Annotated in this window: 54 protein-coding genes and 2 pseudogenes (2 of these 56 cut by a window edge); 23 read left to right on the top strand and 33 right to left on the bottom strand. The window is 35.3% G+C overall.

Features of this window, described 5'->3' with window-relative positions; translation table 11 throughout:
• Positions 1 to 978, bottom strand: partial view of an IS4 family transposase gene (locus tag AAGD66_RS03430; protein ID WP_264339118.1) — the 5' portion only. Its footprint begins 348 nt before the window's first position; 978 of the gene's 1326 nt are visible here — the first part of the coding sequence; it begins with the start codon at positions 976 to 978; its stop codon lies beyond the left edge, outside the window.
• Positions 979 to 1070: 92 nt separating this feature from the next.
• On the opposite strand from AAGD66_RS03430, the pseudogene AAGD66_RS03435 reads away from it, so the two are divergent.
• Positions 1071 to 1797 (top strand): annotated as a pseudogene (locus AAGD66_RS03435) (IS5 family transposase).
• On the opposite strand, the gene AAGD66_RS03440 reads toward AAGD66_RS03435, so the two are convergent.
• The 4 genes and pseudogenes from AAGD66_RS03440 to rnhA form a co-directional block, all read right to left on the bottom strand.
• Positions 1779 to 2681 carry a hypothetical protein gene (locus AAGD66_RS03440; protein ID WP_341814552.1) on the bottom strand — a complete coding sequence of 301 codons (903 nt, stop codon included), beginning with the start codon at positions 2679 to 2681 and terminating at the stop codon, positions 1779 to 1781. The pseudogene AAGD66_RS03435 and the gene AAGD66_RS03440 sit on opposite strands and share 19 nt — an antisense overlap.
• 365 nt (positions 2682 to 3046) lie before the next feature.
• Positions 3047 to 3712, bottom strand: coding sequence for a RadC family protein (locus AAGD66_RS03445; RefSeq protein ID WP_174515767.1), 666 nt, complete (start codon positions 3710 to 3712; stop codon positions 3047 to 3049).
• A 185-nt stretch (positions 3713 to 3897) separates the two neighbouring features.
• Positions 3898 to 4908 carry a helix-turn-helix domain-containing protein gene (locus AAGD66_RS03450; RefSeq protein ID WP_264724143.1) on the bottom strand — a complete coding sequence of 337 codons (1011 nt, stop codon included), beginning with the start codon at positions 4906 to 4908 and terminating at the stop codon, positions 3898 to 3900.
• A gap of 170 nt (positions 4909 to 5078) precedes the next feature.
• Positions 5079 to 5513: pseudogene (gene rnhA, locus AAGD66_RS03455) on the bottom strand (ribonuclease HI); the annotation flags it as partial.
• Between the two features lie 429 nt (positions 5514 to 5942).
• Here rnhA and AAGD66_RS03460 point away from each other — a divergent pair.
• The 4 genes from AAGD66_RS03460 (at position 5943) to AAGD66_RS03475 (ending at position 12591) form a co-directional block, all read left to right on the top strand.
• Complete coding sequence (locus AAGD66_RS03460) at positions 5943 to 6851, top strand: Rpn family recombination-promoting nuclease/putative transposase (RefSeq protein ID WP_155968681.1); 909 nt, start codon at positions 5943 to 5945, stop codon at positions 6849 to 6851.
• Positions 6852 to 6871: 20 nt separating this feature from the next.
• The gene (locus tag AAGD66_RS03465) at positions 6872 to 7405 is read left to right on the top strand and encodes a pyrimidine dimer DNA glycosylase/endonuclease V (RefSeq protein WP_264724139.1); all 534 of its coding nucleotides are present in this window, start codon (positions 6872 to 6874) and stop codon (positions 7403 to 7405) included.
• Between the two features lie 289 nt (positions 7406 to 7694).
• Entirely contained in the window at positions 7695 to 9146 is a 1452-nt protein-coding gene (locus AAGD66_RS03470; protein WP_264374131.1) for a cytoplasmic incompatibility factor CifA, read from the top strand.
• A 13-nt stretch (positions 9147 to 9159) separates the two neighbouring features.
• The gene (locus AAGD66_RS03475; protein WP_320109370.1) at positions 9160 to 12591 is read left to right on the top strand and encodes a cytoplasmic incompatibility factor CifB; all 3432 of its coding nucleotides are present in this window, start codon (positions 9160 to 9162) and stop codon (positions 12589 to 12591) included.
• A gap of 486 nt (positions 12592 to 13077) precedes the next feature.
• On the opposite strand, the gene AAGD66_RS03480 is transcribed toward AAGD66_RS03475, so the two are convergent.
• Positions 13078 to 14580, bottom strand: a complete 1503-nt coding sequence (locus AAGD66_RS03480; protein WP_174516139.1) for an ankyrin repeat domain-containing protein — start codon at positions 14578 to 14580, stop codon at positions 13078 to 13080.
• 524 nt (positions 14581 to 15104) lie between these two features.
• Complete coding sequence (locus AAGD66_RS03485) at positions 15105 to 16166, bottom strand: ankyrin repeat domain-containing protein (protein WP_264724096.1); 1062 nt, start codon at positions 16164 to 16166, stop codon at positions 15105 to 15107.
• Between the two features lie 1022 nt (positions 16167 to 17188).
• Between AAGD66_RS03485 and AAGD66_RS03495 the strand changes: the two genes are divergently transcribed.
• Both AAGD66_RS03495 and AAGD66_RS03500 read left to right on the top strand, forming a co-directional pair.
• A complete protein-coding gene (locus AAGD66_RS03495) occupies positions 17189 to 18628 on the top strand; it encodes a hypothetical protein (RefSeq protein ID WP_341814397.1) in 1440 nt (479 codons plus the stop codon).
• Positions 18629 to 18783: 155 nt separating this feature from the next.
• On the top strand, positions 18784 to 20739 hold the full coding sequence (locus tag AAGD66_RS03500) for an ankyrin repeat domain-containing protein (RefSeq protein WP_341814398.1): 1956 nt from the start codon (positions 18784 to 18786) through the stop codon (positions 20737 to 20739).
• Between the two features lie 147 nt (positions 20740 to 20886).
• On the opposite strand, the gene AAGD66_RS03505 is transcribed toward AAGD66_RS03500, so the two are convergent.
• From AAGD66_RS03505 to AAGD66_RS03620, 24 genes are all read right to left on the bottom strand, one after another.
• The gene (locus AAGD66_RS03505; RefSeq protein WP_010405125.1) at positions 20887 to 21012 is read right to left on the bottom strand and encodes a hypothetical protein; all 126 of its coding nucleotides are present in this window, start codon (positions 21010 to 21012) and stop codon (positions 20887 to 20889) included.
• 131 nt (positions 21013 to 21143) lie between these two features.
• Positions 21144 to 22631 (bottom strand): recombinase family protein, encoded by a 1488-nt coding sequence (locus AAGD66_RS03510; protein ID WP_264376878.1) that lies wholly within the window; start codon positions 22629 to 22631, stop codon positions 21144 to 21146.
• On the bottom strand, positions 22625 to 23059 hold the full coding sequence (locus tag AAGD66_RS03515) for a DUF2924 domain-containing protein (RefSeq protein WP_264339131.1): 435 nt from the start codon (positions 23057 to 23059) through the stop codon (positions 22625 to 22627). Before AAGD66_RS03515 ends, AAGD66_RS03510 begins: the two co-directional genes overlap by 7 nt.
• Before the next feature lie 4 nt (positions 23060 to 23063).
• Positions 23064 to 23516, bottom strand: a complete 453-nt coding sequence (locus tag AAGD66_RS03520) for an ankyrin repeat domain-containing protein (protein ID WP_265034100.1) — start codon at positions 23514 to 23516, stop codon at positions 23064 to 23066.
• A 38-nt stretch (positions 23517 to 23554) separates the two neighbouring features.
• Positions 23555 to 24250, bottom strand: a complete 696-nt coding sequence (locus AAGD66_RS03525; protein WP_265034102.1) for an ankyrin repeat domain-containing protein — start codon at positions 24248 to 24250, stop codon at positions 23555 to 23557.
• Positions 24251 to 24417: 167 nt separating this feature from the next.
• Complete coding sequence (locus tag AAGD66_RS03530; protein WP_341814399.1) at positions 24418 to 25584, bottom strand: phage tail protein; 1167 nt, start codon at positions 25582 to 25584, stop codon at positions 24418 to 24420.
• 263 nt (positions 25585 to 25847) lie between these two features.
• A complete protein-coding gene (locus tag AAGD66_RS03535) occupies positions 25848 to 26648 on the bottom strand; it encodes a baseplate J/gp47 family protein (RefSeq protein WP_264706620.1) in 801 nt (266 codons plus the stop codon).
• Positions 26649 to 26650: 2 nt separating this feature from the next.
• The gene (locus tag AAGD66_RS03540; protein ID WP_264706622.1) at positions 26651 to 26986 is read right to left on the bottom strand and encodes a GPW/gp25 family protein; all 336 of its coding nucleotides are present in this window, start codon (positions 26984 to 26986) and stop codon (positions 26651 to 26653) included.
• 2 nt (positions 26987 to 26988) lie between these two features.
• Positions 26989 to 27243, bottom strand: coding sequence for a PAAR domain-containing protein (locus tag AAGD66_RS03545; RefSeq protein ID WP_047759655.1), 255 nt, complete (start codon positions 27241 to 27243; stop codon positions 26989 to 26991).
• On the bottom strand, positions 27240 to 27704 hold the full coding sequence (locus AAGD66_RS03550; protein WP_047759504.1) for a phage baseplate assembly protein V: 465 nt from the start codon (positions 27702 to 27704) through the stop codon (positions 27240 to 27242). Before AAGD66_RS03550 ends, AAGD66_RS03545 begins: the two co-directional genes overlap by 4 nt.
• Positions 27691 to 28164, bottom strand: coding sequence for a hypothetical protein (locus AAGD66_RS03555; protein WP_253308731.1), 474 nt, complete (start codon positions 28162 to 28164; stop codon positions 27691 to 27693). Before AAGD66_RS03555 ends, AAGD66_RS03550 begins: the two co-directional genes overlap by 14 nt.
• The gene (locus tag AAGD66_RS03560; RefSeq protein ID WP_341814400.1) at positions 28161 to 28661 is read right to left on the bottom strand and encodes a phage tail protein; all 501 of its coding nucleotides are present in this window, start codon (positions 28659 to 28661) and stop codon (positions 28161 to 28163) included. The genes AAGD66_RS03555 and AAGD66_RS03560 overlap by 4 nt, the downstream gene beginning before the upstream one ends.
• 1 nt (position 28662) lies before the next feature.
• Entirely contained in the window at positions 28663 to 28968 is a 306-nt protein-coding gene (locus AAGD66_RS03565) for a hypothetical protein (protein WP_341814401.1), read from the bottom strand.
• Positions 28969 to 29050: 82 nt separating this feature from the next.
• Positions 29051 to 30067, bottom strand: coding sequence for a major capsid protein (locus tag AAGD66_RS03570; protein WP_341814402.1), 1017 nt, complete (start codon positions 30065 to 30067; stop codon positions 29051 to 29053).
• 94 nt (positions 30068 to 30161) lie between these two features.
• Positions 30162 to 31475, bottom strand: coding sequence for a group II intron reverse transcriptase/maturase (ltrA, locus tag AAGD66_RS03575; protein ID WP_341814403.1), 1314 nt, complete (start codon positions 31473 to 31475; stop codon positions 30162 to 30164).
• 270 nt (positions 31476 to 31745) lie between these two features.
• Complete coding sequence (locus tag AAGD66_RS03580; protein ID WP_226080279.1) at positions 31746 to 31889, bottom strand: hypothetical protein; 144 nt, start codon at positions 31887 to 31889, stop codon at positions 31746 to 31748.
• 112 nt (positions 31890 to 32001) lie between these two features.
• Positions 32002 to 32370 carry a head decoration protein gene (locus AAGD66_RS03585; protein ID WP_341814404.1) on the bottom strand — a complete coding sequence of 123 codons (369 nt, stop codon included), beginning with the start codon at positions 32368 to 32370 and terminating at the stop codon, positions 32002 to 32004.
• Positions 32371 to 32416: 46 nt separating this feature from the next.
• Positions 32417 to 33496 (bottom strand): S49 family peptidase, encoded by a 1080-nt coding sequence (locus AAGD66_RS03590; RefSeq protein WP_341814405.1) that lies wholly within the window; start codon positions 33494 to 33496, stop codon positions 32417 to 32419.
• A 14-nt stretch (positions 33497 to 33510) separates the two neighbouring features.
• Positions 33511 to 34923, bottom strand: a complete 1413-nt coding sequence (locus AAGD66_RS03595; protein ID WP_341814406.1) for a phage portal protein — start codon at positions 34921 to 34923, stop codon at positions 33511 to 33513.
• The gene (locus tag AAGD66_RS03600; protein WP_264376381.1) at positions 34920 to 35624 is read right to left on the bottom strand and encodes a glycoside hydrolase family 25 protein; all 705 of its coding nucleotides are present in this window, start codon (positions 35622 to 35624) and stop codon (positions 34920 to 34922) included. The genes AAGD66_RS03595 and AAGD66_RS03600 overlap by 4 nt, the downstream gene beginning before the upstream one ends.
• The gene (locus AAGD66_RS03605) at positions 35621 to 35845 is read right to left on the bottom strand and encodes a gpW family head-tail joining protein (RefSeq protein WP_114517459.1); all 225 of its coding nucleotides are present in this window, start codon (positions 35843 to 35845) and stop codon (positions 35621 to 35623) included. Before AAGD66_RS03605 ends, AAGD66_RS03600 begins: the two co-directional genes overlap by 4 nt.
• A complete protein-coding gene (locus AAGD66_RS03610; protein WP_341814407.1) occupies positions 35846 to 37672 on the bottom strand; it encodes a phage terminase large subunit family protein in 1827 nt (608 codons plus the stop codon).
• Positions 37669 to 39150 carry an ankyrin repeat domain-containing protein gene (locus tag AAGD66_RS03615; protein WP_341814408.1) on the bottom strand — a complete coding sequence of 494 codons (1482 nt, stop codon included), beginning with the start codon at positions 39148 to 39150 and terminating at the stop codon, positions 37669 to 37671. Before AAGD66_RS03615 ends, AAGD66_RS03610 begins: the two co-directional genes overlap by 4 nt.
• On the bottom strand, positions 39150 to 39623 hold the full coding sequence (locus AAGD66_RS03620; protein WP_341814559.1) for a hypothetical protein: 474 nt from the start codon (positions 39621 to 39623) through the stop codon (positions 39150 to 39152). The genes AAGD66_RS03615 and AAGD66_RS03620 overlap by 1 nt, the downstream gene beginning before the upstream one ends.
• Positions 39624 to 39789: 166 nt before the next feature.
• Between AAGD66_RS03620 and AAGD66_RS03625 the strand changes: the two genes are divergently transcribed.
• Positions 39790 to 41115 (top strand): IS4 family transposase, encoded by a 1326-nt coding sequence (locus AAGD66_RS03625; protein WP_264339118.1) that lies wholly within the window; start codon positions 39790 to 39792, stop codon positions 41113 to 41115.
• A gap of 123 nt (positions 41116 to 41238) precedes the next feature.
• Here the strand turns inward: AAGD66_RS03625 and AAGD66_RS03630 are convergent, their stop codons facing one another.
• Positions 41239 to 42564: an IS4 family transposase gene (locus tag AAGD66_RS03630; protein WP_264339118.1), complete on the bottom strand. Its 1326-nt coding sequence runs from the start codon at positions 42562 to 42564 to the stop codon at positions 41239 to 41241.
• 87 nt (positions 42565 to 42651) lie between these two features.
• Here AAGD66_RS03630 and AAGD66_RS03635 point away from each other — a divergent pair, with 87 nt between their 5' ends.
• Both AAGD66_RS03635 and AAGD66_RS03640 read left to right on the top strand, forming a co-directional pair.
• Positions 42652 to 42876, top strand: a complete 225-nt coding sequence (locus AAGD66_RS03635; RefSeq protein ID WP_341814409.1) for a transposase — start codon at positions 42652 to 42654, stop codon at positions 42874 to 42876.
• Positions 42839 to 43297 carry an IS5 family transposase gene (locus AAGD66_RS03640; protein WP_341814410.1) on the top strand — a complete coding sequence of 153 codons (459 nt, stop codon included), beginning with the start codon at positions 42839 to 42841 and terminating at the stop codon, positions 43295 to 43297. Before AAGD66_RS03635 ends, AAGD66_RS03640 begins: the two co-directional genes overlap by 38 nt.
• Before the next feature lie 156 nt (positions 43298 to 43453).
• Here the strand turns inward: AAGD66_RS03640 and AAGD66_RS03645 are convergent, their stop codons facing one another.
• Positions 43454 to 43906, bottom strand: a complete 453-nt coding sequence (locus tag AAGD66_RS03645; RefSeq protein ID WP_226079873.1) for a crossover junction endodeoxyribonuclease RuvC — start codon at positions 43904 to 43906, stop codon at positions 43454 to 43456.
• 582 nt (positions 43907 to 44488) lie between these two features.
• Between AAGD66_RS03645 and AAGD66_RS03650 the strand changes: the two genes are divergently transcribed.
• The 13 genes from AAGD66_RS03650 to AAGD66_RS03710 form a co-directional block, all read left to right on the top strand.
• A complete protein-coding gene (locus AAGD66_RS03650; RefSeq protein ID WP_265024616.1) occupies positions 44489 to 44983 on the top strand; it encodes a sigma-70 family RNA polymerase sigma factor in 495 nt (164 codons plus the stop codon).
• A gap of 94 nt (positions 44984 to 45077) precedes the next feature.
• Entirely contained in the window at positions 45078 to 45899 is an 822-nt protein-coding gene (locus AAGD66_RS03655) for an ATP-binding protein (protein WP_265024615.1), read from the top strand.
• Positions 45900 to 45910: 11 nt separating this feature from the next.
• Positions 45911 to 46699, top strand: coding sequence for a helicase RepA family protein (locus tag AAGD66_RS03660; protein WP_265024614.1), 789 nt, complete (start codon positions 45911 to 45913; stop codon positions 46697 to 46699).
• Positions 46700 to 46736: 37 nt separating this feature from the next.
• Positions 46737 to 47237, top strand: a complete 501-nt coding sequence (locus AAGD66_RS03665; RefSeq protein ID WP_182364992.1) for a hypothetical protein — start codon at positions 46737 to 46739, stop codon at positions 47235 to 47237.
• Positions 47222 to 48472, top strand: coding sequence for an AAA family ATPase (locus AAGD66_RS03670; RefSeq protein ID WP_341814411.1), 1251 nt, complete (start codon positions 47222 to 47224; stop codon positions 48470 to 48472). The genes AAGD66_RS03665 and AAGD66_RS03670 overlap by 16 nt, the downstream gene beginning before the upstream one ends.
• A 17-nt stretch (positions 48473 to 48489) precedes the next feature.
• Positions 48490 to 50538 carry an AAA family ATPase gene (locus tag AAGD66_RS03675; RefSeq protein WP_341814412.1) on the top strand — a complete coding sequence of 683 codons (2049 nt, stop codon included), beginning with the start codon at positions 48490 to 48492 and terminating at the stop codon, positions 50536 to 50538.
• Between the two features lie 90 nt (positions 50539 to 50628).
• On the top strand, positions 50629 to 51312 hold the full coding sequence (locus tag AAGD66_RS03680) for a hypothetical protein (protein ID WP_208571553.1): 684 nt from the start codon (positions 50629 to 50631) through the stop codon (positions 51310 to 51312).
• A gap of 16 nt (positions 51313 to 51328) precedes the next feature.
• Positions 51329 to 53257, top strand: a complete 1929-nt coding sequence (locus AAGD66_RS03685) for a DUF4815 domain-containing protein (protein ID WP_341814413.1) — start codon at positions 51329 to 51331, stop codon at positions 53255 to 53257.
• 11 nt (positions 53258 to 53268) lie between these two features.
• Positions 53269 to 54456 (top strand): hypothetical protein, encoded by a 1188-nt coding sequence (locus AAGD66_RS03690; RefSeq protein ID WP_265024610.1) that lies wholly within the window; start codon positions 53269 to 53271, stop codon positions 54454 to 54456.
• A gap of 4 nt (positions 54457 to 54460) precedes the next feature.
• Entirely contained in the window at positions 54461 to 54655 is a 195-nt protein-coding gene (locus tag AAGD66_RS03695) for a hypothetical protein (protein WP_015589010.1), read from the top strand.
• A complete protein-coding gene (locus tag AAGD66_RS03700; RefSeq protein ID WP_341814414.1) occupies positions 54652 to 56073 on the top strand; it encodes a hypothetical protein in 1422 nt (473 codons plus the stop codon). The genes AAGD66_RS03695 and AAGD66_RS03700 overlap by 4 nt, the downstream gene beginning before the upstream one ends.
• A 10-nt stretch (positions 56074 to 56083) precedes the next feature.
• Entirely contained in the window at positions 56084 to 56644 is a 561-nt protein-coding gene (locus AAGD66_RS03705; protein ID WP_019236467.1) for a hypothetical protein, read from the top strand.
• Positions 56637 to 57671, top strand: partial view of a phage tail sheath subtilisin-like domain-containing protein gene (locus tag AAGD66_RS03710; RefSeq protein ID WP_341814415.1) — the 5' portion only. The gene runs 153 nt beyond the window's last position; only the first 1035 of its 1188 coding nucleotides appear in the window; it begins with the start codon at positions 56637 to 56639; its stop codon lies off the right edge, out of view. Before AAGD66_RS03705 ends, AAGD66_RS03710 begins: the two co-directional genes overlap by 8 nt.

Here is a 57671-nt window from a genome sequence, read left to right on the forward strand (position 1 = left end):
AATTTGCCACCTTACTCTGTAAATCGTTAATACTTGCTCAGCACTAATTTTATTTTCTGGAACATTAGTTATAAATATTGACCAGTTCAACAATTTTTGATTTCTTTTAGAGGATGTATATCCCTGCGATCTTGCTAATCTATTAGCTTTCCTTCTTCTGGCCATAGACTGTTCTTCAGTTAGTTTCTGACATATAATTCTTACTCTAATTTTTGCTTCTTTTCCTAACAATACCTCGTTTTCTAAAAATAACTTATCCTCTAAACATTCTAATAACTCCATTTTTTGATTTGTTTCTACATCATATATGTTGGTATCGGATTTATAACGACTTATGAAATAAGCTCCTATTTCATTGATTTGTTTAAAAGAACTTGGCACAAAATAACCGAGATCAGATATTAGCAAATCATTGCTTAATATATTACTTAAATGTTTCCTATATCCCTGGTCTGATCTTACCCCCTCCGTTAAATTAAGTTGGTCTATTATCTGATTCATGTAGTCGAAAACTAATTGTAACTTTATTCCAGACTTAGTATTGCTTTCATAGCCACTGTAGCTAGTACCATAACCTTTATACATCTCTTCCATACTGTTAGGTAGAGTAATATAGCTACTGTCCAATAATTTAACACTATTAAATTGCTGTAAGATTTTGCAATCAACTTGCAAGATATTTTTAAAGAGAATCACAGATTCATTATACATCCTTTTCATAAATTCCACTGCTTCTTCAGTAAATCTAAAATCCAAACCTTGTTTTGTTATATCTATCGAGTCCTCGTTTAGTAATTGACACATTGTTTCTACGCTACAATTATCAACTCCTATATTACCCAAGACCATGGCTTTTACGAATGATGAACCTTTTAGCTTTCTCTTTCTTTTTATAAACCTTGTTGTAATTGAGATTTTCTCTGCTTTTTCATTAAAAAATTCTTTGAGCTTTTTTGATAAGCAAGTTATTTTATTCATTGGTTCTCTCACTAAAAGTATATCTGGGAGAACTTATACCTTATTATTCTATCTCTTTCATACCTTTATTTCCTTAACTTGACGCGTATGGAATAAAAAACAGTCTGCCAGGTAAGGAAGGAGATAGAGGAAGAAGCGCAAAAGATAACAGGAGATTCGTAGCTGCAATAATGTGGATAGGTAGAACAGGAGCAACATGGAGAGCATTGCCGGCTGAGTATGGAAAATGGTCAAGTGTACATAAACGTTTTATAAGGTGGGCAAAATCTGGTGTTTGGCAGATGATTTTCAACACATTAGCTGTTAATGGAGACACAGAGTGGCTCATGATAGACTCAACAATAATCAGGGCACATCAACATGCTGCTGGTGCAAGAAAAAAATGTGGAAACTGGTAGACAAGAACAAGAGCTGGGACGGTGCAAAGGAGGATTTTCAAGCAAATTACACGCTGCTTGTGATGCTTTGGGCAACCCACTGAGATTCTTTGTTACTGCAGGGCAAAGATCGGATTACGTAAAAGCTTTAGACCTGATAGAAGGCAAGAACATGGAGGCACTTATTGCCGATAAAGGGTATGACGCAAATTATATGATTGAGGCTGCAGAAGCTGTAAATGCTGAGCCAGTAATCCCACCGCGTTCCAACAGAAAAACACCAAGAGAATATGACAAAGAATTGTATAAAGAGAGAAACTTAATCGAAAGGATGTTCAACAAAATCAAGCACTTCCGCAGAGTTGCTACACGCTACGACAAATTGGCCATAGCTTTTCTGTCTTTTGTTCACATTGCTGGCATTTATCTTTGGTTAAAATAAATGTCGACACTGCCTAGACCTAAATTTTTTGTACCTTCTAATACTCTTGCAACATTTACTTTGCTATTCTCAGAAAATTTCATAAAAAATGTTTTGTTATCTATTCCGACATCTTCTACGATCCCTTCATTTTCAATAGCACTTTCACCGACTTCTCTCAGTTCTTTAAGCCATTTATCTATCTGTGGACGAACCTCTTGATACAGCTTGTTATGAACTTCACTTATTCGCTTATCCTGCAATAGATCGTAACTGAACATTGCTCCACTTAGCATCAATTCACATATTATATCTTCCTTCTCATTTTCTTTGCATGGGATCGAAAGCATTTTCAATATTACTGCATCAGCAAAACTCGTCTGTCCTTCACTATATGCGTTTATCCTGATTCCAGCATGTAGTGCTTGATCTACAACTTTGTTCAGTTCACTTACACTTTTTACCTTTACCACTGCATTTTTAAACCATATCAATTCTGCATTTTCAATTGCACTCGGCTCTATCTTGTTTAAAGCTGGAATAAATGGATTTGAACTTTGACGATTTGAAGATTTTGTGTTATAAAATTCACGTCCTTCTCCAAAGTTGATTACGAGATCTCTAGGGGAAGGCACACTTTCAGGCTTCTGAGTCTTCTTATCGCCTGCAAAGAAAGGCCACCAGTTACTAGTACGATCCATGGCATCAAATATTTCCGGTAATCTGCTAAGATCGTTCTTATTACCTGTTTCGTTTGTAAAGTTAGACCTCTGGTTTTTCTTGCCAGTACGCCTTATACCTTCAATAGCACTAGATAGTCCATTTGGTAACTTTTTAGAATCAATGATTAATTCATAAGTATTTCCATCTATATCATCAAATGATACTGTTTTTTTAGTAGTCATATAAGCCTCCTATATTAAGCATATTATCTAAGTCTATAGCGCAATTTATTGCTTTACTATTAACTTAATATACAAATTATAGAAAGATCTTGTATAGTTTGCAAATATTTATAATAAAAGAACAGATCTATTCAGGCTTTTATTCCTTTATTGTAACTTAATATACAAGCTATACAAAGATCTTGTATATTTTGCAACTTTTGTGATGTCTTTTTCCAAATCTCAGCTATAGAAATATGCTTTCCTTAAAGCACGCATAGCTTTGCTACTTGATTTTTATATTTATTATTCATATTTCGTATTGTTTGCCACTAGCAGTGGTAGCCAAACTTCCCAAACCTGAAAAATTTGGCATTCCCATACCTTTATAACAGGTCGTTTTTCTTAAAGCTGAGATGGCCTTTGTCTGTTACCAGAATATGATCTAACAGCTCAATGTTCACCGATTGACACGCAGATGCCAATTCCATTGTCATATTTTTATCCTCTTCTGATGGCTCTAAACTTCCTCCAGGGTGGTTGTGAGCTAATATTATTGATGCTGCCTTCCTTCCGATTGCATTTTCTACCACTTCCCTTTCATATAGATGCACTTCATCTATTGTACCAAAATGCACGTCGTCGTCTATAAAACGGCGCTGTGTATCCAAATATATTATCTGGACAGCTTCTCTCGCTGAGAGGCCTATACTTACCCTTATATATTCTATGAGCTTTTCGTTACCCATTACCGGTCCTCTCTTTAACCCTTCTCTTAGTGCCCTCTTGTTAGCTTCCTTAACACATGTAATCACTACAACTGCAGGTTTAGTTACTCCTCTTATCATTTGCAGTTCATCTATTTCCCGACCTAGAATGCCTCCTATTCCTGTACAAGTATTCACTAGATTTTTAGTAATAGCTTGAGCTTGATGTACTGAACTTAGAAGCGTTTCCATTATTTCATCATCACGTAGAGCTTTACCTCCACTGTTCAATGCTCTAAATTCTATTTCTTTTCTACGATCTTTACTTTTATTCTTATTATTCATATAATATATCCTTCACTAATAATAAATTATTTTTAAATGTTTACTGCTATTTTTTTAGCAGTATTGGCATAAGGCCATAGCTTTCGGGCGAAGTCAAATCAATTTTTCAATTTTTTTTTGTTTATTTTTTTTATGGAAATATAAAAGATATTAATAATTGCTGATTTCTTTAAACAATGTCGTTTTTAGACTCGTATTTTAAGGTGATATAAATCTATTGCTTCAGCAGGTATACCTATTGTTTGGGAAATGGCGTCAACAGAAACACCTAATATAAGTAGGTTATTTGCAACTTTGATCCCCTCTGCTTTATCAATCTTTTCTTTGTAAATCTGCTTTCTTTGGGATAAAAATTCTACCCATACATCCAGTTCATCTTGTGATTCTTGATTGTTAATTTTTTGTAACTCTCTCGCCCAGCTTAATAGTTCTTTTTCTCCTTCACCATCTTCGTCTTCACAGCAGTCTTCTTCCGTTGATTTAAGCACCAGATCCTTAGCATCCACTGACAATTTTCTCGCTATTTCCCATAACCTTTCACCGAACATGGTGCTCCCTTGTTCATAGTAATGTACCTGTGGACCTCCTACACCAAGCTCTTTTGCTAATTCCTCTTGCGTACACCCTTGTATTATTCTCCACTTTTTCATCTCTTGTCTTTTGCTTCGACGCTTAGAACCTTTTTCCTCTTTATTATCATATTCATCAGCTGATAAACCTGTTGCTCGGTAGATTATATCAGTAGCAAATCCTGCCTTTAGCATATTCTTTGCCATTCTTATTCTCGCTGCTTTTACATCATTTTCCTCTTCAGCTCGAATAGATTTGGTTAATGCATAAATCGCTTTACGTGATTCTCGCCCCCTTGTTTTTGTGTATTTTCCTATGAAATCGTACATCCATTGGATCTTACTTTTATCAAAACAACTGTTTTCTTTGAGTACTTTTTGTCTAGGAAGTAGATCACTCAAACTAACTGATAATGCATCTGCTATAACTTGTAATTCTTCATCTGGAATGCCACATATCCCTTGTTCATATCTTCGCAGCGTATGATAGTTTATACCTGTTTTGTCTGCTAGATCTTTTAGGGTATATCCTCGCTTTAGCCTCCAGCTTCTTATCTTTTGCGCTATTTTATATCTTGTAGCGTTAGTATGCTTTATACGGCTACTATTAATGTTACTAGCGGTCACTCTTTTTCACATAAACAAACATATATACCTAATCATAAACACTCTGAATAAAGACCTTAATTTTTATTTGCTTTGGACGATGGCTTCATCCTACTTGCTGCAGCAGATTTAGAGTTTCTTCTTGATGGTTTCTCAATCTCATAACTTCTGTATTTCAGCTTTTTAGTTTCTTTTCTAGCCAGTCTATCCGCCTCCTCGTTATACGTATTACCATTGTGAGCTCTAACCCACTTCCAATTAACGTCATGCTGTAAGGCAACTTCATCTAGCTCTTTCCATAATTCCATGTTTTTTACTGGTTTTTTAGTTGCTGTTCTCCAATCATTTGCCTTCCACTTGCTGATCCATTCTGTTATACCCTGTTTAACATAGAGACTATCTGTATGTAAAATAACCTCACAAGAAATTTTTAACATCTTTAGCCCGTTAATTACAGCCTTTAATTCCATCTTGTTGTTCGTTGTGTTTTCTTCACCTCCAGAAATACGTTTCTTGATAAAGACACTTTTATTTTCATACATAACTACAGCAGCCCAGCCTCCTGGACCAGGGTTTCCAGAACACGCTCCATCCGTATATATTGTAACCTTCTTTTTTTCGCCCATGCTAACATGATATATTTTTAACTTACAATTTGCTACTGAAAATATTGACATTAAGTTTCAAGATCTTTATCATGTAAAGGTGTGGGAAACCTGTCCTCACGATGTTAGGTAAATCGTAATTGAGTTTTTACGCTCGTATTTTTATTATGCTCCCACACCAAAAAGCGTATCTTTGATGTCTCCTACAGCTCCAAATTCATGGTATCCATTTGCCGGTCTTTTAAGGCGCTTTACAGAAGGGTTGATTAAAAGATGTATAAAGGGACGTCTAAGGTGCATAGTAGCATTCTAGGGCCATCTATGAAGGTAGTTTTTTGCCAACTCTTGAAATTCAGCTAAATTTACCACTTTAATAGACCTCAGCATAAAAGAGTTGAATATTTCTTCAGAATTGTGTATAATTATTAATGCTTTTTAGGTACTCTTGCTATGGCTCTTTCTAAGTTCCTTGACGTACGAAATGATGTCGCGTTCAAAAAAATATTTGGTACTGAAAAAAATAAGGATATACTTATTCACTTCCTCAATGACATCATTGGCTTCACTGGTAAAAACCAAATAAAGGATATAGAGTTTCTAAGTACTATTCAAGACCCTGATATCGCCGCTAAAAAGCAAAGTATTGTTGATGTTCTCTGTAGAGATGAAAATGGGATGCAAGTGATCGTCGAGATGCAAGTTGCTAAAACTAAAGGATTTGAAAAACGTGCTCAATACTATGCTGCTAAAGCTTATTCAAGACAAGCTGATAAAGGTGATCAATACCAAGACCTTAAGGAAATTATCTTTATTGCTATAGCAGATTGTATCCTGTTTCCGGACAAGTCTGAGTATAAATCAAAGCATACTATTCGGGATGAAGATACTAATGAACACGATCTAAAAGATTTTTACTTCATATTTATTGAATTGCCAAAATTTCCAAAAACCAAAGAGGATCAGCTTTCAAATATAGTTGAAAAATGGGTTTATTTTTTTCGATATGCAGACGAAACTAGTGAAGAAGAGCTGGAAAAAATAATAGGTAGTGATGTAATAATTAAAAAGGCCTATGAAGAGCTAAATAGATTCAACTGGTCAGAAAAAGAATTTATTGCCTATGAACAGGAAATAAAACGTATTCTTGATGAACAGGCTGTCCTCGCTCAAAAACTTGATGATGCTAGAGAGGAAGGTAAAGAAGAAGGTAGAGAGGAAGGCATCCTTATCGGACATGAAAAAGGCAGAAAAGCAGAGAAAATTGAGGTCGCAAAGAATCTACTAAAAGCAGGTGTTTCTATTGATATTATAGCTCAAACTACTGGTCTTACAGTTAACGAAGTCAAAGACTTAATCTGATTTTATTTTTTGACACCTAGATGAACATCTTTGTACTAGATGAAAACCCAGTAATTGCAGCACGAATGTTATGCGATAAGCACATAGTGAAAATGCCATTAGAAACTGCTCAATTACTTAGTAGTGTTTTTTCAATCGCATTAAAAGCGCCAAATCCTTTTGTCAGTATCACAAACCAAAATATAGAAGTTCCATATAAACTTACTCACAAAAACCATCCTTGCTCTTTATGGGCTAGGCAATCGAAAGGAAACTTTTGTTGGTTGATAGAGTATGGAAAAGAATTGTGTAAAGAGTATACACAGCGATACAAAAGGAAGCATAAATCAGAGGAAGTAATAAATTGGTGTGATAGTAATAAGGATTTACTCATTTTTCGATCAACTGATATGCAAGCTTTTATACAAGCACTGCCGGATCAGTATAAATGCAGCAGTGCTGTGGAAGCTTATAGGAGATATTATCTCAAGGAAAAGATGAGATTTGCTAAGTGGGAAAAAGGTAGAGAAGCACCAGGTTGGATAATCTGCTACACAATACCACAGCTAATATAGCTCATAAATAAAGAAGCCATCCAAATCGGACATGAAAAAAGCAGGGAAGAGGGCGAAAAACAGGCTAAAATAGCTGTGGCTAAAAATTCACTCAAGGCGGGTGTTTCTATTGATGTTATTGCTGAAATAACAGGGTTTTCTGTTGATTATATTGAGAAAATTCAAGAAAAGAAGTTTTAGCCATAACGTTTTTTTTATTAAACCCTCTATTCTAGTAATTTTAATATTGCAATCCATTCTAATGTCTGTACAATGCCTTTTTTATATAAATACTTAATAGGAGGGGTTAATGCCAACACAGAAAGAGCTTCGGGCTACGATGTCCAAAAAATTACAGGAAGCTATTAAACATCCAGATCCAGCAGTTGCTGCCGGGAGGAAGTCAGCTATCAAGAGATGGGTGGGAGTCCTTCAAGATAACTTTATGGAGCACATAAAATACTTTAAGGGTGATAAGTTGAAGTTTTTGCACAATGTATTCCAAGATGAAGGTTGCTGGTCAGGTGTAAGGTTGGATAATGCTGCTTTAGGTCAAAGGTTTACTGAAGAAAAAATAGGTGGAATAGATAATCCACTTCGCAAATATGAGATGGCTTGTAGTTACTGTGTGGTAGATAAAATTCATCCACTCTTTCAAAAAAGATTTGAATCTTATAGGAACAATTTTCCTCCTGGTGCATTTGATGGTAAAACTGAAACTGAAATTGGCAAATACGTACGAAACTCGTTACTAGATAGCATAAAGAGGAAAGGTCCTGTGTTTGATTTCTGGATCGATAGAGAATCTGGGGGATTAAAGCAACCAAGTAACGCGTCAGAAGGTTTTGACAGTGCTGTAAAACTTAAGTGGAGTGAAGGAGTAGAGTATTTTTATAATCATTTAAAAGAAGAAGATAAGGAAAAGAAACTTACAGAAGCTATTATTGCTCTGTCTCGCGTTCAATCTGTTGAGAAAGATGCTCCTATTTTAGATTTTTGTGTAAGGAATATAGGTGATAAAGATACTCTTTTACAGAAATTGCTGCAGAAAGATAAGGGAGTATATTCCCTTCTTGCTGAATTAATAGAGTCATGTTTTTTTGATACGGTTCATGATTTGGTACAGTGCTGGTGTTATAAAGGCGTTTCAGCAGGAGGAGACCATTCAGACAAAATATTCTCACAGCGAGAGTATGAACTTCTTCTTTCATCACTCTCAGATGTAATGTTGAAAAATTCTGAGTCAAGTGTTCAAGCTAGATCTGTTATTATGAAGATTTGGGGATGTGATCACTTTTATAAACACAAGAAGGCTGCCGTTAATACTTCTAATTATACAGTTCATGTAAGTGGTATGCTTGCAGGATTAATAGTCAATTGGAAGCGAGAAGATAGTCATGAGTCTGATAGGGAAAAAGAAATAGAGAAAAAAGAAATATTAGATATAATGTCATTTGCCAAGGATTGCTTCCCTGAAAAGTTTGAACTTTTTAAAGAAGTCATGATAGAAAACCTTAGATTATGTGGTAGGGAAGGAATGGAAGAAAGTATAAACTACGATGATTTGGCGAAAGAATTGTTTTCTGAGTTAGAGAAAACAACTTTACCTCCTGGAGGTGATGGCCCTAGGTATGATTTACGGACGCGATCTCAAGCTCATGGTAGTAAGAAAACATCTTTGCCACTTGATGGTTCTGGTGATGGTCCGCAGTCCAAGTTTGAAGCTCCTAGTGTGAGTGGTGTTTCTAGCCGTAGAAAATAGAGGGGTATCTTATATGAATAATGGTGATGGACTTATTAGGAGTTTAGTGGATGGAGATCTTAAAGGTTTCAGACAAAGATTTGAATCTTTTTTAGATCAATGTCCATCTTTCTTGTATCATGTGAGTGCAGGTCGTTTCCTTCCTGTATTCTTTTTTAGCATGTTTGCTACTGCACATGATGCTGATATCTTGGATGCAAATGAGAGAGTCTATTTTCGTTTTGATAATCATGGTATTGATACAGGTGGTAGGAATAGAAATACAGGAAACTTAAAGGTTGCTGTTTTAACTCGTAGTCGTGACGGACAGCGAGTTGTCAAGTGTTACAGCATTTCTGATCGCCCTAACAGTGATGGGTTAAGGTTTAGTACAAGGGAGAGAAATGCTCTAATACAAAAGATTATACAGCAAAATCCAGACTTAAGGGAAGGAGACCTAGATTTTGAGCAATATAAAGTATGCATGCATGGAAAAGGCAAGAGTCAGGGAGAAGCAATTGCAACAGTATTCGAGGTGATTCGTGAAAAAGATCTTAGAGGTAGAGATAAATTTGGCAAATATTCAGCATCTGAAATCAATCTTATTAGACGGCTCTTAAGAGATCACAGATTAACAATTAAGGAAATAGAAAGAAGACAACTCAATCGAAATCAGCTCACACGACTTGGTGAGTTGGTCAATTTTGTGCAAGTTGCACCAGGTCAACAAAGAATTGACGGTTTTATAGAAATGCTGGCGAGTAACGAAGAACTAGATGTAAGAGATAGAATGTACGAAGAAATTGTCCCATACATAGCTCGCATCTATCATAATTATAGGCAGGAACTGGAATATAATATTGAAAACCGCAATCAAAAATTTGAGAGTCACGGGTTTTTATTAGGTTTCTTAGCAAATTTTAGTCATCGCTACACAATAGGCATCGATCTTGACTTATCTCCTAGAAACTCACATGTTGCATTTCTTGTACGTCATCAAGCAGAAAGAGAAAATGTTCCTATTGTTGTCAATCTTGCTACAAGGGCACCGTCCAATATCGCATTAAACCGCGCCAGAAGTCACGCTGAAAGATTGCATGTTTTTTCATTTATACCTATCCATACTGAATCAAGAAATACTGTCTGTGTTGGATTAAATTTTAATTTAAATCGAATTCCTTTTAGGGTTGATACAGTAGGGCTTCAACAGGGTAGGTTTCCTTTAGTACAAAGATTGTTTGAGTATATAGAAGATGAAGAGGTTGGAGAGAATATTAGAGATTTCTTGCTTCAACATCTTCCTGGTGAAATACCAAGAAATGCAGAGAATTATAACAGAGTATTTGATTGTATAACTGGTTTTACTTTTGGAAGTAGTGCTTTTGATAGGCACCCTTTAGAACTAGAAGAAGAAGACGAAGCACCTATAACAAAATACATATTTAGACATGGTGATGAGGGTTTAAGATGTTTAACTATGGTCTTTCATGCTGAAGGTTCTGATATAGTTATACTTCATATTAGAGCTCACGATGCACAACAACAAGGAGCAATCAATTTAGAAAATCTTAATATTAATGGAAATAATGTTCATGTATGGGAAGTTTCATGCACACTTAATGACCAATTTGAGCTAGATATTGATCAACCAAATGACCTTGGTTTATATCACGATTACCAAAATAATAATGCAAATAATTTTCTTGATGGTGATCTTGTACAAGTACCTAATGCTGAAAATGTACATGGTATTTCAGAAAGGGTTATGAATGATGGCTGGAAAAATGTAGGTCAGCATAGAGAACTATTTCAAGAGATCTCTGGAGCATTGATGCCACTTAGGGACGCAATAAATGTTAATAGTGAGGATAAGTTTCGTTCTATACTACATGGTACATTTTATGCTAGTGATAATCCTTATAAAGTGCTTGCTATGTATAAAGTTGGTCAAACATATAGTTTGAAAAGGGGTCAGGAAGAAGAAGGAGAAAGGGCAATACTCACAAGAATTACAGAACAGAGATTAGACCTTTTATTATTAAGGCAACCTACAGCAGATACTCATCCAATTGGATATATATTAAGATTTGCTGGTAATGCAGAAGAAATAATACAAAAGGAGAATAACGCAAAAGATCAAATAAAAGAACTTATAAACAAGCAGAGAGGATATGTGCCTATTACTTCTGGAAATGAGGTGGTTTTACTTCCTCTTATATTTAATGCAGGTGCAGAGAGAGTAGAAGGTCTTATATCTATTCCAGAAGGAATAGGAAGAGAAGAGTATGTACATAGACTTGATCGTGGTGGTCGTGACTCAAGACCAGGAGTATTAGTGGGACCTGAAAGTGTTATTGATGAAAATCCACCAGAGGGTCTATTATCAGATCAGACTCGTGAAAATTTCAGGCGCTTTTACACGGAAAGAAAACCAGGACAGAACTCGATTTTTTTGCTTGATATAGATGATAATCTGCACGTTCCATTTAGTTACTTGCAAGGTACTAGAGCACAGGTAATAGAAACATTAAAGTCAAGAATAAGGAGAGGTGATAATTCCATTCCTACAGCACAAGAGATAAGAAGACAAATAAGAGATATTCTTAGAAATCAAGGGATAGAAGTAAATGATCTACTTACGCTAGAATTTGCGACGAGAAATGGACATTATGATTACTGGCTTCAACAAATTGATATAGCTCACGCTGGAAGATTGCGATATCAGCTTCGTACTGAAGGTAATCACACTTTTGAAGTAGCTAATTTGGCAAGGAATGACGGTAACGAGCACATTGTTAGAGTATTAAATCAATTTAGGGAAAATGAAAAACAACAGCGTTTAACTTTAATCATTACTTTAAATAATACTCATTGGGTTACACTAGTGATTGAACGTCAAAATGGGAACTATGTTGGGTACTATGCTGATTCAACTGCTACTGCTGTTCCAGGTGGTATTACTGATATCATTCAAAATAACTTAGGAAATAATATCAGGATTAATAATGTTTCTGTTAGTCAGCAAACAGATGGTTGGAATTGTGGTTTATGGGCATTAGAAAATGCTAGTGATATTAATCGAGTTCTAAACGAAAATCCTGTTGGGCAAGTGCAGAATATCATAAATATAATACGCGATTTTCTTGGAAGAGGCCACCCAAACAGAGATAGAAATTACTTTCAGAACATAAGAGTGGGCATTTCGCAATTATTCAGGAATAATCCGGGATTTCAAGATGTGCAATTGCAAGCATACATTCAAAATAGAGAACAAATTGATCCATTACTACGTACTTATCTAGAATTAGGATATCACAGAGTAGGAGGAGGGTATGGATTAGTAGAAGCACCTATATCGCTTGGTGTTAGTGATTCCAGTAATTTTGGTGACCTGCCACAGTCGAGTTTAGAAGGTCCTGAAGCTAGTCGTGTTTCTGACCTTAGCCAAGGTAAAGGCGGTAGGTAGAGGTAATCGGTAGATGAAAGGAGTGTAACAAAAACCTTATGCATCAAGTAAAGATTGTGAGCAAATTTAAAGAAGTTAAGGTGGGTAACCTGTTTTTTTCTACTTGCAGCAATGTTTCAAAAAGTATATGTGTCGAGTTGGGTAAAGTTGAAGGAGGTTCTTAAATGAGCAACTATTAATTTGGTAGTGTATAACATTAATAAATTTAAACGATGCAACCATTTCCAGCAACCAAAACCAGCCAGCGTGAGAACAATTTTTTTTTGGAATGGGTAGGTCTTGCAGCACACTACCCCTAGATTTTTCACTTTTTCATATAGCTTGAACAAACTTTTTCTAACTCATTCATGTTTGTACTTTAACATATTTAATAATTGAAACGACGTCTATGAGTCAGATACCGCCCATACCACTACACTTTGGGGATGCACATCAAGCCGATAGTAGTTGCATATTCCATACACAAGGAGCTAAACTTCAACAAGCCTAAGTTCTGCAGATGTATGTTTCTTCACATTCGATTCTCTCTATTTTAGCACTGGGCTTTAATATCATATATGTAGTCCCACCAACCGCTAACGCAAGTGTTGTGGCTGCAGCAACCGCCCCTACTATAGGCAGAAATCCAATTGTAAATACTGTTGCAAAAATGGTTGTCGCAGCTATACCTAATACTGCTGTTGATCCGCCACTAACAAGACCCCACTTGGTTGCATTATATTCTTGTTGTTTTATTTCTGCTTCCCCGAAAAGCTGTATTAAACTTTCATCTGTGGCTAACTCTCTTGGAGTTTTACCATTAGTGTCTTTTAACAAAGGATTTTCCCACTTTTTCAGTAAAGACTCTGCTACTTCTGTGCAGTCATAAATAGCAGCTAAATGTAAAGGAGTACGACCTTTTAGTAACGTATGTGCTCTATCTTCTACTACACACCTCACTAGATGCTCTACAACTTCTTTCATACTTGGTTCTTTTCCTATTAAATACTTAACTACCTTTGTGCAATTATTATAGAAAGCACTATGTAAAGGAGTATTTCCGTCTTTATTCACTACATTAAGATCTGATCCTTTTTTCACTAGAAGTTCTATTATGTCTATATGGCCATTTGCAGCAGCTAAGTGCAAGGAAGTATTTCCGTCTTTATTCACTACATTAAGGTCTGATCCTTCTTTCACTAGAAGTTCTATTATGTCTATATGGCCATTTGCAGCAGCTAAGTGCAAGGAAGTATTTCCGTCTTTATTCACTACATTAGGGTCTGATCCTTCTTTCACTAGAAGTTCTACTATGTCTATATAGCCATTGGATGCGGATAAGTGCAAAGAAGTATTTCCGTTTTGATCTTTTATATCAACACCTGCTCCTCCTTCTAACAGTAATTTTGTAACATTTATATCCCCAAAATTTGCAGCAAAATGTAATAATGTATATTCTTTTGTATGGTTAGAATCATCTTGTACTTTGAAAATGTAATTTATATCAAACCCATGTTTTTTCCACTGATTACATTCATGCATTATATGTTTTATACTACAACGCTCCTGCTCTAACTCTCTGAGCTCATTCTCATATTTCTTGAATTCCATATTAAATTTTGCTTCGCTATCTTTCAAACTATTATTATACCTTTCATATTCCCAATCATAATCAGGTATAGCATGTCTAGAATCATAATTGGATTTACTACTATTGGCATTGTTATGCAGCTCCTGTAACAATTTACTATTGTACTGGTAGTTTAACGACTGTATCTTTCTGCCATAGTTTTCACTCAATAACTGTGTCTCTCTGTTATAGTTTTCATCCAATAGCTGCATTTTGTGGTGAATAGATTCACTAGATTCATTAATTTCGCTTGACCTTCTTGAATTATATTCTTGTAATTCATTTGCTATTCTTGTAGTTGTGTTATTGCTGTATATACTTGGATTTTCCTCTATCCCCTGCAATATTATTTCAAATTCATTCTTCATAAAGTCTATCATACCTATACCTCAAAATTAAAAACACATGCCTAAATTGTACACGTATTTAATAAAAAAGCAAGTTTTTGCTTGTCAGTTCTAATTTCTTATATTCTTTTCTTCTGTCTTTTTCTTAATTATATGTATGTCTTTATGTAGATATTAAAACAATATTTCTACTATTCCACAAACCAATAAATGCAACAGAGAAGAAGTTGCTTTGGAATCGGAAGGTCCGCTGCGGAGGCTTAAGACCTGCTGCAAAAGGAAAGCCCAGTTTTTGTGGTAATTATGATCTTTAAAAAAACCACGTTTAAAAATACTTCATACAAGCGAGGAACACCTCTTCTTGTTTTCGCAGCAGGTCTCCATGTATCCTTCTTTAATTAAGAGACTGACTAGCTCCTTGAGTTTGTTCAGTGCTTGGGCACTCAAGGTTACTATTTATATCTTTATTTTTAACCATCTCTGCAAATGTCTTGACTTTCAGTGTAGGAACATGTCTTGTTGTAACATCTTCGAAGTCTACAAAGTAAATTAGTGTATTATTTCGTACTCCTGTTCTTTATACCAGTAAATGTCATTGCTTGAAAATTACTTCCATAATGCGTCGATAAAGCATCAATCAATGGTTTATGATTATGTAGAAATATTCTTTTTTCTATTTCTGGCATTATCTGAGCTTTAAGTTGTATATTCTCTGGACTGACATATAAGCCAGTAGCTTCCAGTTTTGCTATGCGATTTACTATTAACTCAGCATTGTCTATTTTATTCGAGATAATAACGCAATTTAAAGGAGTATTGCCATCACCATCTATCACATCAATATTCGCTCCTTTTTCAAGTAAAGACTCTATCACACCTTTTTGGCTATGTTCAGCAGCCCAACTTAAAGGAGTATTGCCATTATCATCTATCGCATCAATATGCGCCCCCTCTCCGATTAAAAGCTCTACCACTTCTCTTTTGCCACTTAAAGTAGCAGCATGTAAAGGAGTATTTTTACTCTCATTCACCGCATTAATATTCGCCCCTTTTTCGATTAAGAACTCTACTACTTCTCTTTTGCCACTTAAAGCAGCAGCATGTAAAGGAGTATTTTTAACCTTATTCACCGCATCAACATTCGCCCTTTTTTCGATTAAAAGCTCTACCATCTCTCTTTTGCCACTTAAAGCAGCAGAAAATAAAGGAGTATTGCCATTATCATCCACCGCATCAACATTCGCCCCTTCTTTGATTAAAAGCTCTACCACCTCTCTTTTGTCACTGAAAGCAGCAGCATAATGTAAAAGAGTAGGTCCATCTTCACTTACCATATTAATATTTGCCCCTTTTTCGATTAAAAGCTCTACCATCTCTCTGCCACTTAAAACAGCATAATGTAAAGGAGTGAGTCTAAGTTGCTGAATATTCGCTGCCTCTACTACCCCTCTTTCCCTTGTATTACTTAAAGCAGAAAGACGTGAAAAAGCTTTTTCACCCTCATCTACCGCATTAACCTCTGCTCCAGCTACTATTAACTCCTCAATTTGCCCTATATTACCCTGTACAACAGCATTAAAAAGTTGTTCATTTAACTCTCTTTGTTGTATTTCGTTCATAAATTACCTCTAATTTGTTAGTATGCTAGATGATAATGCAGTATAAATATTTGATATTTATTAATATTACTACACTTACATTATATATAAAATTTTTAATTCAATTCATCATCACCTGCAACATCAGCAAGCCAAACGCCTCCCTTTTTTCGTTGAGCGTCATAAAGCTTTTTCTATATACTTCCACAATCTTTGCCTCTTTTCCATGAGAGTTTCTATTGCATCTTTGTCATAAGATGAGCACAAACCTTTTTTGCTATAAATTTACCTTAGTTTTCCTTTTTATCCTCAAATGAATTGGTATTAATTTAGTAAAATATATTACTAATAACCTAACCGATACAACCACTTTCAGCAACTTAAAATAACAAGCGTGAGAACAAGTTTTTTTGGGATCAGTTGGTCTACCGCGCGATACATACGAACTTTTTTGTATTCTGACTTTGCTATACGCTAAAACTAGCCATATTAGCCCATTTTATCCATATATACATACGAACTGTTTTGCCTAAGCTTATGGAAATAATTTAAATCTTCTATTTTTATAACCTTATTTTTACGCAACTTGTTCTCAAAAATATACGATCTTTTTTGAAGGAGTAAACAATTGAATTGTTTATAACACTAGCTAGCATGGTATCTTCACTAAAATATTTTTTGAAAAAGTTAATTGACTTATAAATAATTCTCTACTAATACTGGCATGTGTTTGTTTATTCTGCTGAAGTTGCTCCATACAGGTTTGCTGTAAAAACTTCAGCAGTTTCCGTACTCCTTTAAAGCATAATCCATCACGCTCTTAATAATAGTGATATCAAATATAGGTCTTAACTATTTTAATCTATAGTAAAATTAGCTCAAATTTGCAGTCATAAGCAACTTTTAACCTATCTACATACTCCATTGTTACTCACCATAAAAACTTAACAAAAATATGAGTAGTAAAAAGATTGTGTTGAAATTAGCTTGACCAATATTATATATTGTACATAATATATTCTATATCTAGGCTAGGAGGTAGTATGGATACAGAGTCAGTAAAATATGTTGTAGAATCTATCAGTGAACAAAAGCTAGGAGAGGAATTAAATACTGAGCCATGGCATTCAAAAATTGAGTGTAATAGCAATGAGGGACCAACGCCTGAAGATGACATAACAGATTTAGATGATTATAGTTTGTTTGTTCAAGGAATAAGTAATCGTTCGGAATGTTATGACCTTGATCAGAGACATGAAACTAGGGAGGCTGTTGACACATGTGTAAAACATACATTGTCGTATCAGAGTGAAACTGATGATAGTGATTTATATTGGAAAAATTACCCTATTAGTCCAAGAGACTCTGCTTTAATTAAGTTAGATCTACTACTGACTGAAAGTGAGAGAAGTCTAATTGATGAATTTCGTAAAGAGTTAAAAGATGTAGTAACAAAAAATGATCAAGGTTATAGGGATAAGCATGAAAATTTTACAAACACTGCTTTAGAGCGTATAGAGTGCATAACAAATAAATATTTGCAAAAAGGGATAAGACTCAATTCAAAATATAACGATGATAAGTATACTATAACAAGTTTAATTTTTAAGGAAATAAGAAATATCCCTGATAGAATACGACAGCATAAGGGATTACCACCTTATGAGAGTTTATCAGACGATAGTGAGACTATAACAAGTTTAGTTTCTAAGGGAATAAGAGATATTCCTGCCTACGAGGGTGTATCAGATGATAAAAATATAGGTATTATACGCAATATCATAAGTAATTTACTATTAAAAGGTGGAAGAGTAAAATGCAGTTCCTTTTATGATGATAAGTTATTGTATGCAACTTATGGGTTCAGTTATGAGATTTTTGCAGAATGTGAAGAAATTGATAACAAGCTAAAAAGTGTAGCAGATGAAGGTATTATAAACAGTAGTGCCCAAGGCAAAGCTTTACACGTAGAAATGGATAATGGATATTTTTATGTAAAATATTCGCAAGATAGCACTGTTGAGGTTGCAAAAGTTATAAATAATCCAAAAGTGAAAGATTTAAGTTTTAGACATCATATATTTCATGTTGGAAAGAGTATAGTAAGAGTTGAAAATGTAGGAGGAAAAAGAAATTATACAGACGTTTTAGAAGGTGGCATTGAAATGTCTTTTACTACTGAAGTAGGAAAGATTAGTATTCATCTACGTTCTAGTGATAAAGACAACAATAAAATTGAAGTAAAGATAAGTGACGATGACAAGAAGAAACTTGATCAATTAAAAGATAAGGAAGAAATAGGAGAAAATTGCTTACTTGGTGGATATTCAGTACATGATGCGATTAAACGAGGATATTTTGAAAAACATGAAACACTACGTCAATCTTCTGAAAAAATTACCTTATCTAATGAAAAGAAAAAAAATAGTTGGTGTGAGATAGTAACAAATTCAAAACAGACAACAAGCCGTACTGTAGGGTAAATGCTACACTGCTTGATTGTCTAAAGATCTTATATTACTCACCATAAAAACTTAACAAAAGCTTAACGACGTGAGTAGTAAAAAGATTATGGTTATTGACTTAATGTTACATATCGCATACAATGTATCATATATCTTAGCTTAGAGGGATAAGTATGGGTGAGTCTACTGGGATAGTAAAATCTATTATCAATCTACTAAAACCAAAATCCAAACCAGAGCCATCTGATTTTGAATATGAATCAATTATAGAACATCTATCATCTAAAGAGCATTTATTAAATGAGCTGATGAATGATATGTGGTACTCAGGAGACTTACCATCAGTCAGAAACTATAATGAACCATTATCTTTGATAGATAGCAAACTTGGATTAAGTGAACAGATTTGTGTTTGGTTTGCTCTAGATCATGACCTTACACCAAGTCAAAAAAATTTAAACAAAAAGTTACTTAGTGCTCTAAAATGTTTAGCTTCTAACTGTGGTTCATTTGATAATACTGAGCCCCTTGAAGAATTTTTACATGATAATAAAAACAATAAAGATTTAAAAGTAATTCTTAATCTCAGAAGAGGAGAATCTCAATCAACAGTATTGCATGCGATTGCAGGAGCAAACATTGGTGGATTTCGTCGCACAGGAAATCAGGCTATAGATTTACTCTTAGAAGCAGGCGCAGATCCTAACATACAAGATAATAAAGGAAAAACACCATTATACCTTGCTGCTGCCAAAGGTCACCACGATAATGCAAACTCTCTTCTTTTGAAAGGAGCTAAACCTAATATAACAAGTAGAAAGGGTAAAACTCCACAACGAATAGCAACTAATAACCTCTGCTATGATATTGAAGAATTATTTTTAACTGGTAAACAGAAAAAGATGAATAAGGAATTGTATGACTTACTTGTACTCGATTCAGACTGCACTAAAAATTTAAAGGAGTTTTTAAGTAAGCATAAAAGAGATTCAGACCTAAAAGTAGTGCTAAATATTAGGCAAGGAATGGGTGAATCAAAAGTGTTTTCGTATGTTGATCGTTTTGCTTGGGATAATGAAGATCTTGATCAAGAGTTAAGAAAAATATTTCTAGAAGCAGGAGCATTAGATTATGGTATAAATATTTATCGTCAGCAAAAGAAAGGACAGGTCAGTAAATTACTCGTTAATTTAACCTCAAATCAAAAGGAAAAGTTAAATGAGTTTTCTGATAAGGTGTTTCAGGCTCAAAACATGGCTGAACTTGAAGAGATTGTAAACGATGCTATAAAGTCTGGTGTACGATTAAACTATTCTCTTTCACAAGATTTCTTTTCAGGTAATGAGTACACTTTTACCGATTATGTGATGAAAAAAATCAGTGAGTTGGAAAAAAATCCTAAAGTTGCTAGTAATATAATATGTCAATTAGTATCAAAAGGGGCAGTGTTTGGTAATACAATTGATGCTAACACACTGACATCAGAATTTAAAGAGCATAAAACTAACCTAAAAAAAGCTTATAGAGATTATATTAGCAATTCTCATAAATTTATTGAAATCGCAAAAAGTGCAACCAATAGCGAGCTAAAAGATGCAAGAGTAGACAACTCCGTTTTTTATTTAGAATATTCTAAAGATAGTAAAATAGACATTATAAAGATAACAGATGGGGCAAGGGATTTAGGTCTAACAGATGGGGATGTAAAGTGTGGAAGAAATATAGTAAAGATCGGTAATAGTGAAGTAGAAATTAAAACTGAAGATGGCATAAGGAATTACACAGATCTTACAGAAGGTAGCAGTATAGCATTAACTTTTTATACTAGTTTAGGAGAATTAGAAGTTAGATTATATCCTGATGAGAACAATAAAAAGTTGATAAGAGTAGAAGTGAGCGATGAAGATCTATTTGAAGAAATAGCAAGTCATGAAGAAATAGGGCAAAATTGCTTATTGGGAGGTTTACCGGTTATTGAAGCTATAGATCGAGGTGTTTTTGCTAGATCTGGTGGATTAATGCGTCCTGAAGTAATAAGCGAGTCTAACAAGAACAAAGATTCATGGGTAGGACGTGAAGAGCTAAGAAGGGCTTCTGATTCTAGGGGAAAAATTGCTAGTTTGCCATAAAAGTTGAAGATTATTATTTAAATACAAACTACTATAATTTATAGATTAAGGAAATTGTACCAATGTCTTCTAAGAATACTCTTTTATATTGTTTTTAAGCTGGCTACAAAATGAGGATATGGGACATACAATTGGCTGAGCTGCCTTTTACACTCCAGGTCTACTATTAAAATATGCAGCTAAAATTGGATCATTTTCTACCATTGTTGCACCTAATATGCTAAAATCTTCATCACTTGTATTGATATTTTTACATAATTGATTTTGTAACATTTATTTGCTCTTCTATATCGATTTCAACATCTTTTTGTGTGGCCCTTTGTAGTAGCTCCTTTTGCAATAACCTTTTTTAATTTTCTGGCACATACTTTTTTCGATGTTTTTTCATGTTGTTTTTATAAACGTTACGACGCTGAGCCGTAAAACTTCTCTAATTGTTCACTCCACAGCATCGGTATTTCTCTCAAATCAACTAACTTCAAACCCCTTGGCTGTCTCCCATTTACTATGTCTTCCTTAATCTTCGGAGCTAAATAATTTAACCTTAAAATTTGCTGTATACGTCTTGTACCTATATTAATTTTGGCACTCAGCTCCTTCACACTTTCGTATTTTCCCTCTTCTAGTTGCCGTTTCCACAGATGGGCTCTTACCACTGCTTTCAGTAGTGCATTGTTTGTTTTGCCTTCTGGCTCAGTTACTGTGCATTTCTTTCCTTTCTTTTTTATTGGTATAAATTCCACCTTATCCTCTAAACTCACCTCTATTCCATCTTCTTTTATCATTACTCCTTTTATTAACTTTTTCACTACTTCTTTCTGCTTTCCAAAATTTAAATTTTCCCATTTTTCTTCGGTCTTTTCTCTCCAATTTTCATATATCTGCTCAGCTTTTCTCATCACTTCTTTTTCTACTTCTCCTGCTACTATTGTTCGATTTACTGATTCACAATTCTTTCCCCTTAAGTGATTGTTGCATACATAATATCGGTACCTTTTATTTTCTTTTTTTGAGTATGTCAGTGTCATATTTACACTACAGCTCTTACACTTAATTATTCCCCTAAGCAGCGCTTCCTCATATTTTGCTTTTCTATATGGCTGATTACTTATCAATTCCTGCGCTTTTTGCCATTTTTCTTCCTCTATTATTGCTTCATGCTTTCCTTCATACTCTTTCTCATAATGCCTGATTTTTCCCATATATATTGGATTTGTTATTATTCTTCTCACCGTTGCTTTTTTAAAGATATCCGATTTTGTTCTGTAACCTTGACTATTTAATTCCCTTGCTAGTTCTGCCATTGACTTCAGCTCCAAATATCTTTCAAATATGTGCCCTACTATTTTCGCTTCTTTCTCATTTATTATTAATTCTTTATCTTTTACATCATACCCTAGCGGCAAAGTTCCACCCATCCATAATCCCTGCTCCTTTGATGTTGCTATTTTATTTTTTACTCTTTCTACAATCATTTCTCTTTCTAGTTGTGCTGCTCCTGACAATACCGTTTGTACAAATTTTCCCATTGGCGTATTATTATCAAATATTTGTGTTACTGCTACAAAATTTACTCGATGTCTTCTAAAAAATGACGTTACTTCGATGCTGTCTTTTGTTTCCCTTGATAGCCTATCTAGCGTATATACTACTACACAATCTACTTCTCCTTTTTTTACATCTTCAAACAATTCCTTTATCGCTGGTCTTTCTAAGTTTTTTCCTGAGAAACCTCCATCATCGTACCTTTTGGCCAATATTACCCAACCCTCTCTGCTCTTTATGTACTTTTCACATGCTACTCGTTGCGCATCTAAACTGTTAAACTTCTGCTCTAGTCCATCCTCATTTGATTTTCTCGTATATATCGCACATCTTACCTCTTTCAGCATTCTTTCTCCTTATCTCTCATTCCAAATAGAAGCGGCCCATTGTAGCTCATTCCCATTATTTTTCCGGCTACTGCTGACAATGATGTGAAAAATTCTTCTCGGTAGATTAAACCCTTATCTGTTACCATTACCGCATGCGTCTCTTCACCTCTCTCTAATATTAATTCTGTCCCCTCTACTGGTAATTTATCGCTACTTATTCTTTTTCCCTTCTCTAGCCGATCTGCCAGATACTCTAGTCTTTTTGTCCCCTTTCTTGACATTTCTCCATACGCTTTTTCCTGCATTCTATAAGCTAATCTCGGTATCAGATATTTCTTTGAGTATCTAGGCGCTTCTTCTCCATATACCTTCTTCCATATTTTTCTCAGCTCACCCAAAGGTTTTCTCTCTAAATTCATTACTTTCTTTTCTATTTCTTTCTCCATATTTTCAGCTCTTCATAAATAGCTTTTCAATTCTGTCTATTTCTTTCTTCAATACTTCAGTTACTTCTTTACTGGTTTTCGCATAATCCATCGCTGTCATTCCAAATTTATCCGCTTGCTCTATTTCTCCTCCAGCTTTCACTAGCTCCTCCACTATTTCTTTTTCACCTACCATGCACGCAAGGTGTAGAGGTATGCATTTATTTCCATATTCCTCAGCATTTACGTCTGCTCCTGATTTTATCAATTCCCTCACGATTTCTAGGCGTTTCTCGGTTACCGCTAGATGCAGTGCTGTATATCCTTCCGCATCTGCTACATTCACATTCGCTCCTTTTTCAACTAATAACTTCACTGTTTTTGCGTCTACCGCGTAATGCAGAGCTATTCTGTCTCTTGCATAAATATTTTTAAATGAGTTCTCTAATAGTGACTCCTCTTTTCCTTTTTTACTCATGACCTACCTCACCTTTTCTCTGAATTTAAACCCCTTCTTTAAGCCCTCCTTTTCACCACCTCATCTATCATTTCACTTACTTGGCTCATTATTTTGCTTGCTAAATTTTCACATTCTTCCTTTATTAGTGATTTGTCTCTCTTCCTTATTTCTCCTATCTCTATTATTTTTAGCTCCGGCATGTAGCTTCCATTCAACATGTCTGCTATTTCTCCCACTAGCCTCTCTATTCCATAGCACGTCAGTTCTCTACTTTTTGTTACTCCACCTTTTTCTCTCAGAAATTTGCTCGCCTTTTCACTTTCTTTGCTATCACATAGGCAATACTTTTCACTTTCCCAAATGTAATACATTGGTGTTGCACCATATTTATTCAGTTGATTAACCTCAGCTCCTGCTTTTACTAGCTCTTTTATTATTTCAACTCCTCCTATTTTGCATGCAGAGTGGAGTGGCGTACATCCAGTGACATATTGAGTGGCATTTACTTCTGCTCCCGACCTTAGCAATACTTTTACATTTTCTAAGCTTTTCGCAAATACTGCACAGTGTAGAGGTGTATAACCATTTTTATCTCTTGCATTTACCTCTGCTCCTTTTTTTATTAATAATCTCACTGTTTTGTAATCAGAGATTTCTACTGCTTGATGCAAGATCGTCTCTCCTTCTTCATTTCTTTTATTAATGTTTTTACTTGATACTTCTTTAAAAAACTTACTCTTGCTAAACTTCATACTTACCTCACAAAATTAGCTTTTCTAGCGCCAGACAAATTTCTTATATTTACCTGCCGCTATTCAAGTCATGTCCTTTTTAGCATGAGAAAGCAAGTCCTTTTCTTTTTATTTCATACATTTTAACCTATTATTAATATAATATATGAGGATCTAAATATAAGTACTTAACTTATTAGAGATATTACTTGACTATTTTTCCAACTTCTGTGCAAATGTCGATGTTCATGCCACTTCAGTACTCCTGGGTAAAACACTAAAATGTAATTTTCTAATTCGTGTATTGAATCTTCTTTTCCTGAACTTCTATCATTTTTGCAACTAACGTGATATTCCGTTAAATTAGCTTTCGCAACCTTTTGATCAGTAAGATTCTTTGCTTCATATTCATAGCTGATATTAAATCTTTCCAAAATTGGTGTGTATTCCAAGTTCCATAGCTGATCAGAAAGTTTATCATTACCAAGGAAAAGTGTGCCTCCTATCTCTTCTTGATAACAAAGAGGAAAACAGCTATTTATTTCTCCTAATTTCCAGCTATCTGACAGCACAATCTGTGCTTTGACAAACTTAATTGCTGGTAATAAACTTTGTGGTAATGGATATAGTGCTTTTAAGTTGTACCACAAATGATTTCTTTCATAAATACCGTTATAATTCTTTGTGTGAGGCTCGGTTTCTCCAAGGATTGCTACATCTAGGCGATATATATCATTGCTTAAAGCTCGTTCATAATGATCGCGTAGATAGTTTTCTATAATCCTAATAACTGGACCACTAGACCTGAAAAAATTTACTCTTCCAAACGATAATACTGGTCCATCTTTTTCAACTTTTCTACCTGAATAGTCTGACAATAAGCTGCCGAATAAACTTTCATCTAAAATAAACCTATCAACGTTATGGTGATCATTGAAAATCCTCATTAGCCTTGATCTTGCTGGTAATGATAGTTTTGCAAGTTCTACTACTGCATCTACGAAGAAGTCATTTGGTACCTCTTTTATCCCTACTTGCAACTCAAAAAAGTGTTTACCGGGTGGTTCTTCGATGATTGTAATGTCTTCTATATTTGCCCACTTGAGTGCTATTTTAAGTGATTTAGGTGTTCCTCGCAGTCTTTGAAATTTTACTCCTTCTATTACGGCTTTTCTTCTATCTTTTACCCAACGCAGTATCTCTTCTAAACCATATTCCTCAATCAACCACGGCAATATTTTTTCCCCTAGGCTAAATTTAAATCCTCTTATCCTGCTTGGATCAACTTTATAATCGATTGCATTAACCAGTGCTTGCTCTTGCTTTGTTGCGTTTGGCGGTAATAAACTTTTCATTTGTCTTTTCTTTCAAGTTGCTTTAATTTCCTTTATTTAGGTAGCTTATGAGTAACCAAGAGATCATTGCAGAAAAATAAAGATGTTCTTAATATCGAAAACACTCTCCATAATATTTGACCATATTATCCATACTTTAAAAAACAAGTTACAACTTCTGGAAGAAAATCAATACTTTCGTCTCCCTAACATTGGATCCAGTAAACCTTAAACCACTTATTGCACGCAATCCCCTCACTGGCACAAAACAAAAAAAATACGTTTTAAATCCTATCTAACTTGACGTGGCCAAGCACTGCACACTCATTCCCCAATACCACAACATCCTCTTTTGGTTCTATTAATTCTACGTTTTCTACACCCTCTACAAATAGATTCGCTATTATCCACGATCTTGTTACACTCCATCCCAGCCTTCTACTTTCTTCAAACTTCTTAATAAATTGCTTCTTGATTTCTTCCTCTGATATTATAGGACTTATGCTCATTTTGCTGTGAATATCTATTTCCGTAATATTGCAACCTATCACTGTTACTGTATCGGTTAAAACCCTTATATCATCTCTAGTAACCTGCTTTTTTACAATTTCTAGTAGCTCTTCTGACACTATGCCAGTTGTGGATAATTGTGTTGATAAGATTGAAATTTGTACTTTCCCTGGTATAGTTGATTCCACTAGTGCATCTTTTACTCTACTATCTGCTGACAGTGCATGATATCGATAGTGTTCTTTGCTTCCACACGTGCTTGAGCCCACTATTTTTGCTTTAATTCTTTTTCTAAATCGTTCATCATCTTCTTCTTTCTGCCTCTCTACTCCATAAAATTCAGCCAAATTATCAAGATCTTCTCCCCTTGCAAATTTCAGTAAATTACTCTTTACTGCTTCGTTCATCCTTTGTCTGAGCAAAAGTTCTCGCCAGGCTGCTACCTCCAGAATCTTTATCGCTGGATCGGATTCTACTAACGCTGAAAAGGTTTCATCTCTACACACTAACTCCTCCTTCATTCTGGAAAAGATTTCCTCATAGCTTAGTTTTTCAATAATATTAGATGTCTGCATTTCTAAACAACTATTCCACTAATACCTATGAATTTGCCTTCTGAAAGATACATACCTTCAAGTACAAGAGTCATTTTTCCTTCTTTAGCTTCAGCAATCTTTACTTTTTCTAACTTAAATCTCTTCTCAAATTTCCCCAGTGCTTCTGCTGTTGCTGCATAGATTTCCAAAGTTAAATCTCTATTTATTGGCTTATCTACTAATTCAAATAATCGAGAACCATACTCTCTTCTCATTACTCTACTGTTAATAGGAGTGGTCAGTATATCAATTATCGACTGCTTTAAGTGCTCTATTCCTTCTAACGCTTTTCCTGTTTTAGCATCCATACCCTTCATTTCTATTTTGCAAAAACGCTTTCACTGCCTTTTATTACTTTAAACCCACATGAAACTATATCTCCTACTCTTCCTACACTAAGACCATTTGCAAACACTGTTTTTGATCCTTCAGTTAATGCTCTTCCTTCACTAAAACTGTCTCCTTGTCTACATATTGACTTACCGTTTACAAAAACATTATTACTTCCGCTAATGCAGAAATGTGGTATAGCTTCTCCACAGTAGTCTCCTAACCTCACTATTCCTTTGTTCAATTTAAGTCGATCCTTTCTGCTTTCAGTTTTATTCCACTTTTTGTCATTTCTATCTCTGATTTTCCTACTTTGAAATTTAATTTATCCACTACAGAAATTTCAAGATTCTTGCTCTCTTTGTCATACAATAACTTTGTTCCATCTTGAAATACTAAACTGTTAATCATTTCACTATTCTCTGGAGCAGAATAATTTTGCTGATATATTCCAGCTAGTACTACTCCTAATGATAACTCTCCCAATGGTGACAATATTACTACCTGTTCATTTATGCTTGGTGGTAGCCAGCTTCTTTCCTCTCCTGCTCTAGAAGTTATCCATGGAAGAAAATCTGTTAAAAGTTCTCCTATCTTCACTCTTACTTTTGCTTTCTCATAATCTACTTCTTTTACAACTCCTATTCGTACAATATTTGCTAACTTTCTTTGCAGCTCTGAAATAGCAAAATTACTCTCTAACATTTTCTTCTATTATAATCGTATGTGGCTTAATCTTATTTTCTGTCCATATCGATTTACCTAAATGAAGCTGATGACTCCAATCAACCATCCACACCAAATATGCATCTAATTCGGGTCTAAATCCGTCAATTTCTGCAGAGATAAATTCTCCTGGTGAAACATTTTTTATATTCCATGTATTTTTGTTTACAACTTTTGCCACCTCGGCAGCTAATGTTCTGACAATAAGAGGAGCATTTTCGATTGTGCTATCAACTACTATTCTAGCTTCAAATCTTGCTTTCAGAGCTAATTCTTCTGTTCCTGGATCTTTTCCTTGCTCTAGACTTGATAATTCTATAAATACTGCCGGTGCTACTAATTCTTTCCTTATTGCTGGATATACTTCGCATGTTTGTATCGCAGAAATTTCTTTCTTCAGCGTGGTACAAATTTTATCATGTAAATCTTTCAAATTCATCCTTTATAGCTCAATTCACGTTCAAAAAATTTTGTAAATACTTCCTCAACCTCATAATTAACAAGATTTCCTATTATCCTTGAAGCCTCAGGTTCGAGTGGCAACTTAACTTCCTTTATTGGCAATGCTGCCCTTCCTTCACGTTTAAACATACCGCTATTTCCTTTTGGCATAACTGCTGCAAATCCTCCTATAAACTCATGCTTTCCTACTTTCGATCCTCTTCTTGTTTTTTGTATTTTACCAATTGCCGATGCTCTAATGTCATAGAGATTTGCTCTAATTAACACTTCTAATCTGCTAGTTTTCGCCTTAAAAATTCTTAATCTCTTTCTTATCAAACTTAATTTTATTCTCTTTTCCTCACTGATTTCCTTAGCTGCTTGCGCTTTTAACCATAGTGCCGTTTTGTTTAACGCTCTCACTATTGCTAATTCTATTTTTTTTCTTTTAGCATTTACACTTTCTATTACCTCAACTTCTATATGAATAGACATTTTACACCCCAGACGCTTTTATTTTCCACGTTATTCCAGACTTTTCTCTAAGTGGCGGTGAGTGTACTTTATATCTTCGATCACCTATAACAAAAACATCTCCTACTATTGGCCTTAACACATCAAACGCACTTACTTCTAACGCTAAAGTTTCTTCCACAAATTGTCCTTCACCAATCTCGTATAATTTATCTGGCTGTTGCTTTAATACTTGTACCATGTATGACTTATCCTTTGATTTATACAAAGCCACTTCTCCTAAATGGGCAAAACAATCTTTTAGTAATCTCTTAATATTCTCTTGCATTCTTTCATAAGTATGCTAATAAGGTATATACTAGTAGAGTCCTCTTGTGCCTCACCAACTTGTAGTTACTCTACCAGTATTGTTATGCTGCAACGACTTTTACTAATGTTCCTGGTCTGTGGCACACTGGCAGAGGATTTGACTGTGTATGTAAATCAGTTCCTCTATCAAACCTCCTTGGCTCTTGTTTTGCATATAGTGGCTGTCCAAGGGTATTTACTGTCTCATTAAAGTCTGCTGGTGCAAAATATGTTGTAAATGTACTTGCTGTTCCTACTGGAAAACAGTGCCCTGTATCTCTTTCTATAAATCTTCTCACGGTTCCTTCAGGATCAGTTGCTTGCCCTCTATATTCCTCAAATGTGATTCCACAGAACGTAAACCCTGACCTCATATCATTCCGAAGCGCTGCTCCTTCTTGCCATCTTTCATATGCTTCTTTTACTTTAGTATGAGAAGTAAGTGCATCAAAAAACTCAGGGCTTACTAAAGCATGAATCCCGGTCATATATTCACCACTTAAGTTGTCTTCAATATGCCGCAATACTTCCAGACACTTACGTTTTACATCTGTTGTTGCTGTTCCAAGGGCAAAATTTACTACTTTTGGTGTTATTTTAAATTCGTTGTACAGATTTAATAATTCTGACCCATCAGCATCTAAAATTATTCCTTTCAGCGCTCCCATACGCAAATGCTCCAACGTTATTGCATGTTTATTTCTCATTAGCTGCAAATGGTCAGTTATTACATCTGCCAGCGCTTTCAGTTCACTCTCTGATCCAAATGCCCTTATTCCTTGCACTTCTTCTGGTAACACCACATCATCATGAGGAATATGAGGAATGGTAAATGTCCTTACCTTTCTTTTACCACGTTTTCCTACTGTTGCTGGTGCCCCTGGTACTTGCGTTGGTAGTAGACTTAAAACTCCATTATGTTCTTCTATTGTAATATGTCTAAATCTTACTGACCTACTTGGAAACAAATTTAGATTTTCAACTCGTCCATAATTTATCGGCAATATATTCATCGCATTTGTTAGTGCCGTCATGCTAAATGCTGTATTTGTAAATGGATTTTGGTTGGTAGAAGTCATAGTCCTATCCCCCTTGTTTGAGTTTTATTTTTATGACTCCCCCATAAGAACCGTGCTTGCAGTTTTCCCGCACACGGCTCCACAATAATAGCGTTCACGATATACCTCCTATATATAAAGAAAAACATATTTTTGGCTTTGGTAGTGGATTGACTTGTTTGTAGTTCATGAATTGTTCCCAAGTCATACTCTTTTTCTGACTACGACGGTTTATCCACTTAAACGTTAGCTTATTTACCGCCCACTCAAACTTACTGAGCCATCGGTAATTTCCACTAATCCCGAAGTAGTTATAGTGCCCTCTTAGTTTAGCTTTTAGTATCTGCCACCAATCTTTGAGACAAATCCGGTTACGTGTCGTTTTCAACCATTCTTTGATTTCTTTAAGTTTCCTAGTTAGGTTTATTTTTGAGGTTTTATGTCCCATAATTAGCCTGCCATTACGACTTTTTGCACAGTAGTGCGTAAATCCTAGAAAGTTGAAACTTTCCATTTTCTTCTTTTCTCTCTTTGCTTGGTACCATCCTTTCTTGCCAAACTTTACTATCCTTGTTTTGTTTTCAGATATTTCCAAACCAAACTTGGCTAATCTCTGTTTCAGTGATTCTAGAAATTCCTTAGCATCTTCCTCATTTTCACAGCTCACCACAAGATCATCTGCGTACCTGACTAGCTCCATATATCCTTTAGATTTGGGTTTTACTTTCTTTTCAAACCATAGATCTAGCACATAGTGTAAATATATATTGGCTAATACTGGACTTACTATTCCTCCTTGAGGTGCTCCTTGTGTGGTTGCTTTATAATATCCAGCTTCCATGACTCCAGCTTTAAGGAATTTCTTTACTAACCACAATAAATTTGGGTCAGATATTCTTTCCTTTAAGCACCTAATTAGCCATTTATGCTGAATATTATCGTAGAACCTCTTTATGTCCACTTCCACAATATAGTTTGTTGGTTTGTACATAACTGTTTTATTTAATGCTTTAACCGCTTGGTGGCAGCTTCTATCAGGTCGAAAACCGTATGATTGGTCTAGGAAATTTGCTTCATAAATATTTTCCAATATCTTCTTTAGCATTATCTGCACCAGCTTATCCTCTGTCGATGGTATTCCAAGTCCGCGTTTCTCTTTGCTTCCAGCTTTTGGTATATATACCCTTTTTACCGGTTGCGGTTGATATTGCTTTCTCTTCATACTATCTACTAGAGTTTTAAGCTTCTCATCGAGGTTTTCTCCGTAAGCTTCTACTGTCACCTGGTCTATACCGCAAGCCTTGTTGCGCTTTAGTTCCTTATAACACTCCGCCAGATTTTCTGCATTAATTAGATGCACCAGCGATGTAAATTTTAACCGCTTGTCTCGCTTTGTTCTTATCGCTATCTGGTTTAGTTTCTTTTGCATATTCCTCCAATCTCTGTTGTATTAGTCTTGCAATCCCTATCCCAGTTGCTATATTGCTGATCGCTTCCCCTTGTATGTGGCTTTCCCACACTCTGAGTATTATCAATCAGTCCGACTTCCTTTGTATCTTTCGTCAGTCCTCGCCTTTGTTGGCTTGTTCTAACGTACCCAAATAGGAATACAAAGGATCTCCCAAGTTCATTTAGAACCCATCTCAATACATGATACGGCCTTAGATCCCGATAGAGTGAGTGATAACTTGCCTTATCGTTATCCTTCATGCTGTCTTCCACTAAAATGCACAATGTCGACCTCTATGATGTCGGAAATTTCGGGACTCAATACCTTCACTTTCGTTGCACCCTGTATTGTCCGTTCCATTAGCTTTACTACGTTCGTTACCTTACGCAGCATAATGGTTCGTTTTAGGCTGTTGGCTAGACTTTGCCTAAGTTGGATTTTCACCAACTGTTCTCTAAACGCTTCTCTTGGCGCACGCATTCTTTTTTCCCCTTATTAATTTAAGTTACACTCCCTTGCGGACAATGATCCCTCGTCCTTCAAGTTGCTTTATTGCTGCAGCTTTCTGTTCTTCAGTGATATTTGCTGGCCACACAACTGCATGATCTGCTAGTATTGCACCACGAGTAATAATTACTGCTTTGGCATTTTCTGTCGCATTTACATCACTTACTATCGCACCTATTGCTGTTTGTGTACCATCTGTTGCAGTTGGATTTATTATCTTAATCATGTTATCCTTATCACTACCAACAACTGTACCAAGTTTAAGATTTTGTCCCTTGGCTACCGTTATTTGGTCTCTTGAATATAGATTTGAAACTTCGTATTTCAGAAGATCCCCAAGGTTATTTTGTTCTGTTATAGTACTCATTCTGCTTTTCCCCTTTATTTTTTACTTTTGTTATACTATGAATATTCTAAATGCCAGATTGTGCACGACTTCTTGCTACCTGCATCATTAAATCTTCTGACGAATTCTGTGGTAATGTGCTTAAAATTTCAGTCTTCATTGTTCGTTCTGCAAGTATCGACATTAATATTTCTTGTGCTTGTTTGCTGCTAACATTCTGCTCTATAAATTCTCCTATTTTCTCTGGCATTCGTGATAAGTTGCATAAACGTATTAATTCAAGAACTTCAGCATGATAACTGTCATTTTTGATTTTATTAGTTAAATTATCAGTTTCTAGGTCAGTTGTAGTTTGTTCATTCATAGTAATACTCCTGTTTTTATTAATAGATGAAAGAATTGTAATTCCGTCTGCAAGACCTATTTCTATTGCTTTCTCGCCAAAATATAGCCCTGCTTCCGTTGATCGAATCTTTTCAATTGAAAGACCTCTGTTCCTCGCTATTAGCTGCACAAACATTTCATATAGTCGGTCTACTTCTTTTTGTAAGCTTTCCAGACTTTCAGACGTCATTGGCTCATGTGGATTTAAATCATTTTTTCTACTTCCTGCAAATACTGTGGTATATTTTATTCCCTGTTTTTCATCAAACCCACTTTGATCTATATGACTTGCTATTACTCCTATACTGCCAACACCAGAAGTTCTGCTCACAAATACCTTCTCAGCGCTAGAGGCTATAGCATATGCAGCAGAGTATGCATCATCATTTGCTAATGCCACAATTCTCTTTTTTGCTCTTGATTCATAAATAAAATCAGCCAGGTCAAATATACCGTTTACCTCTCCTCCGGGGCTGTCTATTTCCAGTATAATTGTCTCTATGCTACTATCTGCTAATGCTTGTGTAATTTGTTCTTCTATTTGCTCATATGATGTCATTCCCAGAAAGACGTCAAAAGCTCCTGGTTTTTTGGTCAAAATTCCATGTATTTCTATTACTGCTGTTTTTTCTATATTCTGATTTACTGCATGTTTTATCTTTTTAAAGATAGGTTGTTTTCCGTTATATAGTGACAACAGGTCAAAGCTTTTTTGCTCTATCATCATCGGCCTACATAGCCAGTTGGTTTGTAAAATTTCCATAAAGTAAACGAGATTTATTTTGTTTGTGTCCTGACATCAGAATCAAAGAAAAGGTTGAAAGAATCAGAACGCTTTTGATCTTCTGCTATTTCTTGGTCAATTTCTTCTACATCGTAACCCATTTCTGATACTACTTCCGATCGACTCTTAAATCCATTCCTTACTGCCATTTGCTGTGCTTGCTGGTCTTTCAGTGGATCCACCCAATCAAATCCCTGTGGTATCCATTTTACTTCTTCTTTCGCTGCTTTTGCCACTTTTTCATCTATACAGAGTTCTCCACACAGTACTGCTAACTCTAGCCATCTATTCCATACTGGTCTGCAAAATTGAAATACCATAATGTTGTGTTGCAGCATAGCGCATCTACGACGAAACTCTATCAGTCCTGCTCTGATTGATGAATAATTAACACCCGTTAAATCTCCTGTTAGTTGCTCATATGTTATCCCTGTGCCTATTGCTATTGCCCTCAGTTGCTGTCTCATGAATGCTTCATAACTTCCTCCAACATCAGACGGCTCTGAAAATTTTATGTCTTCTCCTGGGTCTAAAAGCTGCATAGTTCCTGGCTCTAAACCTGATAGTGCTACTCCTTGCTCATTACTTTCACCTTCTCCTAAAATATTTGCTTCTGGATCAAGTCTCGTAATAAACCCTGCAAACATTGCTGCAGTCTTTTTTCGTACTAATTCTGCATCATCGTACTGGTCAAGTTCGTAAAGCTTCAAAAGCACGTTAGAAAGCCAAGGCTCCCCTCTAATTTGTCCAGGTCTTAATGGTCTATAAATATGTAAAACATCATTTGCCGGTACTCTAACTGACTCTCCAAATGAGCCTTCTCCTGGGTGCTCTCTAAATAAATAATATGCTTCTCTTTGCCCAAGCCTATTAAACTCAATCCCGCTTCTTATTACATTACCATTTCCTAAAGTTTGATTTGTTTTATTATCTAAATGTTCAGACTCAAGCACTTGCAGTTGTAATGGCACAGAAAATCTATCCTCTAGCTTTCTCGTTCTTAAACGTATAAAACATTCTCCTCCCTCTATCATACTTCTGCATACTAGAGCTTGTAATCCATAAAAATCACTTACTCCGTTACTATCTGCTTCATCTGTCCATCTTAGCCATAATTCTTGTACTTTCTTTCGAAATTCTCCATCTCTTGCTTTTGATTGCGGTTTTATTCCTGTTCCAATAGAGTTACTTACTATTGTATCAATGATATTTGCCGCATATGGATTTTTCCTTACCATATCTCGAGAGCGACTACGCAGGTGCTCAAGGCTTTGAGAGAGTAAATTATTTATGCTTCCTGCTTCTCCTTGCCAATACATTACCCTTCTTCCTGACCCTGCTGCATCCCAGGCTGAACTTTTGATTTTTGGCTTGCTAAATAGTTGTTTGAATTTTTTCAGCATCATACTAACCAAAATTCTCTTAATTCTTTCAAAGTTCCGTTAAATTTATTTCTGTCACATTTTCCAATTCCACTTACTTCATCTGGCTCTGGACCTATTTTACCGTCAGTATATTGCCATAAAATCCAATCATTCCAGCCTTTTGGTAATGTGAGTTCTTTTCTCCAGCTTGCTATCCATAATGGACATTTTGTCAAAATTGGTGTGGCAAAATCTTTCAAAAAATTAGCACCTCCATACACTAAAGGTAAACGCCCTGTTTCTTCTTGAATTTTTTTAACAAAATCTTCTGCTTGTTTTGGTTCTATATTTTTTCCACTTTCGTTCTCTTCAATATCAAGCACAACAATTGTATTTTTAGTTTCACCCACTGTATTCAAAAAGTGATTTGCTTGATCCTTTCCATCTTCCCCTACACCGAAATGATATGAACCCCATAATAGACCCAAGTCTTCAGCTTCTTTTCTTCTTTCTTTGTATTTTGAATCTATGTACTCTGTTCCTTGTGTTGCCTTATGAATTACTCCAACTATACCACTCTCTTTAGCTAACTCAAAATCCACATTTTCTTGCCAATGTGACAAATCTATTATTCCATTTACTGAACTCTCTCTATTCTCCCATAGTTTTATGAAAGTTTTTAATTGCTCTAAAAATTCAGAATATTCCTCTTTTACAACTTTTCTCAGAAAATTTTCCCTCATATAACTCCTTTATTTGTTGCAAAAATAATCTTTCGTTTAGGCTTCATTCCAGCAATCTTTAGTTCACCTTTGATGCGTTGTCTGAGGCTGAGCAAATCATTTATCTGAACTTCAGCATATCTCACCACATGGTCACCATATGCAATTGATACCACTCTTTCGCCACTCTGAAGCTTCTTTATTGCTTGTTCAACTTGAATTAAATAATCTTCGTTATACATTTATTGCTTGCTGATCCATTTGCTTTTCACTATTTTCTTTGATTTTTTACTTTCTGGTTTTTCACTTAAACTATTCCATTTACTCTCTGGCCATCTATCTATTCCCAGTGCTATCGATGCTGCTCTTGCATAAATCCTACAGTCTAATACTTCATTTCTTTCTCTGACCTTTTGCCACTCTTGTTTGGTATAACCTTTTACTACTTTGCTGACTAATTGCTCTGCCGTTAGCTGCTTAAAATATTCAGGTGCATACTCGGGAAAATGACAGTATCCTGCTGGAGCTTCTTCACCGTCCTTTAAAACATTAAGTAATTGAAAAAGTTCTGACTTTAAAATCGATACTCCCACTGGCCAGAGCTTTATTCCTCTTTTTAGCTTTTGACCACCAACTGTTATATCTACTCTACTTGGGCTGCTAAGTGGTACTAGAGCTTTATTTACACCTTTCACTGCCATTACTCTTCCAGAGCCTTGATGACCTCTTACCCAATTGTATACTTCTTGTGTCGCATACCCAGCATCAACCGCCATCATACTTATCATGTATTCAAGACCATTTTCACCGATAAAATGATGATTTAAGAGCTCAGAGAGTTTTCCCCATACTTCTCCTCTTCCAGTATCACCTTCAAATACTCGGTATTCTATTGACCAACTTTCGCGGCTTTTTCCCCATGCTACAACTTCTACTTCTAAACGATCTTTTTGGACATCTACTCCTGCAGTAAGCACCACTTCTCTCCTAGGTACTGTGCCTACGGGAAAAAATTCTCTCCTGTTAAATAATTGCTTCCAATCTGGTACTTCTCCTTTGTCTACCCAGGTTTCTCCAAGCGTAGTATTTATCCATACTTTTAGTAATTGTTCACTTTCTTTTGCATGAAGAAAATCTTCTACTGCTTGAGTCCAGCTATACCAGCCTACTGGACTATAAAGACTTGAAAGATGAAATCCTTTTTTCTCACCTTTTACTCTATTAGTAGGTCTCCATTCTCCACGCTCAAGCATCTCTGTCTTTTGATGATTTTCTATTTTGCCGCTACATTCAGTGCAGACATAATGTGCTGTTCTTGAGTCGTTGTTTTCCCATTTAATTTGTGACCATTTTAGAACTTGATAGTAATTACAATACGGACATGGTACAAAAAAGTACTGCTTATCTGTTGCTTCAAATTCTTTCTCAATTCTGCTTATTCCATGAATTGTTGGTGTTGATACTAAAAAAATCTTTCGCTGTGCAAATGTATTAGTTCGAGCAATACTAAGCAGTACTGGATCTCCTTCTCCTCCTGAATCTCCTGGGTAGGCATCTATTTCATCAAGAAAGAGATATTTTACTGGCATAGATCTCAGTGCTACACTGCTATTTGCTCCGGTTATTACTACTATTCCACCTGGAAATTCCTTACTTTGCACAGTATTGCCCGAATCTCTTGACCTTGGGTCTTTTACTTTATTTTTTAAACATGGCGTACTCTCTATTAACGGTGCAAATCTTCCCTTCGACCAACGTTTTCCCATTTCAACTGTTGGCTGTACTACTAGCATTGGACCTGGTGTTTGATCGATGATATAGCCTATCCAATTGTTACCAGCTTCTGTTCCTCCAATCTGCGCTCCTTTCATGAATACTACTTTTTCTGCAGTTGAAGACGGAGATAGTGAATCCATGATTTCTTTAAGGTATGGCGTTCTCTCTGTTCTCCATTTCCCTGGCTCTGATGCTGCAGTTGGCGCTAAAACTCGATACTCATTCGCCCACTCTGACACTTTAAGTAGTGGATCTGGCTTTAAACCTTCAGAAAAAGATGTAGCATATATCATATCGCTAGCTCTTCACCATCATTAGATGATACCTCAACATCACTTAAAATAGAACTGCACTCACTTGTTTTCTCACTTTCAAGTTCAATAAACATTTTCTTTTCAAGTGCTTCTTCTATGTACTTCTGAGTTAAATTACTCATTGCTATTGCAGCTATGAGCGCAACTATTCCCACCATTACCGCAGCTATAATGTTAGGGTAAATTCCCACTATCACTATTGCACATACTGTTATAGAAACACAGACGATATTGATATATTTCTTTATTTTTTTGTCTGCTATTTTCCTTTCTTCAAAATATTTATTGCTCAATAAATGAAATGTTGGAAAGTTCTTCTGTCTTCCAAATAGCACTATTTCCTTCTCTTTGCTCAGTAATTTTATTAATTTTGCGTTGTTCGTTATTATTGCATACTGAAAAACATCCGTGGCATCTGCTCCTCTCTTTAGCAACAACTTTACTACGTTAAAGTGACCATGCTTTGCAGCAACATAAATTCCCGTTTTTCCACTCTCATCTACAGCATCTATTTCAACTCCTTCACCAAGAATACCGTCTATTAGGTCTTCATATCCTTTTCTGGCAGCTAAATGAAGCAAACTGTTTTTATCAGCTCCGTATCTATTACTTGCTAAAATCTTTACTATATCTAATCTATTTGCTTCTTTTGCATAACAAAATGGTGTCTTGCCATTATCATCCTTAATTAAAGGGTCTATATCTTCTCGCGTTAGTAAAACTTCTATTGTTTTCAGCCTTTCAGCATAATGTAGTGGCGTTTTATTTTCATAATCTTGTAAGTTAACCCCAGCATTAGGAACATTTATTAAGCATCTTACAATATCTAAACATAAGTCCCTTTCGTCGTAATTACTACTACTTATAGCTACGTGCAAAGAAGATAATTTCATTGCATTTCTGCCGCTACCAGCTATATTGACATTCGCACCAAGATTTGAAAGTAATTTTACTACTCCTAGCTTCTTGTTGTTTACTGCATAATGAATTGCTGCATGATTTCTCACGTCAAGAACATCCTTATCCGCGTTTCCTTCTCTAATTAAAATTTCTACTATTTCTTCATTTCCAGCTCCTGCTGCTAAGTGTAATGCTGTATGTAGTGGAGCATTCTGCTCATTAACATTAACCCCTTTGTCGAGTAAAAACCTTACAGCATTTGCTTCATTCAACATCGCAGCTAAGTGGAGTAAGCTATCTTGCTCTGATCCGTATTTGTTATTAATTAGCGCCTGTAATATTTCTTCTCTTGCACAAGAGAGCGCACTTTTACCATCATCATCAGTGATCAGTGGATTAATATTTTTCCTGTTCAGTAAGAGTGCAACCATACCAAACTCGTTAATTTCTACTGCATAATGCAGCGGTGTCTTTCCATTTAATCCTCTAACATTTACATCCACTCCTGGTTGATTAATGAGACACTTTATTAATTCTAAACTTAACTTAGCAGACATTATTCAAATTTAGCGTTAGATAATTCTTGTAATGAGTTTGTAATCTCTTCGGTTAGCGCCATATGAATCTTTTCAGTGTCACTCAGTGATGCAAGCAGTGCTGAAACTCTATTTGGAATATTAAGCAAATTATTACGGACAACTCTTGCTACGTTAAATGCATCGCGCTTTACTTCCTCTACTGCTACAAGTTCTCCTATTTCAGCCTTAGCTTTTGCCTCAAGCAATTTACCACGTTCCATCTCATTTTTTATTCGCGTTTTTAGCAACATCGTGGAAAGGTTACTTGTATTTTCGTTTTCTGGATTTTTCCTCCTCAGTGGCTGACTTGGATCTCTTATTGCTGCTACCGCTTCATTTGCTTGCTCTCTATTGATCAAACCATCCTCCAACTCAACTATTCCTTTTTTTACTAAATAACAGACATATTGCTTTGAAACTCCTAGGTCTTGTCGACATAAAAAAATAGTGATATAGAGTACTCTTTATTAATAGGTAAAGAGAATGCTATATGATTTAAAAGATGAGCAATGGGAGAGAATAAAAAACCATACGCGTCAAGTTAAGGAAATAAAGGTATGAAAGAGATAGAATAATAAGGTATAAGTTCTCCCAGATATACTTTTAGTGAGAGAACCAATGAATAAAATAACTTGCTTATCAAAAAAGCTCAAAGAATTTTTTAATGAAAAAGCAGAGAAAATCTCAATTACAACAAGGTTTATAAAAAGAAAGAGAAAGCTAAAAGGTTCATCATTCGTAAAAGCCATGGTCTTGGGTAATATAGGAGTTGATAATTGTAGCGTAGAAACAATGTGTCAATTACTAAACGAGGACTCGATAGATATAACAAAACAAGGTTTGGATTTTAGATTTACTGAAGAAGCAGTGGAATTTATGAAAAGGATGTATAATGAATCTGTGATTCTCTTTAAAAATATCTTGCAAGTTGATTGCAAAATCTTACAGCAATTTAATAGTGTTAAATTATTGGACAGTAGCTATATTACTCTACCTAACAGTATGGAAGAGATGTATAAAGGTTATGGTACTAGCTACAGTGGCTATGAAAGCAATACTAAGTCTGGAATAAAGTTACAATTAGTTTTCGACTACATGAATCAGATAATAGACCAACTTAATTTAACGGAGGGGGTAAGATCAGACCAGGGATATAGGAAACATTTAAGTAATATATTAAGCAATGATTTGCTAATATCTGATCTCGGTTATTTTGTGCCAAGTTCTTTTAAACAAATCAATGAAATAGGAGCTTATTTCATAAGTCGTTATAAATCCGATACCAACATATATGATGTAGAAACAAATCAAAAAATGGAGTTATTAGAATGTTTAGAGGATAAGTTATTTTTAGAAAACGAGGTATTGTTAGGAAAAGAAGCAAAAATTAGAGTAAGAATTATATGTCAGAAACTAACTGAAGAACAGTCTATGGCCAGAAGAAGGAAAGCTAATAGATTAGCAAGATCGCAGGGATATACATCCTCTAAAAGAAATCAAAAATTGTTGAACTGGTCAATATTTATAACTAATGTTCCAGAAAATAAAATTAGTGCTGAGCAAGTATTAACGATTTACAGAGTAAGGTGGCAAATTGAGTTATTATTTAAATTGTATAAAAGCCATATCAGGCTTGATAAGCTAAAAGGAAAGCCATGCAGAGTATTATGTGAACTATATGCTAAATTGTGCGCAATTCTTATATTTCACGGCATAGTTGGTTGCACAGAAGTGAAAAAGAATACAGAACTTAGCTTAACAAAGGCATTTATTGAGCTAAAAAGGCGGGTTAGAGAGTTATTTTTAGTATTAACCAAAATTAATAGTTTAAAAGCATTTCTTAAAAAACTCACTATAACTTGGTCGCGATTTTCATTAAAAGACAAACGTAGAAGGGCTAGAGTATCCACTTTAACCTCTCTAAATTTGCTCACAATCTCTTAACTTGACGCGTATGGAATAAAAAACAGTCTGCCAGGTAAGGAAGGAGATAGAGGAAGAAGCGCAAAAGATAACAGGAGATTCGTAGCTGCAATAATGTGGATAGGTAGAACCATACGCGTCAAGTTAAGAGATTGTGAGCAAATTTAGAGAGGTTAAAGTGGATACTCTAGCCCTTCTACGTTTGTCTTTTAATGAAAATCGCGACCAAGTTATAGTGAGTTTTTTAAGAAATGCTTTTAAACTATTAATTTTGGTTAATACTAAAAATAACTCTCTAACCCGCCTTTTTAGCTCAATAAATGCCTTTGTTAAGCTAAGTTCTGTATTCTTTTTCACTTCTGTGCAACCAACTATGCCGTGAAATATAAGAATTGCGCACAATTTAGCATATAGTTCACATAATACTCTGCATGGCTTTCCTTTTAGCTTATCAAGCCTGATATGGCTTTTATACAATTTAAATAATAACTCAATTTGCCACCTTACTCTGTAAATCGTTAATACTTGCTCAGCACTAATTTTATTTTCTGGAACATTAGTTATAAATATTGACCAGTTCAACAATTTTTGATTTCTTTTAGAGGATGTATATCCCTGCGATCTTGCTAATCTATTAGCTTTCCTTCTTCTGGCCATAGACTGTTCTTCAGTTAGTTTCTGACATATAATTCTTACTCTAATTTTTGCTTCTTTTCCTAACAATACCTCGTTTTCTAAAAATAACTTATCCTCTAAACATTCTAATAACTCCATTTTTTGATTTGTTTCTACATCATATATGTTGGTATCGGATTTATAACGACTTATGAAATAAGCTCCTATTTCATTGATTTGTTTAAAAGAACTTGGCACAAAATAACCGAGATCAGATATTAGCAAATCATTGCTTAATATATTACTTAAATGTTTCCTATATCCCTGGTCTGATCTTACCCCCTCCGTTAAATTAAGTTGGTCTATTATCTGATTCATGTAGTCGAAAACTAATTGTAACTTTATTCCAGACTTAGTATTGCTTTCATAGCCACTGTAGCTAGTACCATAACCTTTATACATCTCTTCCATACTGTTAGGTAGAGTAATATAGCTACTGTCCAATAATTTAACACTATTAAATTGCTGTAAGATTTTGCAATCAACTTGCAAGATATTTTTAAAGAGAATCACAGATTCATTATACATCCTTTTCATAAATTCCACTGCTTCTTCAGTAAATCTAAAATCCAAACCTTGTTTTGTTATATCTATCGAGTCCTCGTTTAGTAATTGACACATTGTTTCTACGCTACAATTATCAACTCCTATATTACCCAAGACCATGGCTTTTACGAATGATGAACCTTTTAGCTTTCTCTTTCTTTTTATAAACCTTGTTGTAATTGAGATTTTCTCTGCTTTTTCATTAAAAAATTCTTTGAGCTTTTTTGATAAGCAAGTTATTTTATTCATTGGTTCTCTCACTAAAAGTATATCTGGGAGAACTTATACCTTATTATTCTATCTCTTTCATACCTTTATTTCCTTAACTTGACGCGTATGATAGGTAGAACAGGAGCAACATGGAGAGCATTGCCGGCTGAGTATGGAAAATGGTCAAGTGTACATAAACGTTTTATAAGGTGGGCAAAATCTGGTGTTTGGCAGATGATTTTCAACACATTAGCTGTTAATGGAGACACAGAGTGGCTCATGATAGACTCAACAATAATCAGGGCACATCAACATGCTGCTGGTGCAAGAAAAAAATGTGGAAACTGGTAGACAAGAACAAGAGCTGGGACGGTGCAAAGGAGGATTTTCAAGCAAATTACACGCTGCTTGTGATGCTTTGGGCAACCCACTGAGATTCTTTGTTACTGCAGGGCAAAGATCGGATTACGTAAAAGCTTTAGACCTGATAGAAGGCAAGAACATGGAGGCACTTATTGCCGATAAAGGGTATGACGCAAATTATATGATTGAGGCTGCAGAAGCTGTAAATGCTGAGCCAGTAATCCCACCGCGTTCCAACAGAAAAACACCAAGAGAATATGACAAAGAATTGTATAAAGAGAGAAACTTAATCGAAAGGATGTTCAACAAAATCAAGCACTTCCGCAGAGTTGCTACACGCTACGACAAATTGGCCATAGCTTTTCTGTCTTTTGTTCACATTGCTGGCATTTATCTTTGGTTAAAATAAATGTCGACACTGCCTAGGTTTCGAGTAGGATAGTAGTGGATTGCTAAATTCATATCTTAATAATTAAAAAGTTAATATTCAAAATATATCTGACGCTAGAGAAGGCCTGGGGTCGAACCCACCAAACCCTCCATTATGGCCGAAAGGACCCACTTTTTATGGATTTTTCGTCTTATTAATATCTTTACTAATATAGAACATTAATGCCAAAGCATCGGCCTCATTATCATCTCTAGGTGAAAAACTTTTTTCACGTATCGCTTCAATAACTTCACTCTTACTTGCATTGCCTTTGCCTGTTATAAAGCGTTTTATAGTTTTAACATTAACACCTTGGTAGGGAATATTGTTCTCTTCACACCAAGCAGACAGAACTGCGAGAAAACCGCCATAGCAATGCGCTGCATCAGTTCCTAGATGTCTTCTTACTTCCTCAAAATACACTGCAGTGAACTCATGTTTCAAAGAATTAAGCCAATTGTGAAAACTTAAAAAACACATTCCACCTCCACTGAAACGGCTACCATGAAAGCTTTTGCTTCCACTTTCAATTACTCCATCTGTTAGAATTGCCCAGCCCGTTTGTTTGCCGAGATCTAGTGTTAAGATTGACGTACAAAAACTCCTTTGTGTAATTAAAGTTCAATGCCCTGTATAATATATATGTACGATGACTCGCAAATTCGTCCGCAATTTTGAAAAAAAATTAAAAAAAATTTCATATCCTGCCATTTGAGTTTTTACTTATCTTAATAACTATTTTACATAACTTATATTACGCCAATATTTATATTATTATATTATCATATATTATATTTTACCTGTATTTAAATATATATATAATATATATAAGACTTCAGTAATCCATAAATCCTCTTCACTGGCCGATTTTAGCCACTTAACTTTAGAAACGGCTTTTAGGAATAGAACATAAAAAAGACAATATTATCAATAACTTAACGATTACTGCTTTCTGAAATACTAATTAGTAATTCAGAAATTAGGTACGAAATTGGTAGTTTTTTACCTATGAAAAAGTAGCTTCAGTAGTGTATCAAAACGTTTAAATCTTATTTTAATTTTTAAAGATTTTATTCTTTTAGATAAAAAAATTATTACTACTTTTTTATAATAAATTAGTCATACAAAGTCTTGGTAAAAATCTCTATTCATGAAACTTTTGGAGTTTTTATGAAGAATTCTTATCAAGGAATCGATTCTACAATTGTTAAACATGTGAGATTTCAAGCTTCGCGCATTAAATCCAAAAGCTGTTTTATTAACGAAAGTCTCGAAGATATAGAACAAGAGCTTTTTTGTCAGGTTTGGCAATATCTTAACCGGCACGATGAGAAAAGAAGTAGTTTTAGTACTTTCGTTGCTAGATTAGCTAATTATTGTGCTCGCAATATGTTACGCAATCAGTTATGTCTAAAACGTAATATAACTTTTGATGATATAAACGACGATATTCCAGATCATAGGAACTCGGAAATCGAAGCGATAATTCGCACTGATATAAATAATATAATTTCAACTTTGTCTGAAAAAGATAGTAATTTATGTCAATTACTTAAGGTATTTACTATTACTGAAGTTTCTGTAATAACCAAAATACCAAAGACAACTATCTATCGCACACTAGAACGAATACGCGATAAATTCTCAGTTTTAGAGAAGTTATAAGCTCTCGATTATATTTGCTCAAAATTTTTTTTTTGCAAATTGCGGACGAATTGCCTAGGTCATCGTACATATATATTTAGGTACTGGGAGAAAAATGAAAATAATGAACAGCAATGAACGGCTAAAAGTTCAAACAGGTATAAAAATGGTCATCTTTGGTCCTTATGGTATAGGTAAAACTAGTCTCTTAAAGACCATAAATGAACCAACACTTTGTCTTGATTTTGAGGCAGGTTTACTTGCTGTTCAAGATTGGCAAGGGGATTCTGTAAGTATTCGTACTTGGAATGAGGCAAGAGATATTGCATGTCTCATAGGTGGTCCTAATCCTGCGTTAAAATCTGACTCAGCGTATAGCCAAAGACACTATGAGCATGTATCCAGTAAATACAAAGAGCTTTCTTCAGAGTTTCTCAAGTATCGATGTGTTTTTATCGATAGTATTACAGTAGCCTCTCGTTTATGTCTATTATGGGCAAAAATGCAACCTGAAGCTTTTTCTGAAAGATCAGGAAAACAAGATATGAGAGCTGCTTACGGGTTACTTGCTCAAGAGATGATGGCTTGGCTCAATCAGTTTCAACATATTCCAAATAAAGACATCATTACAGTTGGAACTCTTGGGCAATACCTTGATGATTTCAATCGCTCAACTTGGCTACCTCAATGTGAAGGAGCTAAAACTGCAAGTGAAATTCCTGGGATAGTTGACGAAGTAATCAGTATGGTTGGAATCAAGAAAGATGATGGTACAGAGGTTCGTTCATTTGTCTGTCAGACAATTAATTCTTGGGGATATCCTGCTAAAGATCGAAGTGGATGCCTGAATATGGTTGAAGAACCGCATCTAGGAAAACTTCTTACAAAGATTAAAACCAAAGCTTTTGCAATTCAACCTATCACGCACAACATATAGGAGGTTATTATATGCTACAAAACTTTTTAACTATTGGTCAAAAAATTCCTTTTTTCAGTGTGAAAGAATACTTGGATGATCAATCGCCAATACCAGAAGATATAATCTCACCAAGAATTTTAACAAAAAGAGGCTTATTGGTACTGGGTGGCCCACCTAAAATCGGCAAGAGTGACTTTTTGATCTCTTGGCTTGTCCACATGGCCGCTGGTAGATCATTTCTCGGTATGACACCAAGTAGAACTTTGAAAATTTTCTACATGCAAACTGAAATTGAATATGAATATATGAAAGAACGTTTGCAACAACTTGATAATGAACTTTTGAATGTAGCTGCTAACAACTTAATCATTACGCCAAAAGTGCACTTATCATTTAATCATGATGAAATAAGTGAAATCAAGGAAATTGTGAATGAACGCTTTAAACCTGATGTTTTGGCCATAGATCCATTACGTAACATCTTTAGCAGTGAATATGGAAATGAAAATGACAATAGTGCTATGCTGTTTTTTCTGCAAAAGACTCTTGAAAAGCTACGCAGTGCTATCAATCCAGATGCTTGTATTGTACTTACTCATCATACAAAAAAATTATCAAAAAAGATGCTCGAAGAAGATCCATTTCAAGGCCTAAGTGGTGCTGGATCTTTACGTGGATTTTACAGTACTGGTATGGTGATGTTTGCTCATGATGAAGAAAGTAGTGCACGCCAGATAGTATTTGAGCTTCGCAATGGTGAACGCGTGCAAAATAAACTTGTCGATAAGATAAATGGTCATTGGCAGCTAATGGAATAGCTAATTTTCACTTTAAAATCAACTTATAGGAGAGCGTATGCTACAAGATTTTTTAACTGATTTTAATAATGCAAAACTGCAGAGCAGTTTAATACCGAAAGGTACAATAGTCAAGGTAAAAATGGCAATAAAGCCTGGAGGTTATGAAAATTGGTTCACTAAAAACTACACTACTGGCAGCATCTATTTAAACACTGAATTTACTGTCACTGAAGGTCCATATGCAAAACGCAAGATTTTTCAGATTATAGGTATCAAAAATGGCAAAGCAGAAGGTGAAGAAGACATCTGGGGAGAATCTGGACGTTCGATGCTGCGTAGTATTTTGGAATCATCCAGAAATATTCATGCAAATGACACTTCAGAGAAAGCAGTTACTGCTAGAAAAATCAACTCTATAGCTGATTTCAACGATTTAGAGTTTACAGCGAAAGTAGGCGTTGAAACTAATAATACGTACGGAGATAGAAATAGGATTACTACAGTTATTACTCCAGAATTACAAAAAAGTTTTCAAGATGATTGGTTGCCATTTTGAAGTATGACGAAGGAAAGTTGTGGGCTGCTGTTATTACTAGAGCTATTCAGGATGCAGCAGGAAAAAACCCTAAACTTAAAAAAGAGGCTTGTCAATGGATTCGCTCACGATCTTTTGAAACTGTTTGTGAGCTGGCTAATCTTGACTTTAAACGTCTAAAAAATATGTTGAACAAATTTGGAATAAACAAGGAGAATTTTATGGATTTTTCATCTAAAAATGCTTTAAAAATAAAATCATTATTAATTAATAATATCAAAGATTGTTTATCTTATTTGTTACCTGAAGGCAAATCTTACCAAAATAAATTCTATATTGGCAGTAGAAATGGAAATAAGATAATAGTTGAAATGGAAGGAGAAAATGCAGGAAATTGGTACAACCTGATCGAAGAAAAGAAAGGAAATATAATAGACCTTTGGACTTTAGTTAAAGGTAATATAGATTCTGCTGAAACATGGTTGAACAGTAAAGATGAAAGAAGTTCCATATTACAAGAAAAACAAAACGAAGGAAAAGCATTTTCTGTAAACCATTACTTAAATGACAAATCACCAATGCCACAAGATATAATAGGCCCAAGAATTTTGACACCAGGTGGTCTTTTGGTCATAGGTGGTACTCCAAAGATTGGCAAAAGTCATTTTCTTCTTTCTCTATTAGTACATCTGGCAGCAGGAAGATCATTTCTTGGCATGAAGCCTACAAGACCGCTAAAAATATTCTATCTACAAAACGAAATGGAATATGATTACATTAGAGAACGTATACAACAACTCAACAAACTTCCTCATTTAGCAACAGAAAACTTAGTTGTGACGAACAAGATGAATTTGACCTTAAATGAAGAAGGTATAGAAAAAATAAAAAATATGGTAGAGGAAAAGTTTGATTTAGTTGTGATTGATTCTCCTTATAATTCCGTTAACTATGGTCTGCAGCATGCAATAGAAAAACTACGTTCCAAGATTAATCCTATGGCTGGAATAATCATCACAAATCACACCAAAAAAGTACCTACCTCTATATTGGAAAAGAATCCATTTCAAGCTCTCGTTGGTGCTAACGCTTTAAGAAGTTTTTATACATCTGGAATAGTAATATTTCAACCCAATAAACGTACAAATATCTTGCAAGTAGTATATGAACTTAGAAACGGTAGATCTATACCAACAAAATTCATCAATAAGATTAATGGATGTTGGAAATCTGCTAACGTTATAGCTAGAACATAAAAATTCTTCAGGTAGGTATGGATATTTATTGTTCACAAAGAAATGGACATTATAAATTATTAGGGAAGAAAGAACAGTTAAGAACTCAACTCCTATCAAATATAAGGTCATGTCTTTCTTATTTACTGCCAAGAGGAACTTTTCGTGGTGATAAGTTCTATGTAGGTGATCTACAAGGCAATAAAGGACAAAGTATGATAGTGGAGTTAACTGGCAGTAAAGCCGGATTATGGCATGATTTTTCTACCGAAGAAGGAGGAGATATTTTTGATCTTTGGGCTGCTGTTACTGGAAAAAATCAATTTACTGATACGATAGAAGATATTGCTAAGTGGATTGGTTATTCGGAAAAAAATAACACTCTGGGGCAACCAACGGCATCATGGAACTATTACGATGAAAGTGATCAAGTGATTGTTACAGTTTATCGTTATAACACTGATTCAGGAAAAAGATATCTTCCTTTTGATGTAAAAAGGTCTAGTTTTACTCTACCAGAGACCAGGCCTTTATATAATATTCCAGGTATCGTGAAATCTGATAAGGTGATTTTAGTTGAAGGTGAAAAGTGTGCAGATGCTCTGATAGAGAAAGGTATGACTGCCACAACTGCAATGTTAGGAGCAAATGCACCAATAAAAAAAACAGACTGGTCACCACTTAAGGGTAAGCATGTTATTATTTGGCCAGACAATGATGAGCCAGGTAAACAATATGCTGAGAAAGTGGTGAAAAAGCTTACTTTTCTTGGTGTTTTATCACTTACTCTTCTTGAAATACCGGAGAATAAACCAAAAGGATGGGATTCAGCTGATGGTATAGAAGAAAAGATGAATATTCCTGAATTCATTGAAAATAACTCGAAAAAAATCATCGTTAAGCAATTTCTTAATATTCAAGAATGGAGTGTGGAACGTTTTATAGGTCCAGTACCAGAGCAAAAGTTTCTTGTTGAAGGGTTATTTCCTTTAGGAGTGACATCTATTCTAGCTGCAATGGGAGATACTGGTAAAGGTATGCTTCTGCTTGATTTAGCACTGAAAGTTGCGAGTAGAAAAGATCAGCCATGTGGTTTTGGTCCTTTAGTTACTGAACATGGATCTGTTGTAATATTCTCTGCAGAAGATGATATGAGTGAAATACATCGTCGTTTAGAGCGTCTTGACTCACAATGCGAGAGATTAAAATATAAGGATAGGCTCTTTATTGTACCATTACCAAATGTTAGTGGATCACTTACAATCATAAAGAGTGTTTCAGGTAAAGTTATAGAGACTTCTCCTGAATTTGAATCGATAACAAAACAACTTAATAAAATAAAAGACTTAAAATTAATCGTATTTGATCCACTTGCATCATTCGTGCATGCTGATTTAAATACTGACCCAGCCGTAGGCGATTATTTGATGTCTTTATTATCTGATTTAGCAGGTAGCACTGGAGCATCAATAATTACTGCTCATCATATGAGAAAGCCAAAAAGTGAAAAACCTATATCGACTGTTGAGCAAGCACGTGATGCCATTAGAGGTACATCTGCTCTTGTTAATGGTGTTAGGTGTTCATACGCTTTTTGGTCTGTGGAAGATACAGCTAAACCGACAATTTTTAAATCAATAGGAGAATCTGTAAGACAGAACGCATTATTTTATGGAGCAATTGTTAAAGCAAACGGTTTGGCTGATCGCACTTTACGCACTTATTTAAGAAATGAAGAAACAGGATTGTTAGAAGACATAACTGAAAGATTAAAAATAAAAAATATGAACGAAAAAGATTCAAAGCAGCATCTTATAACTGCAATTACACGAGCAGCAATTTCTGGACATCCATTTACCCATACAGGAAGTACAGGAGTGTATAAACAGCGGCATAGACTACCTGAGGAGTTTCACAGTATAGGAAGAGATAGAATGGAGCGTATAGTTCAAGAGCTGTTACAAGCACGGAAGTTGGTTAAGGGAATGGCTACTGGTTCAAAAGAAGATAAATGGCTTGACATTCCTAGCGGACCATTTGCTCGCGGTGTTGGAAAGTTTAGCTGTGGAGCTGAGCTATTCTCCTAAAAAATTTTTCTGATATAAAAAAATATTTTGATTTTTGCGGACGAATTTTGAAGTCATCGTACATATATAATATATGAGGCTTAATTAAAAATGTCAATTCTCACACAGTCAGGTAGAGCAGCAATAGCAGCAAGCATAAAAAAGCAATCTATCCATCTTGCTTGGGGAACAGGTGATTCAAGTTGGAAAAGTAGCCATAAAGTAGAAAAAACTTTCGTTAAGGGTGAAATAAAATTTGATCATCAACCTATTAAAGATGTGAAGGTTGTTACAGGGCAAACAACTTATCAGCCAAGTATTGACTATACAGTTAATGGCAGTACTGATGTAATAAAACGTACGGAAAATAGCTCTATTCCAGTAAGTGATAAAGTTACTGTAGAGTATAGTGAAAGCACACCACCAGAGCTGATAACTTCTGAAAAACTGCTCAATGAACTTGGCAGACGTACTGCAGACGAAGTGCTATTCTGCACAGGTGATGAAAACGGTGAACTTATAACTCCATCTGGAAGGTTTAGGCCCTCAAATGTACCAACTAATAATCTCTATCTCAAATTTACTTTCGATTTCACGGATGCAGCAAATCAAGTAATCAGAGAGCTAGGGGTTATGGTTGGTACTAAAATAAAAGAAGAATTACCTGAAGGACAGAGATATTTTGAACCTCAAGATATAGAAGAACATGGGATTTTATTGATTTTGGAACATACCGTACCACTTATCAGAACTGCTGCAACTCGGGAAACTTTTTCATTTGTTGTAACTTTTTGAATTTTTCTAGCATTAAATGACTTTAAACGCCTATTATAACCGCTTTAATCCTGACAAAGAATACGAAAAAAGCTTGTTTCTAGCAGGAAGAGGTCTACAGTCTGCAGAACTAAACGAGACTCAGGAGTATGCTCTCTCTAAGATTAAAGGCATAGGCGATGCAATATTTCGTGATGGTGATGTTATAACAGGAAGCAATTGTATTATAGATAGAGAAACTGGTAAAGTTACACTTGAGGGAGGAAAAATCTATCTGCGCGGTGCAGTTAGAAAAGTTGAAAAAGAAGAATTTATTATTCCACTTAATACTATAGTTCGCATAGGTGTTTATTATGTAGAATCTACCATCACAGAACTTGAGGATGAAAATCTTCGTGATCCTGCAGTTGGTGCACGTAATTATCAAGAAGTTGGAGCTGCAAGGCTTAAAGTTTCCACCATTTGGGGTTATCAAGCTCAAGGTTTTTTTTTACGTTTTTCTGAAGGAGAATTTTATCCAATTTATAACATTGAAAACGGAGTTCTTGTTCAGTATTCACCGCCACCACAAGCAAACATAGTAACTACTGCTCTTGCTCGTTATGACAAAGAAGCAAATGGTTCCTACGTCGTAAATGGTCTTGAAGTAATGTTCCTGCAAAAGGAAGAGGGAGAAGGAGGAAAAAAAATATTTGTGATTAATGAGGGCAAAGCTCATGTTGATGGCTATGAGATTGAACTTCCTCACAGTATTCGTGTTTCTTTTGATGAAGATCCGGATATAAAATCAGTTGAATCAGAACCACATACTTTTCAGCCAAATAGCCAAAGAGTAATGGAACTGAAGGTTAATGATTTTCCAATAAGTGAAATTAAAAAAGTAGATATAACTGTTCAGAAAACCATTACTGTTACTCATGGTTCATACTCTGGAGCTATTGATCCGATACCTGACTCTGCAGTACTTGAGATTATTCAAGTTAAACAAGGCAATGTTATTTATGAAAATAGTATAGATTACAAATTAAACGCAGGAAACGTTGATTGGTCATTACCAGGTAAAGAACCAGCTCCTGGAAGTAGTTATCAAATAACTTACCGCTGTCGTACTCATGTAAGCCCTGAAGATATAAGTGAACAGGGATGCAAAGTAAAAGGAGCAGTTGATAATAGCTTGGTTTTGATAGATTATACCTGGAAAATGCCCCGCTTTGATTTAATTACTATCGATAGCAAAGGGGTGGTAAGGAGAATAAAAGGAATTTCTCACCCTTGGCGACCATCGATGCCTAAAGCTCCTTCTGAACAGCTTTTGCTCTGCTACATTCATCAGACGTGGAAAAAAGGCGAAGGGGTAAAAATAGTGAATAATGCTATTCATGCTGTACCGATGAATGAGCTTGAAGCAATGAAAAAAGGAATAAATGATCTTTATGCGCTGGTTGCAGAGGAACGTCTACGCAATGATGCAAATTCAAGAGAACCTACTACCAAAAAAGGAGTATTTGTTGATTCGTTTTTTGACGATGATATGCGTGATCAAGGAATTTCACAATCTGCAGCAATAGTAAATAGGGAGCTGATATTGCCGATAAACGTAGAAATCATTGATATTGAAAGAGGTAGAGAACCTTATCTTTTACCTTATAAACTTGAACCGGTACTGGAGCAGCTTTTACAGACTAAAGGAGAAAAAGTTAATCCGTATCAAGCTTTTGATCCAGTTCCGGCACAAATTACTCTAAATAAAAATATAGACCACTGGACGGAGGTTACCACGAATTGGAAAAGTCCAGTAACTAGAGTATTTAATGTTAAAGAAACAACAGAGCTGCTGTCAAGTACTTCATATGAAACTGAATTTATGAGAGAAGCAGTACAGAATTTTGAAATTGAAGGTTTTGAGCCAGATGAAAAGCTTAAGGAAATAAAATTTGATGGCATTTCTATTATACCTATGGCATAGAGGAAAAAAAAGTGGAAAAAAGAGCTAACAACCAGGGAAAATTAAAGGGAAAGGTGAAAGTACCAGCAAACATTCCAGCAGGTACTAAATTAGTACAGTTTTATGGGGATAAAGGAAGCTATGGAGAGGCAACTTATACTGGTAAAAAAACTATTACTATAGAAGAAAGAAGAAGAGTGATCGCAGCAAGAAGAGTTGATCCTTTAGCGCAAACATTTACTTTAAATGAAAGTAGGCACATAGGAGGCGTGGAACTATGGTTTGTAAATAAAGGCAAAAAACGTGTTGTTGTGCAGATTAGAGAAACAGCAGTGGGAATGCCCTCGCAGACCGTCATTGCTGAAAGTTATATTGAGCCAAGAGATATAAAGGTGGATGGCACAGCAACACGTATTACTTGGTCACCAGTGTTTTGCCATGCAGGAGAGGAGTATGCAATAGTTTTACTTACCGATGATTCAGAGACAACAGTCAAAATAGCAGAACTTGGCAAATATGATGCAGTAAATAGCCGTTGGGTAACGAGTCAGCCATATCAAGTAGGAGTATTACTCTCATCTAGCAACGCAAGTACTTGGACTCCACATCAGAACTTAGATTTAACGCTTCGGCTTTTGGCTGCAAAATTTAGCGAAGTTTCTCACATTATTGATCTTGGCAAGGTTACTGCAAATAACGTATCAGATTTAATTGTTTTGACGAACGTCGAAAAAGTAGCATTTGATACCAATGTAGAATTTATTTTAACAGATGAAGAAGGAAAAGAAAATTTTTTGTCTGATAATTTGCCGCTCGCACTGCGTGAAAGAATAAATGGGGAATTAACGGTAAAAGCAAGCCTAAAAGGAGGGCGAGAAAAAAGTCCAGTTCTTTATCCTGGGTTACAGTTAGTTCTGGGTAATCTTTCAGAGTTCGGAGATTATGTTACAAGAAGCATTACAGCAGGAGCTAACACTAAGATTACCATAACATATGATGCGCTGATACCTGGCACTGCAGATGTTAAAGCATATGTACAAAAAAACGTGGATTGGCAATTAGTAAATTTAACATCAGGAAAACCAATTGGAGAAAATTTGGTAGAGAGAACTCATGTGCTATCAAATTTTAATGGTAATGATACAAGGATAAAATTGGTTTTAAGTGGAACGGTTGTCTATCGTCCAAAAGTCAAAAATCTACGAATCATTATCACTTAGCAGAATGTCAGATGATAAAACAAGTAGAGGATACTCTTTGCCTCATCCAGAAAACATTGCTGTGCAAGATGTTGTTCGTATCCGTACCACAATTAAGAAAATAGATGAAGATATTACCGAAAGAGAAGATGAGCATAATCAACTTAAGAGTAATTTTGAGCGGTTTAATTTTGAGACTTTTTTAAATTTTTGGAAATGAAAGAAGCAATATACCAAAGGATAAAGGATTTAGCAGCAAACAGCACACCTGATCAACTGGCATATCTTGCAAAATCGCTGGAATTGATAGCAGATAAAAAAGCTATTGCTGACATTGTGCAGATGACTGAGGTAAAAGAGATAATTGATGCACTACAAAAGAGGCTTAAGGATTTAGCAGCAAACAGTACACCAGATCAATTAGCATATCTTGCTAAAGCATTGGAATCAATAGTCGACAAAAGTGCAGTTTCTGAAATTGTACAGATGACTGATGGTAAGCTAAAAGAACTTCTTGATAGTGCAAAAAAACACTTAACTGATCTGGATAATAAAAAAGCTAGTTCTTTAGCAGTGATCTCTGAATCAGAGAAGCAGTTATTAAAGAGAATTGATGAAAAAGGAACAACAAATTTATCGCTACTTGATACGAGAAAGAATGCCAATATTGCAGCAATAAATAGCATTAGTAACAGTCATAAAGATGGTCTTAAAGGTTTAGTGAATAACTTCCGTACTGTTAATGATGTGCCAAGTGGCTCATCAATTATTAGGGAAATAGAAACTCGAATTGAAAACATCCTGAATGAGGTAAAAACTCGGGATGAACAGTTAAAAGCGTCTCTTATAAATGAAATAAGAAAGCGCAACATGGTTGAACCAGGGTCATTACCTTTCTTATTTGGTGTACTTGGCAGAAAAAATAATTATTTTGGCCACGGAACTTTTACGACAGAGCTTGGAAAGTGGAGTAGTGATATAACAAAAACTGACTATATGTTACAACTACTAGCAGGTAGCCATACGTACAATACAGATTACGTTAGTTTTTATCGGCCAAGACAACTAAGTTTTATAGAGGGAAGTAAAGGAACATTTATTTACGGAGAGTTATGCACAAAAAGTTTTTCGGGTAGTTATGATGAGATATACTATTACCCGTATGCTGCACTTGGAGTAGTATTTGTAAAAAATACAACCAATGTGAACATAAATAAGACAATGGAATTTGTTGGATCATCGTATTCGAGTACGGAGTATGGGGGAGCAGGATTATTTGTGGGAACTCCTGATAACACTAATTCTAATAAATCAAGTATTTCAAAAATAGTATGGAAAAATGTTTACCAATACACGAGTTCTGATAGCAAGTTAGCCGGATCTGGTAATGTGGAGATTCCAGCAGGAAAAACAGTTGCAATATTACTTTACACATCATCTTATCTGTATTCCAGAACACAAGTTAGTCAAGGTATGCTTGCATCAAATTATGTACACAACTATGGTCAATTTATTCAGTGGGGGATTTATAACATACGTAGCAATTTTCTCACCACAGGGCTTGAGGTAGATGTGGAAAGGACGCTCAGGGCTTGGCAATGTCCAGGGTTAGAACGAACTGATCAAATATGGCAATGAGGAGGAATTTGTGACTATTTATATACGTTTTGAAAACCACAAGCAGATTGAAACAACAACACTTGAAAACAAGCCAACTGGAAATGATTGGTATGAAGCACCAAAGAATTTTGACTGGCAAAAAAGTTATTGTTTAACAGAAGGAGAGAAAATTGTTGAAAGGAATAAGGAAGATATTGAGCTGGAATTATTGGAAAATGCGAAACTTTCTGCACTTGATAGTGTGCGTTTTTATTTTAATAACTATACTAACGAATACGCTGGAAATTCTCACCAAAAAGCTAAATCGTATCAAATACAAGAAAAAGCCGCAAAAAGCATTCTAGCAGCACCAGAGTCTATAAGTAAAAAGGATACAGAAATTATAGAACCATTAGCAAAAGTCCGTGGTATTACAGTTATTGAAATGGCAAGAATAATTGAAGAAAAAGCAAAAAAAGCAGTAAAAGAAATAATTAAATGTGAAGAGTTGGAAGACATTACCAAGAAGAAAATTGCAGAAGCCAAAAGTAAAAATGAGCTAGAGAACTTACTAAACGATTTTAAACAAAAGATACAAAGAAATGGCTGAAGAATTTTTACACGGAGTAAATGTTATTGAGGTAACCTCAGGAGCAAAGACAGTACGTACAGCTAAATCATCAGTGATAGGTGTAATTGGTACTGCACCTGAAGCTGATGAGCAAAAGTTTCCGCTAAATAAACCAGTGTTAATTGCAGGAAGCTTAAAAGAAGCAGCAAGACTTGGAAAGAGTGGCAGTTTACCTTCTGCAACAAACGGAATATTTTCCCAGATTGGTGCAACAGTAGTAGTTATTCGAGTTAAAGAAAGTGAAAACAGCGATTCAAAGCTCAAAGAAAGTGAAACTATCCAAAATATAATTGGCGGTGTTGATAAAGAGACTGGAGAGTATCAAGGGATAGAGGCATTCCTCAGTAGTGAAAGCATAGTTCATATTGCTCCAAGAATATTAATTGCACCTCAGTTTACTCATCAGTTACCTGAAATAGATGGAGTAAATCCAGTAGTGAGTGCTTTAATTTCCATAGCAGAAAAATTAAGAGCAATTATTGTTGCAGATGGACCAAATACTAATGATGAAGAAGCAATAAAATGGAGAAAAAGTGTAGGCAGCTCAAGAGTTTACGTAGTTGACCCTTGGGTTAAGGTATTTATTGAAGGAAAAGAAGGAACCTTGCCAGCAAGCCCATTTGTAGCTGGTTTAATAGCTAAAATAGACAGCGAACAAGGCTTCTGGCATTCACCTTCAAATAAAGAGATAAATGGTATTGTTGGCACAAGCAGGCCTATTGATTTTAGCTTAGGTTATGCAAATTGCAGAGCAAACCACTTAAATGAAAATGAAGTAACAACGATAATTCATCAAAACGGCTATAGGCTTTGGGGAAATAGAACATGTTCAAATGACTCAAAATGGGCTTTTCTGTCAGTGAGAAGGACTGCAGATTTAATCAATGATAGTCTACTTCGAGCTCATTTATGGGCAGTTGATCGCAATATCACCAAAACTTATATAGATGATGTGATTGAGGGGGTGAATTCTTATTTGGCCAATTTAAAAGTACAAGGAGCGATT

Source organism: Wolbachia endosymbiont (group A) of Dendrolimus pini (assembly GCF_964026835.1).
Taxonomy (GTDB): Bacteria; Pseudomonadota; Alphaproteobacteria; order Rickettsiales; family Anaplasmataceae; genus Wolbachia; species Wolbachia pipientis.

Bases quoted from the DNA above. Each gene is read 5' to 3' on its own strand.
- AAGD66_RS03505 (WP_010405125.1), bottom strand. From the start codon at position 21,012: ATGTTACAAAATCAATTATGTAAAAATATCAATACAAGTGATGAAGAT.
- AAGD66_RS03555 (WP_253308731.1), bottom strand. From the start codon at position 28,164: ATGAATTTGAAAGATTTACATGATAAAATTTGTACCACGCTGAAGAAA.
- AAGD66_RS03655 (WP_265024615.1), top strand. From the start codon at position 45,078: ATGAAAATAATGAACAGCAATGAACGGCTAAAAGTTCAAACAGGTATA.
- AAGD66_RS03510 (WP_264376878.1), bottom strand. From the start codon at position 22,631: ATGCTGAAAGAGGTAAGATGTGCGATATATACGAGAAAATCAAATGAG.
- AAGD66_RS03535 (WP_264706620.1), bottom strand. From the start codon at position 26,648: ATGCAGACATCTAATATTATTGAAAAACTAAGCTATGAGGAAATCTTT.
- AAGD66_RS03570 (WP_341814402.1), bottom strand. From the start codon at position 30,067: ATGACTTCTACCAACCAAAATCCATTTACAAATACAGCATTTAGCATG.
- AAGD66_RS03590 (WP_341814405.1), bottom strand. From the start codon at position 33,496: ATGGAAATTTTACAAACCAACTGGCTATGTAGGCCGATGATGATAGAG.
- AAGD66_RS03485 (WP_264724096.1), bottom strand. From the start codon at position 16,166: ATGAACGAAATACAACAAAGAGAGTTAAATGAACAACTTTTTAATGCT.
- AAGD66_RS03680 (WP_208571553.1), top strand. From the start codon at position 50,629: ATGTCAATTCTCACACAGTCAGGTAGAGCAGCAATAGCAGCAAGCATA.
- ltrA (WP_341814403.1), bottom strand. From the start codon at position 31,475: ATGCAAAAGAAACTAAACCAGATAGCGATAAGAACAAAGCGAGACAAG.
- AAGD66_RS03675 (WP_341814412.1), top strand. From the start codon at position 48,490: ATGGATATTTATTGTTCACAAAGAAATGGACATTATAAATTATTAGGG.
- AAGD66_RS03465 (WP_264724139.1), top strand. From the start codon at position 6,872: ATGAACATCTTTGTACTAGATGAAAACCCAGTAATTGCAGCACGAATG.
- AAGD66_RS03600 (WP_264376381.1), bottom strand. From the start codon at position 35,624: ATGAGGGAAAATTTTCTGAGAAAAGTTGTAAAAGAGGAATATTCTGAA.
- AAGD66_RS03515 (WP_264339131.1), bottom strand. From the start codon at position 23,059: ATGGAGAAAGAAATAGAAAAGAAAGTAATGAATTTAGAGAGAAAACCT.
- AAGD66_RS03665 (WP_182364992.1), top strand. From the start codon at position 46,737: ATGCTACAAGATTTTTTAACTGATTTTAATAATGCAAAACTGCAGAGC.
- AAGD66_RS03700 (WP_341814414.1), top strand. From the start codon at position 54,652: ATGAAAGAAGCAATATACCAAAGGATAAAGGATTTAGCAGCAAACAGC.
- AAGD66_RS03520 (WP_265034100.1), bottom strand. From the start codon at position 23,516: ATGAGTAAAAAAGGAAAAGAGGAGTCACTATTAGAGAACTCATTTAAA.
- AAGD66_RS03480 (WP_174516139.1), bottom strand. From the start codon at position 14,580: ATGATAGACTTTATGAAGAATGAATTTGAAATAATATTGCAGGGGATA.
- AAGD66_RS03605 (WP_114517459.1), bottom strand. From the start codon at position 35,845: ATGTATAACGAAGATTATTTAATTCAAGTTGAACAAGCAATAAAGAAG.
- AAGD66_RS03595 (WP_341814406.1), bottom strand. From the start codon at position 34,923: ATGATGCTGAAAAAATTCAAACAACTATTTAGCAAGCCAAAAATCAAA.
- AAGD66_RS03560 (WP_341814400.1), bottom strand. From the start codon at position 28,661: ATGTCTATTCATATAGAAGTTGAGGTAATAGAAAGTGTAAATGCTAAA.
- AAGD66_RS03640 (WP_341814410.1), top strand. From the start codon at position 42,839: ATGCTGCTGGTGCAAGAAAAAAATGTGGAAACTGGTAGACAAGAACAA.
- AAGD66_RS03445 (WP_174515767.1), bottom strand. From the start codon at position 3,712: ATGAATAATAAGAATAAAAGTAAAGATCGTAGAAAAGAAATAGAATTT.
- AAGD66_RS03585 (WP_341814404.1), bottom strand. From the start codon at position 32,370: ATGAGTACTATAACAGAACAAAATAACCTTGGGGATCTTCTGAAATAC.
- AAGD66_RS03475 (WP_320109370.1), top strand. From the start codon at position 9,160: ATGAATAATGGTGATGGACTTATTAGGAGTTTAGTGGATGGAGATCTT.
- AAGD66_RS03685 (WP_341814413.1), top strand. From the start codon at position 51,329: ATGACTTTAAACGCCTATTATAACCGCTTTAATCCTGACAAAGAATAC.
- AAGD66_RS03500 (WP_341814398.1), top strand. From the start codon at position 18,784: ATGGGTGAGTCTACTGGGATAGTAAAATCTATTATCAATCTACTAAAA.
- AAGD66_RS03660 (WP_265024614.1), top strand. From the start codon at position 45,911: ATGCTACAAAACTTTTTAACTATTGGTCAAAAAATTCCTTTTTTCAGT.
- AAGD66_RS03540 (WP_264706622.1), bottom strand. From the start codon at position 26,986: ATGAAGGGTATGGATGCTAAAACAGGAAAAGCGTTAGAAGGAATAGAG.
- AAGD66_RS03615 (WP_341814408.1), bottom strand. From the start codon at position 39,150: ATGTCTGCTAAGTTAAGTTTAGAATTAATAAAGTGTCTCATTAATCAA.
- AAGD66_RS03630 (WP_264339118.1), bottom strand. From the start codon at position 42,564: ATGAATAAAATAACTTGCTTATCAAAAAAGCTCAAAGAATTTTTTAAT.
- AAGD66_RS03610 (WP_341814407.1), bottom strand. From the start codon at position 37,672: ATGATATATGCTACATCTTTTTCTGAAGGTTTAAAGCCAGATCCACTA.
- AAGD66_RS03470 (WP_264374131.1), top strand. From the start codon at position 7,695: ATGCCAACACAGAAAGAGCTTCGGGCTACGATGTCCAAAAAATTACAG.
- AAGD66_RS03565 (WP_341814401.1), bottom strand. From the start codon at position 28,968: ATGCAAGAGAATATTAAGAGATTACTAAAAGATTGTTTTGCCCATTTA.
- AAGD66_RS03530 (WP_341814399.1), bottom strand. From the start codon at position 25,584: ATGAAAAGTTTATTACCGCCAAACGCAACAAAGCAAGAGCAAGCACTG.
- AAGD66_RS03440 (WP_341814552.1), bottom strand. From the start codon at position 2,681: ATGACTACTAAAAAAACAGTATCATTTGATGATATAGATGGAAATACT.
- AAGD66_RS03525 (WP_265034102.1), bottom strand. From the start codon at position 24,250: ATGAAGTTTAGCAAGAGTAAGTTTTTTAAAGAAGTATCAAGTAAAAAC.
- AAGD66_RS03650 (WP_265024616.1), top strand. From the start codon at position 44,489: ATGAAGAATTCTTATCAAGGAATCGATTCTACAATTGTTAAACATGTG.
- AAGD66_RS03550 (WP_047759504.1), bottom strand. From the start codon at position 27,704: ATGTTAGAGAGTAATTTTGCTATTTCAGAGCTGCAAAGAAAGTTAGCA.
- AAGD66_RS03460 (WP_155968681.1), top strand. From the start codon at position 5,943: ATGGCTCTTTCTAAGTTCCTTGACGTACGAAATGATGTCGCGTTCAAA.
- AAGD66_RS03580 (WP_226080279.1), bottom strand. From the start codon at position 31,889: ATGCTGCGTAAGGTAACGAACGTAGTAAAGCTAATGGAACGGACAATA.
- AAGD66_RS03495 (WP_341814397.1), top strand. From the start codon at position 17,189: ATGGATACAGAGTCAGTAAAATATGTTGTAGAATCTATCAGTGAACAA.
- AAGD66_RS03625 (WP_264339118.1), top strand. From the start codon at position 39,790: ATGAATAAAATAACTTGCTTATCAAAAAAGCTCAAAGAATTTTTTAAT.
- AAGD66_RS03695 (WP_015589010.1), top strand. From the start codon at position 54,461: ATGTCAGATGATAAAACAAGTAGAGGATACTCTTTGCCTCATCCAGAA.
- AAGD66_RS03635 (WP_341814409.1), top strand. From the start codon at position 42,652: ATGATAGGTAGAACAGGAGCAACATGGAGAGCATTGCCGGCTGAGTAT.